The organism is Lunatimonas salinarum, from assembly GCF_017811155.1.
Lineage (GTDB): Bacteria > Bacteroidota > Bacteroidia > Cytophagales > Cyclobacteriaceae > Lunatimonas > Lunatimonas salinarum.
The window spans coordinates 115344-173014 of the sequence record NZ_JACVCV010000005.1; the positions used below are offsets into that span (position 1 = coordinate 115344).

Sequence of the window (57671 nt, forward strand, 5' to 3'; positions counted from 1 at the left end):
CCATTCAAAATAGACACGGCACCCAGCTTGGCTTGATGCAGCTTTCGGAGTTCCTCGGACTGCGTAAGAGACATGCTGATGTAAAAACCTTGGTAAGCTTCCAGGAAATTCCCTTGTAAAGCTTCGATCATAGCGATATTGAAAGATGCATAGGGATTTTCAAAAATACCGTTTGCACGTTCAAACGCATCACGTGCCGCACTCAAAAAACCAATCTTTTTACTTTTATCAACCTCCCTCTGGTACATGTTGAGGTAAGTTACCCCTAGGTTATTCCATGAAAACACACTGGGATACCCCTTTACCATCGCAAAGTAGAGTTTGTTTTTCTCCGATAGACGTGGCTCATTGGCCGCTGCATAAGCCAGTTCAGACTCGGTAAGCACTTGAGGAACAGCGTTATTATTTCGAATGTGATGGGCCATTATTGATATCTCCATCGGTGTTTTCTGAATCGCTGGCAAGCCGGAAGTCAAGTTGGGAATACGCAAAATAACCTCTCTTCTCAACGCCACATAGTGCGGACTTTCTTGCAGTTGCTTTTCTTTGTACGAAAAATCCCCTCTTCCTTGTATAAGCGTCATAATCTGGGCCCTTTCATCCATTCCTATTCCACTGTAGGATTGAAGTGCATCTTTAAAAGTCCGCCAGCCGTCTTGAAACATACCATAGCTATCCCTTCCTTCCAAGGGAACGTACATACCTATCTGAAAAACATCACCCGATTCATAGCGCTGCCCCAGTTGCGTAAGTGAAGGCGTATTCTTTACTCCTCGGGCGATCACCGTGCTTTTTGTACGCCTCTGGTACCATCCGCTATTATTGTAAGCAATGCCATAGACCTCCAAAGTCCCTGACTCCATACCGTCTTCAAAACGCATAGAAAACTTTTGGCGCTTTTCCGGAGTAACAGATGGCTCGATCTTTGCTCCTTCGAAAACAAAAGTGGTCTCATCAAAGACCACGGCGCGGCTACCATAATGAAATTCGGGGATCAATTTGTAATTTGCATTCTTATGGAAGACTTGTCTGGGTAGGGAAACCCTGAGTTCGAATCGGACGGAATCACCATATCGTTCCAAGGGAACCGGATTTAAAGTGATTTTCTGATTTTCAACTTTTTTTATAACTTGCTGAACGCTACAGGAAGAAAACAGCAATAGAAAAAAAAGAATCGTATGAATTGTCGGCTTTAACATAACAAACGTAGGTTGTCGAGGTTATCTTCAATGTTGAATTTTTATTTGCTCCAGTTTACCGTCTAATTAATCGCTATATGGAAAAGATCAAACTGTACTTTCAGGAGAGCGCCTTCGGTGTCTGTTCAAAATTAGGGGAAAAACTCAACTTCCCCATAGATAGTATCCGGTTGTTTTTCATTTATACGTCATTTATTACGTTGGGATCGCCCATTATCCTATACGTAAGTCTGGCCATGATGATGAAACTCAAAAAATATTTCAGAAGAATGGCAAACCCGGCCCTTTTTGACTAAGGAATATCGGTATATCTGGTCTTGCCACGCAAATAGTAAGCCAAAATGATGCTTCTTACCCCCCCTATTTTGGTTGATATCTGGGAGGGGAAGCTCATGTGATCTCTATTCATCAAGTGCCGGTCTCGTAGGAAATGCACGTATGCCTTATGTATGGCCCAGCTGTGCGCCAGCCCATTCGAAAAAGCAATATGTACCAACGCCCCAAAATCCAGAACGATGCGCATGGCAAATACTTTTAAAAATGCTAAACCAGAAAGGTTTTTATACAGCATAAAAAGGCTGTTTCGGAAATTTAAGTAGGTCTTTTTCGGATGGCTTTTTTTTAGTGTACCTCCACCTAAATGAAATACACCGACCTCCGGATTGACTGCAATCTGCCATCCCCTCCTTCGTATTCGCCAGCAAAAATCAATCTCCTCCATATGTGCAAAAAAATGCTCATCAAACCCCCCAAATGTATGAAAAACCTCGGCTCGCACACAGAAACAAGCACCTGATGCCCAGTCAAGGGGTACATTCATTTGATACTGTCCTTGGTCCTGTTCCAACGTATGCAGAATCCTGCCGCGGCAATAGGGATAACCAAAAGCGTCTAAAAAGCCACCCGCAGCTCCGGCATAGTCAAAATAGCCCTTTTGTACGCAAGAAAGCATTTTCGGCTGTGCTACTGCGACCTCTGATTTTGCTTCCAAAAAGTGAATCATCCGACGATCCCAATCGGGAGTTACTTCAATATCGGAATTTAAAAGAATATAATAGGCGTATTGGCCTTTCAACTGGGCTAATCCAGCATTGTACCCCCCACTATAACCACCATTTTTGGGAAGTGTCACTATTTTGATAGCTGGATAGTGGCTTTCCAGGAATGGCACCGAACCATCAGTACTGGCATTATCGACCACTACAATATCAAAGACACTATGCTGAACAACGGATGGAAGAAACCTGCGGAACATGGCTTCTCCGTTGTAATTCAAGATAACAATCGCGGCAGTGCGCATCAAAACATATTGCCAAAGTCCATCCCTGGGATGTTGGGCATCATACCCTCAGTAGCACCTTTCATTTTTTCCTTGATTTTCACTTCAACGGACTGCATGGCGTAGTTCGTTGCCGCCACGATAAGGTCCTTCATCATTTCCTTATCGGCTGCATTTACGAGCGAATCGTCTATAAACATGTCCAGAACCTTCCGCTCCCCGTTTACCACCACCCGAACCATGCCCGCACCGGCTTCTCCTTCCGCCCTCAGGTGGATCAATTCCTGCTGTGCAGATTTAATTTTTGCCTGGGCCTCCTTGACCTTATTCATCATCGACATGATATCAAACATACGCTTGGGGTTTATCTTTTTTTACAAATATAAAACAAATCAAATGTAGGGCATGGGAGACAACTAAAATTTAATTCCAAATTATCCATAAGAACATATTATTATATGGATAAAATAAATTATAAAAGTGATTGAAACTATATTTGATAGATTACCGTAAGAAAAGTTTGTAAGGCAATTACTCAAAAACAACCCTAACCAACGACTATATGGAAAATTACGAAAAAGAAATTTTAAAGATTGACAAGGAGGCTGTTCGAGAAATCAGCTTCTCGAAAACAGATGTGCTGCTTGATGAGGATGCAAAAAAACTAAGAAATCATGATCTTCACCGAGCTCAAATATTGGGAAACAGTTCAAAAAGCAAAGTTTCCATTACTTTTGAGGCTGAAAATAAAAGAGCCTATCAGATAGAAACAACCATATGGTGTGTTGGCTCGCAATTTATCACACTAAAAGGCGGTGTATGCATCCCCATCCAGTCCATCACAAAAGTGGATTAGCAGGCGAGGCGGTCAAAAGTTAATTTGACCGCATTTTTTATGTCAGTTCAGCTAGTACTCCGTCAAAATCCATCGTTTGCTGTTCTCCGGATTTTAGGTTTTTGAGGGTAATTTTTCCAGACTTCATCTCCTCTGAACCTATAACAATTGCATAAGAAATTTGCTTCTTGTCCGCATACACAAATTGCTTTTTGATCTTTGCCACTTCCGGGAAAATCTCCGATGCTATACCGGCATTTCGCAGCTTGGACAAGATTCCGAGCCCAAAAGCCATTTCTTCTGGACCAAAGTGTGCGATCATCACCTTTACGGGAGATTCACTTAAGTCCTGAAAAAGCCCAAGTTCGTTCAATACATCATAAATCCGATCCACTCCAAAAGAAAAGCCTACTCCCGACACACCCGGAAGCCCAAATACGCCGGTTAAGTTATCGTAACGACCTCCACCACTTACCGAACCAATGGATACGTTATTTACTTTCACCTCAAATATCGCACCGGTGTAATAGGACAGTCCACGCGCAAGCATGGGATCGAACTGAATGAATGTTTGCTCTCCGCCAAGTTTATCTAACAGGCTAAAAACCTCTACCAACTCCGAAACACCTCTTGAACCTACTGCACTATCTTTCATTAGATCCCTGAAAAAGGCGATAGACTCGGCATTCCCATCAGGTTGTCTCAACACCATAGGAGCTAATTTTTCCGTGGCCTCAACCGAAAATCCACGCTCAAAAAGCTCCTCACGAACTTTCTCCCAACCGATCTTGTCCAGTTTATCTATCGCCACGCAGAGCTCCTGTTCTTTGCCAGGCGCTCCGATAACCTCCGCCAATCCGGTCAAGATTTTCCGGTTATTTACCTTAATGGTGTATTCTTCCAACCCAAACGTGGCAAAAACACGCTTAATCATAAGGAGTATTTCCGCTTCACAGACAAGGCTATCAGTGCCCACCACATCGGCATCACACTGATAAAACTCCCTGTATCGCCCTCGCTGGGGGCGATCGGCCCGCCACACCGGCTGAATCTGAAATCGCTTGAACGGAAAAACAAGTTCGTTTCGGTTCATCACCACAAAGCGCGCAAAGGGTACCGTCAAGTCGTACCTCAGCCCTTTCTCGGAAATCTTTGGAAGCATCGAAGGCGCACCCTGCGCAAGATCCTCCATCGTAACCTGCTTCAGATAGTCTCCACTATTGAGGATTTTGAAAAGCAATTGATCTCCTTCATCTCCATACTTCCCAGTCAGTGTAGCTAAGCTCTCCATCGCTGGAGTCTCCAACTGCTGAAACCCAAACAAGCGGAACGTATCTTTGATGGTTTCTAAAATATAGTTTCTTCTGGCCATCTCAATGGGGCCAAAATCACGGGTGCCTTTCGGGATACTGGGCTTGGAAATACTCATCGATCACAAATTTTGGCCAAAGTTATCAAATGCCTCATTAAATAAACAGTGTTTGGCTACCTCCTTTTACATCCCTCCTATTTTTCCCAAAAATGCCATGGAGATATCCGATTATTACACTATCTTTGCCCCTCATTTGAACTTACTTGTAATCCTGAATAGCAATGGCCGTTACTACATTAAAAAGAAAGCTGAGAAGAAAAAGACAGGGACAAAACACAAGAGTGCTTAAAATCAAGCAGTTGAATGCGAAGCCTGTAATCAAGAACGTAGATGTGGAGGAAATCAAAAAAAGTTTTTCCTAAGGTTCCGCCTGGGGAAAATGCCTTTCATTGAATGCCCGGTTTCTTTACTTAGAGCTGGGCATTCCTCTTTTTCCAAGTTCCACCACTACCAAATCGCAAACTTTTCCATTTCGAACCGTAAATTTCAGTAAGGTTCTCACCTTATGAAACCCTTGAAGCCCTACTGCACCTGGGTTCATGTACAAGCAGGCCAACTGTGCATCGTATTCGACCCTGCAAATATGGGAGTGCCCACATACAAACAAGGAGGCACCCGATGACTGAATACGGTCTTTGACCCCTTTGGCATACCTTTTGGGACTGCCTCCAATATGCAGCATAAGTACGCTCAGCCCTTCTACCTCGAAATACAGTTCCCCGGGAAAATGATCACACATTGCTTTGTCGTCGATGTTGCCGGTAACGATGCGTAGGACCTTCCCTTTTGGCAGACGGGTCACCACATCGATAGCACCAATATCCCCAGCGTGCCATATCTCATCAACCTCTTCCAAATGGGTCAATATGCCATCGTCCATGTGGCTATGGGTATCCGAAATCAATGCAACCGAAATAGGCATATTTTAATGTTTATGGAGGATTTGCTACAATAAAAATCAAATACTGGATTTTTGCAACCTAGCAAGCGGGTAGGGTCGGAAGCATTCAAGTTAATTAGCCGCTTGAACTTGGTTATTGGGAGATTCCTTTCTATTTTTACGACCATAGATAATTTTGCATATACATGAAAGAAATACAGTTTAGAGACGCTATTCGGGACGCCATGTCGGAAGAAATGAGACGGGACAAAAACGTCTTTCTGATGGGTGAAGAGGTGGCCGAATACAATGGCGCTTACAAGGCAAGCCAAGGGATGTTGGACGAATTCGGCCCCGATAGGGTTTACGATACACCGATATCGGAGCTTGGTTTTGCTGGATTGGGGGTCGGGGCAGCAATGAACGGGTTAAGGCCCATCATTGAATTTATGACTTTCAACTTTTCGCTGGTAGCCATAGACCAAATCATCAACTCGGCGGCAAAAATGTATGCGATGTCCGGAGGTCAGTATTCGGTACCAATCGTATTTCGTGGCCCAACCGGAAATGCAGGCCAATTGGGCGCTACGCACTCTTCCAACTTTGAAAATTGGTTCGCCAATACGCCCGGCCTAAAGGTGGTGGTACCTTCCAATCCCTATGATGCGAAAGGACTGTTGAAAGCTTCCATTAGGGACAATAATCCTGTCATCTTCATGGAATCTGAGCTGATGTATGGTGACAAAGGTGAAGTACCCGAGGGCGAATACTTGCTTCCACTTGGTGTGGCCGACATAAAACGTAAAGGAAAAGACGTGACCATCGTTTCCTTCGGTAAAATTATCAAAGTTGCTTACGAAGCGGCAGAGGAGTTGGCAAAAGACGGTATCGAGGTGGAAATCATAGACCTGCGAACCGTGCGCCCTATCGATTACGATACGGTTATACAGTCGGTAAAAAAGACCAACCGCTGCGTAATTGTAGAGGAGGCAAACCCCTTATCTTCCATTGCCACAGACCTGGCATTTAACATTCAACGCCTGGCATTTGATTACCTGGATGCCCCTATCCTGAGGGTGAACTCCATGGATGTGCCATTGAGCTATGCTCCAACCTATATCGAAGCAACCCTACCTAATGCCAAACGAACGATTCAGGCAGTCAAAAAAGTGCTTTACAGGGATTAGTATTAGCTCCAAATCCGGAACTAAAAAAAAGGCTTCCACGCGGAAGCCTTTTTTTTTTAATAAACTCAATCCCAAACTCTTTTAATTCTCAATCATGGTACCTCCGCCCTGTTGCTTAAGGTCTTCGTTAGTGACGCCTCGCTTCTTTCTGCGCTGACCGCCATCCACACTTAGTTTGCCTATCCGATAGGAGAAATTCACCTTAAAGTTCATGTTTCTAAGGGAGGTGATACTTTGCTGCATGATGGTTGGTGTATACAATTCATTTCGGATCTTAAACTCGGTAGTAAAAAAGTTCTCCGCACCAAACCCTATCGTGCCGCGTTTTTCGTTAAACTGCTTGTTCAAGCTCAAGCTGTAGATCCCAAACCCTCCGGCGGTACCCTGCAACTGTACTGCCCGGCCTCTATAGAATGAAAAAGCTTGGATCTGCCAGTTTTTTGGCAGGGTGTAATTTCCAAACAATCGGCCACTCACCACAAAACCTTCATTTTGAGCTGCGTATAGAGGATCCTCCAGACCGTTGTCTAATTTCGCATAATAGGTATCTACGCTGCCGTTGATGGAAAACTTGCCGGACACATTGACGTTTGAAAAAACGCTCAACCCGTACGCCTGTTCTCTACCGATATTCTCATAGGTAGTAAATATCACGTCATCGTCTTGAACGGTTCGCAAAGGTTGAATAGATCCTGTCGTATTTCGATAGTAGCTGGTAAAATTGAGCGATGATCCTTTGATATACGTGCTATAGGACATCTCATAGTTGTCTGTCAATTCAGGATCCAACAACGGATTACCCTGCGTAATCTGTAGTGGGTTGGCTGCCTGTATGTTTGGATTCAGGAAAGTAAGGGACGGACGCTGAATACGCCTGTTATAGGCAGCCTTTACCATGTTACCGTTGGAAAGCTTTCTGCCTAGATTCACACTCGGCACAAAAACTCCGTAATCAGGGATATTTGCGGGTAAATCCGAATTTCTGAAATCCGCCTGAATAGTCGTGTACTCATACCGTAGACCAGCCTTTAAGGTGTAATTTTCCAAAAAAGCCTGGGTAAACGACAAATATCCTGCGGTTACGTTTTGGTCGTAATTAAACTGATTGGAAAACGTGACATTTTCATTCTGAACGAATGGTGCCCCGGGTCCATCTGCTTCGAAGTACGCGAAATCACTGACCGCCTTTCTCAAAATATTTTTGGCTCCGTACTCCAAAATTTGATCACCACCAGATCCTAAGGGAGTTACATAATCCAATTGAATAGTAAATTCTTCGTTGATACCTGCATTGTCGTTTCTTACGCGGTAGATAATCTCATCAAAGCTGGAATTGTACAGGCTATTGGTGAAATCGTTCGTCAGGTTGTTTCTGCTATATAGGGTGGAGATTGCAAATTCCTTCTGTGGCTTTTCGAATGTCTTGGTGTAATTGAAATTGAAATCGATGGTATTGGACAAGTTGTCCGTGTTTACATCCCGGAGCAAAGAGCTGAGTAGTTCTTCTTCCCGATAGGTATCGGTCAATAGTCCATCCTGCCGGTTCCGCATGTTCCTTACACCTACGCTCAATGAGGCGGTCAGAAAGTTGTATTTATTAATATCGTAATCCCAGCCCAGATTGTACCTTCCAAACAACATGTTATTTCTTGTATCTGCAGACTGCAAAATACGGGTATTGGCTCCATTGGGATCGAGGAGAGTCTGCTCGTTTTCAAAGCTGCCCAAGATATTGTAGCCAGAACGCCCAAAACCTCCCAGACTCCATCCCATTTTCCCCTTTTTAACACTTGCGTTTGCCCCCAAATTGGACCCGCGTAAGCCCGCGCTACTATTGATATTCAGGGAAACGCCCTGAAGCTTATTTTTCTTAGTGACAATATTGATCACACCGCCCGTACCTTCTGCGTCGTATTTTGCCGAGGGGGAAGTGATTACCTCTACCGATTTAATCTCCTCCGCAGGAATCTGCTTCAACGCTTCAGCGATGTTGTTTGCTACAATTGCCGATTGCCTACCGTCTATTAATACCAAGATATTACTACTGCCCCTCATGGAAACATTTCCATCAAGGTCCACAGAAAGCATTGGCACCCTGCGCAAAACGTCGGAGGCATCGCCCCCTGCGGTGGTTAAATCATTTTCAGCATTGTAAATGGTTCGATCCACTTTCTCTTCAATCAGTTGTCTTTGCCCCTGAACGACCACTTCTTGAAGAGCTACCGATTCCTCTACCAACTGTATTTCGCCTAAATTGAAATAATTACTGGTCGGAGTGACTTTCAACTCGATAGGTTCGGACGTATTGTATCCCATAAAAGATACACGAAGTCGATAGTTACCATCCTTAAATCCGGTGATGAAAAATTCACCGTCATCGTCTGCAACAGCACCTGCCACGTTCTTATCTGTTTCAGCTTCCACTAGTATAACAGATGCATAGGATACCGGATTTTGGGACTTATCGGTTACCTTTCCGGTGATTTGGTAACTTCCGGCTACATTTTGCCCAAACGACGAAAAGCCGAGACCTAAGAAGGCCGCCACAATCAGCAAGGCACTAACAGTAATTTTTTTCATTTTGTAAATTGTACGGAGCATTTTGATTGGTTTCTTTTTCAAAATCTAACCCAAAGGAACGGAATGAGTTTACCCAGAAAAAATCTACTAGACGAAACCGCATCTTTTATAGACGAAATACCCCAAATCTACGGTATCTCCATCTCGGCGCCTCAAAAGAACGTTGGTCGACCAAAATCGCGAATCTACCGATTCATTCCGCAGAACTGTATATTGAATAGCTTGATAAATCGACTATTTATTATGTTTACCGTCTAAAATCAGTGCCCCCAGCGACTCCGGTTCGGATTCCCTGCCGCATATACCTTCCTCATTTGACAATACGAATGGGCAATGCCAAACTTTCGGAATAACATCGTAAAATGAAACCTACCCTATTTAGAAAAAACTTAACGGTATTGGTGCATGTGCTTGCTTGGCTACTGGTAGCGTTGGCCTTGTTTGTCATCAACCCATTGTCTTGGAGAATAGATCTTCCTATGGAGTTTTGGGTGAAGCAATTCCTTATTTTAACCATATTGATTTGGTCGTTTTACGGAAACATCCTCTACGTGGCACCCAAATTTCTCTTCCGGGGAAATTACTGGCAGTATTTGTTTATCGTTCTATTTGCCGGCTTGGCCTTCGTCCTGATTTTACAAAAGTACGATAGTTGGGTAGAGTTTTCCCGTCTGATGCATGAGGCTTTTCGCCCGGGACAACCGTATGTGCCCAGACCGAAAAGCTATACGTGGGATATTGTCTTCTACATGCAGTATGCGCTTAGTATAGGCATAAGCACCAGTATCGCAGCAGTTCATAAGTGGCAACTGGAGGATATAGTAAGACGCCAATTAGAAGAACAGAAAAAACTATCCGAGCTTTCTTACCTGAAAGCACAAATCAACCCCCATTTCTTTTTCAATACATTAAATAATATATATGCCCTTATCAATTTCGACGTAGAGCAGGCCAAAACTGCACTATTGAAACTCTCCAGAATGATGAGATATGTGCTATATGAAACAGAAAAGGACAAAACCTTCCTCAGCGCTGAAATCAGTTTTATCAAAGATTATATTTCACTGATGCAAATACGCGTATCCGAAAAAGTGAAATTAGACATCCAAATTCAAGAAAAATTCGATGAGGTGCCCATAGCCCCCATGATGATCTTGCCGTTTGTCGAAAACTGCTTTAAGCACGGTGTGAGTGGAAGCAACCAAAGCTATATCAAAATACACTTGCACATGGAGGAAAAGCGACTGATCCTTGTAACAGAAAACAAAATCACAGATAAAAACCAGGCTAGTCCGGAAACATCCCGAAAAGGTATAGGTCTGACAAACACCCTGAGAAGACTTTCCCTGTTATATAAAAATAAACACATACTTACCATTGACGACACCAATCCGGAAAGGCTCTACCGGGTAAATCTTTCCATTGATCTGACCTAATTTTTTTGGATGATATCAAAAATTCGTACCTTTTCCCAATGATCGACAACAAAATCAGATGCATAGCTGTAGACGATGAACCGTTGGCCTTGGCGTTAGTGAGTGGATTCATTTATCAAACCCAATTCCTAGAGCTTGTAGGTAAGTTTGACAATGCAATCGAAGCGTTAAATTTTCTCCACCATAACGAAGTCGACCTGATTTTTTTAGACATCCAAATGCCCGATTTGACCGGAATGGAGTTGGCGAGAGTTTTAGAAGGCAGGAAAAGCCCACATAATCCGAAGATCATCTTTACGACCGCCTATGATCAGTTTGCGCTAGAGGGGTACAAAGTAAATGCACTGGACTATCTCTTAAAGCCGTTTGGATACGATGATTTTTTACGCGCAAGTACAAAAGCCTATCAGCTCTCCCAATCCGCCCATTTCCCGCCTCAGGTTTTCGCTCCACAGAAGGATTATATTTTTCTCAAAGTGGAATATCAACTGGTAAAAGTCTTTCTAAAAGATATTATTTGTGTGGAGGGATACAAAGACTATGTGAAGGTGCATCTAAAAGATAGGCCCCACCCGTTGCTTTCCTTGACTTCGTTAAAAAATCTCGAGGAGATCCTCCCGAGCGAACATTTCATGCGCGTGCACCGCTCATTTATCGTCTCGTTAGACCACATAGAGTCGGTAACCAAAAATACCGTAAACTTGGGCTCGTTCAATATAGCCGTTAGTGACCATTACAAAGATAATTTTTTAAAATTTATGGAAAAATGGATTAACTAAACCCAAAATAGCTTTTTTGCACGGCATTTGCTGCTTACCCGCTCAAAGGGTTTCTGTTTTTTCGCGTCTGCCTACGCTCCTATAGCTGAACCTTCAAAAAACCCTCCGAATAAGGTGTTCCGAGTTTTACGCCTTAAAAAAAACAGAACTTTCTTAAAGAAATAAACGTAAAACGTACAAAGAAAAAAATAACATTATGAAATATCCAGGAATTATTGCTTTATCCATCTTAACATTCACATCCTGTCAAAAAAACACGAGCGAGGAGAGGTTCCTCTATGAGGAAGAACGTGTAGTGGATTTGGAAACAGGTGACGAGTATTTTCTTCAAAATATGGATACCCTAACCGTGGTGCACATCGACGGCAAATCGGAACAGCTTGTGGTGTCTGCTGCACCCTTCTCAGACAGCGAGGAACTCGAATTGCTAATTTCCTCCTACAAAGAAAAAATCTCCGATAGAAAGGAAAGCATCTTTACGGAACAAAAAACGAAAATCATTGAGGAGCGAAAACTCCGCTACCAAGAATATAGTGACGAAGAGTTACTCGCTTACTTTAATAAAATCCATCAAGACGATGAGCCCTATGGACAACAAATGGATGTCATGGCAGAACTGGTCAAAAGAGAAGCCGTCTTAGCAATCGATGTGCCTGAACTCTTGGAAATAGATACCGCAAAGGTGGATTTCAATGCCGACTATACCAACTAAAACAAAAATTCCTACCCAACATCGGGTTTTGGATCCAATTACGCAAAAAAGGTACCGGCCAAAAATAAGCCGGTACCTTTTTTCAGTTTTTAAGAGTATCTATTTACCTATCTTCGGCGGCCTCCAAGGGCCCCCAGTGCCTTTTTTGCTCCACCCATGTTGTTCATTTGTTTCATCATTTTCTTCATATCGCCAAATTGCTTCATGAGATTATTTACCTCTTGTATGGTTCTCCCGCTACCAGCAGCTAGCCGCTTTCTCCTGCTTCCGTCGATAATCTCGGGATTTTCACGCTCCCCAGGAGTCATACTTTTGATGATTGCTTCAATCGGTTTAAACGAATCGTCATCAATATCCAACCCACGAATGGCCTTTCCCATACCGGGGATCATCCCTAGCAGGTCTTTGATATTGCCCATCTTTTTGATCTGCTCTAACTGAGATAAAAAGTCGTCGAAATTGAACTGATTTTTCCGGATTTTGGCATTAATACGCTTTGCTTCATCTTCGTCAAAAGACTGCTGTGCCTTTTCCACCAGAGATATGACATCTCCCATACCCAAAATCCGCTGGGCCATCCTATCGGGATAGAAAATATCCAAATTCTCCATCTTCTCCCCGGTAGAAATGAACTTGATCGGCTTATTGACTACATGGCGAATGGAAATTGCCGCACCACCTCGGCTATCCCCATCTAGCTTCGTCAATACGACCCCGTCAAAATTCAGTCGCTCGTCAAAGGTCTTTGCCGTATTCACCGCATCCTGTCCGGTCATAGAGTCCACCACGAAGAGCGTCTCGGACGGATTTACCTTCCCTTTCAGCGCTGCGATTTCATCCATCATCTTTTCATCCACTGCCAAACGGCCCGCCGTATCAATAATCACCGTTTTTTTCCCGGTCTTCTTGGCATGGGCGATCGCATTGGTGGCTATTTGCACTGCATCCTTAGTATCGGGTTCGGCATACACTTCTACCCCTATCTGTCCTCCGAGTGTTTTAAGCTGCTCGATCGCCGCAGGTCGATAAATATCACAACCAACGAGCAAAACCTGCCTTCCCTGTTTCTTGAGGTAGGTCGCAAGCTTGCCTGAAAAAGTTGTCTTACCAGAGCCTTGCAGACCAGAGATCAAAATGACCGCCGGATCCCCCTTTAGATTGATATCCTCCTTAGCACCACCCATCAATTCGGTCAGTGCTTCCTGGGTGATTTTAACTAGCAATTGCCCGGGTGATACCGCTATTAGCACATCCCGTCCCAATGCTTCCTCCTTGATGCGGTCTGTTACGTCTTTGGCCACTTTGTAGTTGACATCCGCATCTATCAGTGCTCTCCTGATTTCTTTCACGGTACTCGCCACATTTATTTCAGTGATGGTGCCTGTACCCTTTAAGGTTTTAAATGCTCTGTCTAACTTATAACTCAGATTATCGAACATGGTCTTCTAGTCATTTTTTTTCTATCACAAAAATAAATAAAATAAATTCCATAAAAAGTTTTCTGGACCATATAATGCCCAGCGACCCAATTCCGACGGGTAAGTTGCCTTTTAAGGGCTCGCTAAAAAAATAAGAGATTATTTGAAAAAAATTTTTACTATTATTTAGTTTTATAATTCAATCATGATTTATCCTATTAACCTACCTCTAGAGGAGGCTCTGCTCCCAAAACCACGATTGAGACACCCTAAAACAATGATTTTAGGTGAAATATCAACCTTTGAAATATCCAATAAGCCAAAAAGTTGTATCTAACATGCAAAAATACCCCGATCAGGGTATTTTTTAGGTTAGAAAAAAGTCGTTACTTACGCCCTGAAATGACATCATAATCAATTGCTTATGAAAAACTCCAAAGGATTGATTGTGTGGGAGATTACTGGGTTAAGGAGGCTGACAATACATCAATAAAACTGTTTACTAATTAAAATCATAGTAAATTTTAAAAATTTGTAACTATAGTCAAATATTCTAGTTATATAAATTTCATAAATAAAACTAAATATTATGAACATGATACAAGAATCTACACCCCTTTTTATTCCGATCAGCAGTTTTTCGGAGCACTGCCGCAAACTTGCCGGCAGCAACCTGAAACCACTTATCGAGGTAATTCACGAGCTGGAATTCAAATTCTACAAAGCAGAGAAAACACTCGGAATACTTAACTTCAAAGATACCCCCTATGAAATTTTAGGATTAAAGGGCATTCATGTCAGGGTGCTCGACACTGTCCTAAAGCTGAGATTGGTACCTTTATTTGATTGGTATTCGTGGAGAGCAGAAGCTGAACTCTACTACAATAATCCTTCAAAACTCTATGGATTGGACATCGTAACATTAGGCAAAATCCTAACGGTCATGCTGCGATCCCAGAGCATCTACGAACCTGGTTTTCTGGAGGAAAAGATTAAAGACCGATTTGTATTAAATTTATTGAAAGCCATCGTACAGGCCCTTCAGCAGGATAGTTCTCTAAGCTAACCTAAAGCCCATATTAAAAAGGACAAATATTGGCAGGGTAAAACCTAATGATAAATTAGTTGGTTTTAAACTTGGCGCAGATATTGTGCTGACGCTGATAAATCATAGCGAAACCAATTGGAATCACCCCATACCACACTACCCATGGGCCAATCGCTGCGAAAGCGACTGTCTCTACCTACTTGGAATATCTGCTTGATGGTACTTTTTCTGTTTCAAGCAGCGGGGATGAACTCTATTGCATCCGCACAGAGTAATCCGTCGTTAACCATTACCAAAGAGGATGCCTCCTGCCCTGGAAATGGATCCATTTTGGCCACAATTGCCGTGGATGGGACAACAACCTTGACCAATGTCGTTTTCAGCCTTTTTTTGCCTCCGAATTTTCAAGAGCCCTTGGTAAGTAACGGATCCGGGATTTTTGATGGCCTTTCGCAAGGAAACTACCTTGTAAGAGCCACCGGTGAATCTTCAAGCACCGAATTCCTTATTGAATCCGAGGTTGAAATACAAAGGAACGTACAAGGATTAAATTTTTTTATCTCCGCGCAAGATATTTGCTCGGGAAACGACGGTGTACTGACAGCCATAGTTGAAACAGGCTCCCCGACTAGCTTCGAACTAAGGGGAGCCAAAAATCACCCTCCACAGACCAATCCTTCCTTTTCCAATTTAAGTGAAGGACTTTATACCTTAATTATAGTCGATGAGTGCGGCGAGGTCTATTCCCAGGACTACCAGTTGACGAAACCATCATTTGGTATTGACCCATCGTACCAAGAGTTCAACTCACTGCTCCCATCCTGCGATCTCGTAACGGTGGGACACCGGTTGGTATCCACCACAGCAGCTATTCAATTTCCGGTTGAGGTGACATGGACCATCGCTGTGCCCAATGGTGCAATTGAAACCATTACAAGAGAATTTCAAGAAGGAGATTTGACCCGAGGCACCTTTTTTTCCGATATTCCCTTCTTTCAAGGCACCTCCTATACCTATCAGATTCAGGCCACCGATAACTGTGGTTTCACCACGCCACCTCAGCAATTTACCATCAATAAAACTATTTCAATATCAGATGATCTCAGATGGGGAGCTGGACTTTGTGGAAGGAGGCGCCTATCCATCAAGCCCCAATTTGCCCACCCTCCTTTCACCATAGAGTTTGATGCCTTCCCGGAGGGCTTTGACCCCGGTGAGGCAAATCCCAATTTCCCCGGTCCATTTACCGAGAATAATATTTTCTTTGGAAGCCCAGAAGATCCGATTCCAGATGGCTTTTATGCACTCACCCTATCAGACGCCTGCGGCAACACTGCCTCAATCAGTGTAGATCATCGAACCATCGTCGGTGCGCCTTCCGCTACGGTGCTAAAAAGCTGCACCCCTGGTTTTGCAAGTTTGGAATTACTGAATTTTGACTATTTTTTGGAAAATGTCACGTTAGTGGATGGTCCCCCGGAGTTTGGCCAGTCGTTTCCGGTGGATTTATCGCAGCACATTAGCCAGGTAGACTCCCGAAGGTTTTTTTTGGGAGAAATCCCTTCCGGAGATTATACTTTCGAAGTAAAAACAAGCTGCGGAGACGAAGTGTATAGAAGAACCTACCCCATCGCAGGTACGACGGTTACTTCAGAAGAAATAACCGTAGAAGAAAATTGCGGAACATTTAGTGTCTTTCTCAATTACCTCAGCGATATCCCCAACAGCCAAAACCTTCGCTTCGGGCTTCAAAGAAAAGACCCTCAAACCGGGGTTTGGGGCCATCCCCAAACAGGTGTACCCTATGAGGAAGGTCAGGAATTGACAGCCGCAAATGCCGTTATGCTGTTCAATGGCCAATCCAATATAAACCTTGCCTATTCAGGCGATTTGCGGATTGTCAAAGCTGTTCGGGTATTTAAAGACGGTGCAGACATTCTACCGGGTGAAAGCGCATTTACTCAATGCATCAGCACGGTAAAAGAGTTTTATTTTGCAGGACGGGCCGAATTGGTATCTATCAACTTTTTTTCCTGCGGAAACGGTTTCTACGATGTCTATTTTTCAGAGGTGGGATATGAACCGGTTACTTACAGCATTGTTTCCATCAATGGTATTCCGGTAGATATCCAAAATGGCACAGATCCCCTGTTTAGAAATTTAGAAGCTGGACGCTACCGGTTTCGCATGATCGATCGATGCGGAAATACGACTACTTCCAGCCTCACCTTATTTGGTAGCAACCTCCCTGCTATCACGCCCACAAACCTGTGCGAAGGTGAGAACGGTAGTCTGCTTGTACCTTTCTTCGAACAGGTAGATTACGAATGGTTTCGAACCGATGCGCCGGACGTGATACTCAGCACGGAACATATTCTGCGTTTTTCACCATTTTCGATAGACACCCACGCAGGCGTATATCAGGTACGCCTATCTCTACCCGATCCGGAAAGTTGTATCAATGAAACCTTGGAATTCACCATAGACCCTGAGCAAGTAAACGGTAAGGCTGGTATCGGCCAGGTGGCAACCATTTGCTTTGGTGAAATAGTAGACTTATTTGACTACTTGGCCCCCCCGTTCGGTATGTATGGCACTTGGGAAGACTTAAACAATAGCGGACAGTTGACGGGAAACCTATGGAATACGGAAGGACTGTCTCCTGGAGAATACGAGTTTGGGTACAAGATCTTTGGCCTCTGTGCAGGCGAAGATGAAACGGTGGTAAAGCTTACACTATTACCTCCCATCGAATCACCTGAAGGTCTGCAAATACAAGAGTTTTGTGCCACAAGTAACCCAACACTGGAAAGCCTGCAGGTTTCCGGGGAAAATATCCGTTGGCACGCTACGCCTGCCGGAGATCAACCACTGTCTCCGGACAACCCGCTTCAGGACAGAGTGACCTACTACGCAGAACAGGTGATTGGAGGTTGCCCTTCTGCAGAACGGCTACCAGTAAGTGTACGCATTTACCCGGAACTGACCAATGCGGTGATTCAGGAAAATCAGGTAGTCTTCCAATTACAACCAATCGATCCGCTAATTGGGCAACCGGTAGAAGGGGGCAAGCTTCCCTATACCTACCAGTGGGAACGATCACTAGATGGTGAAAACTGGACGGAAATCACCGAGGCTACCGAAGCATTTTTTGCCCCTGAACCAATACTGGAGAACACCTATTTCCGAAGGATCGTGAGGGATCAGCTTTGCGGTGAACTTATTAGTAACGTCATACTGATAGAAACCAAGGTCGCACCGATACAAGCTACTGCAGATCGGTATGGTCCCATTAAGGGTTTTGAGGAAAATATCTTGGGAGTATGGACCAATGACCTGTTTATGGAGAGGCCGATTCAACCCGGAGAGGTGACGTTTGCGGTAACTTCGGTCACCGATGATTCAGGCACCGAAACAAATCTCAATGTAACCTTTGATCAGGTTGGGAACTTGGTTCTTGCTCCCGGAGCAGGTGCCGGAAACTATGTGGTGGAATACCAGATCTGTCAAACTGGAATACCAGGCAATTGCAGCGATGCCACCGTGGAACTTTGGGTAGGCAGGGTAGAAATCACCTTGGAAAAAAGAGTAGACCGGCAAAGGGCTGTGGAGGGTGAAATCCTTACGTTTTTTATCTCCGCCACTAACAACAGCCCCTTTGCGCTGGAAAATGTCATCTTGGAGGACATCCTTCCAGATGGTCTGATGTTCTTATCGGCCTCTATCACTCCAACAGGTAGCTATCAGTGGAATTGGGAAAGTCTTGGCATGCAAGAAAACATTGAAATTACCCTGGATGTAATGGCTACCCAAGACGGCGATTATGTCAATGAAGTGCGGATATCAGCAGGAGATTTCGAACAGGCCGCCTCTAGTCCCGAGGTAATCGTAAGAGTTAGGGAGTCTGAATTAAGCCTCACCAAAACTGTCACTCCGGAAGAAGTGGAGGATGGAGATACGTTTTTCTATGAATTGGAGATCCAAAACAATGGAATTGACGAGGGAACCGACTTGTCCATTTTTGACCGACTGCCGGTGGGCGTTAGGTTTGTAAGTTGGGAATTTGAATCTACTAGCTCTGAAATAACCCCCAGCTTGACCAATTCGGGACGTTTGCTGACATGGAATGTAGCTAAATTCCCTGTGAACGCATCATTGATCATCCGTGTAGAGGTCGTCGCTCTGACAGATGGCACCTTTACCAACGAAGCTTGGGTCGTTAGCGAGGCCTTAGACCCAGATACTGCAAACAATGCTTCTCAGGTTTCGAAACAAATCAAGCCGCTTTTCATCCCAAACGTAATCAAGCCGGACAATGATGGAAAAAACGAGACGTTTATCGTTAGGGCGGAACATAAATTTGAAAAAACCGAACTGGTGATATTCAATCGATGGGGGGATCCGGTATTTCAATCAGATGACTACCAAAATGACTGGAACGCCTCAGGATTAAACAGTGGCACCTATTATTACCAACTGAACGGGTATTTACCGGGCGGAGAGAAAATACAATATAACGGATGGGTTCAAGTAATCAAATAGGCCTGATTTTTTCGTGCTTGCTACGCATCGGCTCTACTTTGCTGGCTGGTTTCGGTTTGATTCCGTTGTCGGCAGAGGGACAACAAATCCCACAATTCAGCCAATATACCTTTAACGGACTCCATATTAACCCTGCCTATGCCGGTTACAAATTAGATCCGTTTGTGCAGGCAACCTACCGAAGTCAATTTATGGCATTCCCTGGGTCTCCGCAGACCTTCAGTATTTCCGGGGACATGGCTTCCAAAGATGGCAGCATGGGGTTTGGTGCTACGCTGCTTTCCGACCGACTGGGTGCCTCTTCGGTGCAAAGTATACTCCTCACCTATGCCTACAAAATCAAAACCGGGGACCGTTCCTATCTGGGGTTGGGAATCAGTGGCGGCACTTCGGAGTATAGTATCGACGGCAGCAGGCTACTCCCTGACGACCCTACGGATGGAACCATCCCCATGGAGCGCATCAACTTATTTACACCTAACCTGAACAGTGGACTGTTCTTCCATACAGAAAGTTTTTTTACCGGCATTAGTGTGTTCAATATGATTGGGCGCCAAAGGCTGGAGAACAGGGATCTGGCATTGGCCACGCATAATTTTCACTATTTCTTTCAGATAGGTGGCATATTCGAACTTAGTCCGCAAGCCTCGCTAAAGCCCAGCCTGCTCGTCCGGGAGGATCTTTCCGGACCCACCAGCTACGACCTAAACACCATGGTGCTACTCGATGAGCGATTCTGGGTAGGGGTCTCCTACAGATCGGGTTGGGGAAACCGGGGAAATAGAAACGCCATTGCCATGCTTTTTGACCTGTTTTTGTCCAATGACCTGCGGTTTGGCTATGCATATGATTTCAACCTGACCGCAACCAATAACTACCGAAACAACTCCCATGAATTTTCTTTGGGTTATTACTTGGGCGATAAAATGCGGAGACCAGGGCACAATTATAAATTTTAGAAGTGGAGATTAATCCTTAATTTGCAGCGATAACGAGTTGCCAATTTTAAACCTCACACATGGCTTTTAGCTTCAAAAAAGATATACTTCCCCACTTACTGGGAGTTTTAGCCTTCTATTTGATTACGGTTCTTTATTTCTCTCCCATAGTTTTTGAAGGAAAACTCTTGTTTCAATCAGACATCTTGCAGTGGGAAGGCTCCGCAAAAGAAGTACTCGACTATAGAAACGAAACAGGCGAAGAAACCTTGTGGACTAACCGCATGTTTGGCGGCATGCCGGCATACCTCATTCACAGCAACCCAAAAGGTGACATTACCAATTTCCTGATTAAGCTCCTAACGCTCGGTCTGCCACACCCAATAGGATCCCTGTTTTTTGGAATGGTAGGAATGTATATATTGCTCTTATGCTTCCGGATACGGCCGGAGATATCCGCCGCCGGAGCGGTGGCCTTCGCTTTTAATACGTTTAATATATTGAGTTTGGAAGCAGGACATAACGCTAAGATTTGGGCTGTTTGCCTCATCCCCCTTCTTTTTGCTGGAGTACACCTCGCTTTTACGGGCAAAAAATTACTGGGTACCCTAATAACAGCCTTTGCTATCCTACTACAGCTTAAATTCAACCACCTTCAGATCACCTATTACACGCTTATTATTGTAATCATCTATGGAATAGGCCAGTTGATCCACTTCCAGCAGAAAAACGAACTCCCAGCATTTGGAAAGGTCACCGGCCTATTGATCCTCGGCGCCTTTTTGGGTGTGCTAGGAAATGCCGCGCGATTAACCAGCGTAATGGAATACAGCCAATACTCTACTCGCGGTGTGAGCAACCTAGAAACCCCGCAGCAAGTTGGCCAATCCGGACTGGACAAAGACTATGCATTCAATTGGTCCCAAGGAAAGCTGGAATCATTGACCTTCTTGATACCTAATTTTTTGGGCGGTGGAAGTGTGCAGCCTTTACCCCGCTCATCTGCATCAGAGGAGGCGTTGAGGAAGCAAGGCATTGAACCTGCGCAGATAGCCGAATTTACACGCGGTGCGCCCACCTACTGGGGTGATCAGCCCGGTACCGGAGGCCCCATTTACGGAGGAGTGATCATGGTTTTCTTTTTCATTATTGGTTTATTTTTTGCGCCTTCATTATACAGGAATATCTTCCTAGGAATCACGGTCGCCACCTTAATCCTTTCCTGGGGAAAAAATCTTGCATGGCTAAACTACTTCCTTTTTGACTACCTCCCCGGCTATAACAAGTTTAGAGCCGTATCCATGTCTTTGGGCATCACCCTTTTTGCGTTTCCTGTACTCGGAGCTCTAGGACTCCAAAATCTGATCAGCCTACCTCCGAAAAAAGAAAACTTCCGAAGATTTTGGATAGCTACCGCTGTGGTATTGGGAATGATTGCACTTGCCGTGATCATTGCTGGAATTTTGGGCTATAGAGGGACAGCGGAAGGTTCCTATCCAGACTGGCTGCAACAAGCACTTCGGGAAGACCGAAAAAGCATGTTGCTATCCGACACATTTCGAAGCATCGCATTTCTTGTGGTAACGGCAGGCCTGCTTTTTGCCCTATTAAAACAAAAGCTAAACCAATCCCTTGCACTCAGCGTCATGGCAGTATTGGTAGCGATCGACGTATGGGGCATAAACCGTCGGTACTTGAATAAAGACAGCTTTGCCGAAAATCCCAGTCAGCAGTACTTTTCCGCCACCCCGGCCGATCAGAAAATCCTGCAGGATCCAGGCCATTTTAGGGTCCTCAACCTACAGAATCCTTTCAATGAAGCCAGAACCAGCTACCGATTCAACAGCATAGGTGGGTATCATGGCGCAAAACTCGGAAGGTATCAAGAGCTGATAGAAAACCGCATTTCTCCCGAGATAAACCAATTTATCCAAAAAGCACAGGAAGGTAATTTTGATTTTGAGAGTATCCCGGTGCTAAACATGCTGAACACCAAATACATCATGGCGGGACGAGCTGAAAATGCCGTATTTCAAAACCCCCAAGCAAACGGCCCTGCTTGGTTTCCCGCAGAAATAATAAACGTAGACACCAATCAAGAAGAAATCGACCTGCTGAACGGCTTGGATACAAAGACAAAAGCCACTTTTGCCATTGCGCAAGGTAGCGCGCCAGCCATTGGGTCCGGATCTGTGACGTTGAAATCGTACCAACCCAACCAATTAACGTATTCGGTAGAAGCTAATAAGGCCGGGCTGGTGGTATTTTCCGAAGTCTACTACCCTGAAGGATGGACTGCCACGATCAACGGAACAACTGCGGAAATATTACGAACCAATTACCTGCTTCGTGGATTGGAGGTTCCACAGGGCCAATCCGATGTCGTATTTCACTTTAATCCTACCACCTATGCCACCGCTTCGCTGGCGATGAACATCACCCAATACCTGTTGGTTTTGGCCCTTGGATTCGCCTTGGTAGTTTCTATTCGCCGACGCAGCAACCAATAACCCCATTGCACCATGTCTGAGGATGTAGCCAAATTTTACGACGAATTCGCCGATCTACAACTTAAAATCGGTGTAAACTCAAGACACGTGAGTATCTTGAAAAAAGTAATGGATGCCGGATTAAAGCCTTGGCACCATGTTTTGGAAGTGGGTTGTGGCATTGGAACGGTAAGCCACCTACTGGCCAAAAAAGTCCCGAAAGGCAATGTACTAGCCGTCGACATTAGCCCGGAAAGTATCCGACAAGCTACCCATTTATGGGCCAAATATCCCAACCTTCGCTTTGAAACATCGGATATGAAGGACTTTGACAAAAAAGAACAGACTTTTGATGCAGTGGTCTTTCCCGATGTGTTGGAGCATATCCCAGTTGAAGACCATTTTGCACTGTTCGAAACCATAAAGCGTCACAGTCATCCGGACACCATAGTGTTTATACACATTCCTGCACCAAGATTTCTGGAATGGATGATCGAAAACGAGGCTGAAAAACTTCAGGTAATCGATCAGCCCCTAGATACCGCCACATTGGTGGAAAACCTCTCAGCCAATGGGTTTTACCTCGACAAAATGGAAACTTACAGTGTTTTTTACAACGAAAAAGACTACCAGTATTTCGTGTTTAAAAAGCAGCGACCGATAGAAGCGGTCACGCACAAACCCAAATGGCAGATCTTTAAGGAGCGGATTTGGAACAAGCTAGGCCTTTCCAACTGAAGTCTCCATGCTAGTCTATGTAGCCCCGATCAAAACTGCATTTATCCAAAGAGATTTGGAAATGCTAGAGGAACACACCAAGCTTACCTTCCTGACATTTACCGATAAACCGCTGCTTCTTCCGGCCTTTTTCCTGATACAGTTCCTACAGCTCACCCTGCTGCTGCCTTTTACTCGTCGTTATCTGTGCTTTTTTGGAGGCTATCACACGGTGATCCCGGTAATACTGGGAAGACTATTCGGAAAAAAAGTAATCATCCAATGCGGCGGCACAGACGCCATGCACCTCCCCCACATTAACTATGGAAATTACCGAAAAAAGTGGTTGCGCCGGGCCACTGTATTCAGCTTTAAAAATTGCAGCCTGATCGTGCCAGTCTCGGAGGCATTGGTTTCATCAGATTACCGATACGATTCAGAGGTACCAGCAAAGCAGGGCCTCCGAAACCTGATCCCTGGGTTAAAAACCCCCATCCAAGTAATTCACAATGGCTTCGACACAGTCTTTTGGAATGACTCTGGCACGAATAAAAAATCGTTTTCCTTCGTGACCGTAGCAACAGGGATATCTGCGGCCAACCGCGCCAGCGTGAAGGGCATAGATCTAATACTTAAACTGGCAAAAACCTACGCACATTACCATTTCACATTAGTAGGTGATGCGGCGTTTTCGGTAGATCTGCCAAATGTTTATGTACTACCCAAACTCAGCACCATGGAACTCCGGGAAGTCTACAGACAAACCCAATTTTATCTCCAATTATCTGCTTCTGAAGGATTTCCAAATGCCCTGGCAGAAGCCATGCTTTGCGGCTGTGTCCCTATAGGTTCCCATGTAGGTGAAATCGCACACATCATTGGCGACACCGGCTTTTTACTCGAACGAAAGGATTTTCAACAACTCTCTGCAATCATCGATAGCTTGGAAAAACAAAATTTGGCTGTCCTTCGTCAAAAGGCTCGCTTCCGCATCATGAACCTATTCCCTTACGGACTCAGAAAGCAAAAATTGCTAAAACTCATCTCACAACCAACTTTCTCCCCTACCTGCGACCAACCCGACCCACAGTGAATAAAATCGCCAAACAAAGTTTGCTCACCACCTTGTTCGCCTATTTGGGGGTTGTCGTAGGGTACTTTAACGTGCTTTGGCTACTGCCGTTTGTACTGGAACCGAACCAAGTGGGACTCTTCAAAACCATCCAAGATTTGGCGATATTGCTCGTTCCTTTCGCCCAACTGGGAATAGGAAACGGAATAACGCGTTTCTTTCCCTTGGTGGAAGGGAGCAAATTCTCGCTTTTGACCCAGACGCTTACCGTTGGCGTCATCGGTTTTGTGGTTATTGCCGGGTTGTTCGTGTTTTTTCAAGATACTGTCATAGCAGTCTTTGCCCGAAACGCTCCCGATGTAAATGACTACCTGCTGGTTGCGTTACTCATTACCTTATTTTCTTTGCTCAGCACCATCTTGGAATCCTTTTGTAGATCTTACCTCAAAGTGGCCTTCCCTTCCTTTATACGAGACGTTCTATTGCGCCTACTGATTGCGCTATTGGTCCTTGGCTATTACATAAAACTGTATTCATTTTCAGCGCTGATGTGGGGACTTGGAGGCGTCTATTTATTGGCATTACTGGCCATGATGACCTATATGGTGCGGTCTAAGCTTTTTCAGCTTACCTTAAACTGGCAAAACCTGGACCGGAAATTCCGCAAATCATTTTTTAGCTACAGCTTTATCACATTGCTGGGAACGGCAGGGGCATTACTGATCATGAAGATTGATAGCTTAATGGTCAGTTCGCTGATCGGATTAGATGCCAATGCGGTTTACATCATTGGGTTTTCCATTGCAGTAGTCATTGAAATGCCCCGAAGAGCCATCTCCCAAGTAATCATGCCGGTCATTTCTGAGAAATTTGCAGTCGATCAATTAGATGATATTCACCAGATATACCGAAAAGTAGCTGTAAACCAGCTACTGATTTGTCTGCTGATATTTGGTTTGATCTGGCTAAACATAGATAACCTGTACCATTTCGTCCCAAACCGGGAAATTTACCAGGCTGGCAAATGGGTGGTTTTTCTCATTGGCATGGGTAAAATCACGGATGCCCTCTTTTCGGTGAATAGTGAAATCATAGTTTTTTCAAAATTCTACCTCTTTAACATCACTGCCACCTTGATTATGTGTATCGCGGTGATTATGTTTAACTTTTGGCTCATCCCAATATGGGATATAGAAGGGGCCGCCATGGCCTCCTTCATGGCCATGCTTCTATACAACCTGATCAAATTTATTTATATCAAGGTTCGATTGGGATTTAGCCCTTTTTCAATTGCACTGCTCAAGATCGTCCTGATCGGGGCTTTCAGTTGGTCAATTGCACAATTCGTTGTCCCTGGATTGGAAACCGTCCTGTTAGACCTAGTCCTGAAAAGTAGCGTGTTTGTTTTCTGTTACCTACTCGGATCAAAACTATGGCAAGTCTCTCCCGAATCAGAGAACTGGATAAAAGACCGGGTTGCACATGTTTGGTCTACTGTAAAAAAAAGTTAGCCTCGCTGAAAATACGCTACTAAAGCATCGCAAACCCGGTGAACCTCCTCCTCCCTCAAGCTGGGATTCAAGGGAAGAGACAGCGTAGAGCGAGCGATGGTACTCGCCACAGGGAACGCTCTCCCCTCCAAAAAGGGCTTTAGATGAGGTAAGATCTCCGGGTAATGAATCGCCGTACCGATGCCCCTCTCCTCCATATACGCTTTTAGCTGATCCCGATTGACACACTGGATGGTAAACAAGTGTGCGTTGTGGTCTGCTTGCAGCATACCCATGGGCAGGCTGATTTCAGAAAGTCCCCCCAAGCGTTCAAGGTAGATTGCTGCTAGTTTCTTTCTTCGCTCTTGCATGGATTCAAAATGCTTCAGCTTGATGCGTAAAAAAGCAGCTTGCAACGTATCTATTTTAGCATTTCTGCCAGAAATCTCATGTTCGTCCCGTTTTGGCTGCCCATGATTTAGAAATAGACTTAGGTTTTCCGCCGAAATTGAATCGCTTGTCACCAACAACCCGGCCTCCCCTAGTGCACCTAGGTTTTTGGTAGGATAAAAACTAAAACAACCCACATCCCCCCAGCCGCCTGCGGGTATACCACTTTGAAAAGCGCCAAAGGCCTGCGCGGCGTCTTCTACCACTCGAAGATCCATTGAACGAGCAAAGGTGGTCAACGCCGCCATATCCACCATTTTCCCATACAAATGTACAGGAATAATCGCTTTCGTACGTTCTGAAAGCCCCTTGTCCAATCGGTTCAGATCAAGCAATCCATTCCGGTCTACTTCCGCGAATTGGGGGACAGCACCGATGTTTACGACTGCTTCAGCAGTGGAAATCCAACTAAGTGCCGGCACAATCACCTCATCTCCCGGCTTCACACCAACTACCTTCAACGCCATTTCCAGTGCGTCGGTACCATTTGAGCAGGGAATGGCATATTTTACGCCCAAAAATCGACTCACTTCCCTGGCAAAAGATTCAACTTCATGGCCAGAAGAAAAAACCCCAACCCGTAATATCTCCGTGAATTTAGCCTCCAGCTCCGGCCTCAATGATTCATGTAACCGGCCAAGCTCTAGAAAAGGAATATGCAGTCTCATCTCGTTGGACATTGAACGTCAAAGCTCATCTAAAATCTCTGCTAGCTTTCCTGTGATGCGGCGTCTTTCAAATGACCCCATGCCCGCGCTCGGAAGCGGTGTAGCACGAAGGGTATTGGCTACGTGAAGAAACGCTTCTATTTCCCCCTCCTCCGAATGACTGATTACCTTACCAGCCTCTGCGTCGTGAATAAGTTTAGCTGCGTCACCGGCAGGATCTCCCAAAGCCAAAATTCTTCGATTTGTCGCCAAGTACTCGAATAACTTTCCCGGAATATTTCCCTTGGCATTTTTGGTGTCGGTTAGAATCAGCAGCAGCAAGTGCGCGCGCTCATAATACCTGAATACCTCCTCATGGCTCACATAGCCCGCAAATGCCACATGTCGAATTAACCAACTATCTTCGGCAATGAAAGTCTTTACCGCCTCACTCACCCTTCCCACAAAGGTCATACGAACCGATAATTCCGTTGAACCGAATGATTTCCGAAGGGCATTCAGAAATGGAATCGGGTTTCGAATGGCATCGATAACCCCGGCATATACGATTTCAAACACCCGACCCTTAGACGGCTCCTTAGCGAAATCCACTGGCAGGTCATCAGCATCAAAGCCATTGGTCAGCAGATGAACACTGCGGCCCGATAGCTCTTCCATCTCCTGTTGAAAGGTCGGGCTGATGGTAATCAACGCATTGGCTTCGCCAAAAACCGAACCTTCCAATTTCCTGTGCCGCTGACGTACCAAAGACATCATCGGTAGGGTATCTAAAAACTCCCAAGAAGACCAGGGGTCGCGGAAATCGGCAATCCATGGGATGCCTGTGGCTCGCTTTAGGTTGCGGCCGATTAGGTGCATGCTATGAGGAGGACCGGTCGTAATTACTGCTTTGAAATTATTGGCCGCCAAAATGTCTACCAAGTACTTCACCGACGGTCGAACCCAAAACACCCGAGGATCAGGAATCAATGTGTTGGCCCTAAGCCAAATGGCGACATGGTCCAGCAGCGACTTTCGCTTTTGCTCCAAGATGACGGAAGTATCTTTGATTTCCTGTCTCTTGGCTTTACGTAAGAGGTGATAAGGCTCCCAAATGGGAAACTTCAATACTTCCATCTGAGCCGGAACTTCCTTAACCAAGCTCTCGTCCTTGAGATCAAAATCGGGATTTTCGGGAGTAAACACTACCGGTTCCCAACCATACGCTGGGAGGTATTTGGCAAATTTAAGCCAACGCTGCACACCCGACCCTGCAGTGGGGGGCCAGTAATAGGTGATGATCAAAACTCGACTTGGTGCGTCCATGGCTGCGAAATGAACAAAAGATTGCGATAATAAAAAGAACCCACCCACTACACATGAAGCGGTAGGGGTGGGCATACCAGTCAGCTATTCTCCCTGAGCGAGGGAAAATCCACGTTCCCCATTAAAAAGGTAGAGATGCTCTGTTTTAATGAAATCAAACCCAAGCTCCATCACTTGTTTTAAGACTTCGATGATTTGCAGGTGGGTGATCGCAGATTCGTCAGCGGTAAGAAAACGTACTCTCCAGTGGTCGGAACAAAAGGTTTCCTTCATCCCGTCAGGGTATACCTTCACACCTCGATTGGTGATCAGTCGCAATTTGAGCCCGTCGGCGTTTACCTGCCTTAACCGATCGCCAATGATATTGGGATCCCGTTGACCTTCTTTCCAGTCAATAAACACATCCACACCAATCAGCTCTTTCTTTGAAGGTTCACGCTTGGTCAAACGCAAATCTCCAGCCCCTTCATCGCCACCCTTTGCGAAGGATGCGGGAGCCATATTTTGTGGCTTTTGGCCCAATCGCTCAATGACCGCTTGTGCGAACTCCTGTGTTCCCACCTTCTTTTTGGAATTGCCTTCGTGAAATATATCTCCCGTATGGATGCCGTCTTCCAAGGTCTTCATCCAGGCATTGCTGATTTTTTCCGCTACATCCGGCTGTCCGATGTGCACCAACATCATGATGGCACCATTAAGGAGGCCCGAAGGATTGGCAATGTCCATACCAGCGATGTCCGGTGCAGAACCATGGATGGCTTCAAACATGGCGACGTCTTCTCCCACATTAGAAGAGCCCCCCAGTCCCACCGAACCGGTCACCTGAGCGGCTACGTCAGATATGATGTCTCCGTATAAGTTGAGGGTGACGATCACGTCAAACATCTCGGGTCTATCGGCAATCAAGGCTGTCCCTATATCGATGATCTTGTGGTCTGCCTCGATGTCTGGGTACTCTTTGGCTACCTCATTAAATACCTTATGAAAGAGGCCATCCGCCAATTTCATGATATTATCCTTTGTCATACAGGTCACCTTCTTTCGGTTATATTTACGGGCATATTCGAACGCGTACCGGACGATCTTTTCACTACCCGGCCTGGTGATCAATTTCAAACACTGGTACACCTCATCGGTCTGCCTGTGCTCAATCCCTGCGTATAGATCCTCTTCGTTCTCTCTGATGATTACCAAGTCCGTCTTCGGAAAATGGGTACGTATATAGGGCGCAAATGCCTTACACGGCCTTACATTGGCGTATAGGCCGAGGGTCTTACGGGTAGTTACGTTCAAACTTTTGAACCCCCCACCTTGAGGCGTGGTGATCGGTGATTTCAAAAAGACCTTTGTCTCCCTTAGGGAATCCCAAGCTCTTGGCTCTATTCCAGCGCTGATTCCTTTCAGGTATACTTTTTCTCCTATCTCGATGACATCCGTCTCGATAGCTGCACCCGCAGCTTCTAGAATAGAAAGTGTGGCATTCATAATTTCCGGCCCGATTCCATCGCCGTATGCTACCGTAATTTTTCTTTTTGAAGACATAAACGTTCGTTGTAAGTAGTTGAGAATTTACCTTAAGCAAAAATAACAAGAAATACCGGAGTAAACCTCAAAAAATTCATATTTAAGCGATACTCCATCCTAATAAATTCGACATTTCGGCTGCAAAATCTGATTATGTTAAAATATAATTTCGAAATTGAAGTAAAATTAAAATTTAGAGCCTGCAATACAGCACTGCGCATCCGATCAGGGACCTAACGGCACACCTGGCTTCTTTTTGGCTGAGTTGGTTGAATCCTTGCCTCTTATGATTTCTGTTCGTTTCTTTTGCGATTGAAATACGTACTTGTATATTTGAAGATTAACATGAAGCGTTTCGTATGGCAGAACAGAAAAATATTCTTTCGGAAATCAAAGATGGAATACTTTATTTAACCATAAACAGGGAATCCAAATTAAATGCTTTGAGTTATAAGATATTGGAAGAGCTCAATAATATCTTTAACGAAGTAAATGACAACAGATCCATCCGCGGAGTAATCATCACGGGCGCGGGGGAAAAAGCCTTTGTTGCCGGTGCGGACATCAACGAAATTTCCGAACTGAATGAAGTCAACGCCAGAAAATTTGCGGAATTCGGACAAGAAGTTTTTCAAAACATCGAATCTAGCCATAAACCAGTCATTGCCGTAATCAACGGCTATGCCCTAGGTGGGGGCTGTGAGTTGGCAATCGCCTGCCATATGCGGGTAGCTACGGAAAACGCCAAACTAGGACAGCCGGAAGTAAACCTTGGCATCATACCGGGATATGGTGGCACTCAAAGGCTTACTCACCTGATAGGAAGGACAAAGGCTACAGAGATGCTGATGACTGCGGATATGATCGATGCCCAAGAAGCCATGCGGCTCGGCATGCTAAATTACGTAGAACCTACCAAAGAGCTTGCCATAGCCCGGGCGGAAGGGATACTTTCCAAGATAATGAAAAAAGCACCGCTATCCATAGGCATGATTATAGACTGTGTAAATGCGGTGTATGAAGGTGCAGGTAGCGGCTTTCAGATTGAAGCAAACAGTTTTGCCAGGTGTGTGAAGTCAGAGGACTATCGTGAAGGTACCAAGGCATTTCTGGAAAAAAGGGAACCTAATTTTAAGGGGGAATAATTCCCCTTTTTTTATTTTAGCATGGGCCAGCTTAAGAAACTAGCAAGCCAATCGGCCGTTTACGGAATCAGTAGCATTTTAGGCAAAACTATCAACTTTTTGTTGATTCCGCTTTACACGGGGTACCTTCAGAAAGAAGACTTGGGGTCGTTTACGATGATTTATGCGCTGATCGCATTTCTTAATGTGCTCTTTACGTTCGGCATGGAGACTGCCTACTTCCGATTTGCCACAGGCAAGGGCCTTCCCGCGGAACGCGTGTATCACAACACACAAAGTCTGGTCGGATTGGTTGCATTGACGCTGGGATCCGTCGTATACCTGCTATCCGAACCACTGGCTGCGGTATTGGACTATCCCGGCAAAGAACATCTGTTTAAGTGGGTAGCATTCATCCTTACCATCGATGCCCTACTTGCCATACCTTATGCCAAGCTGCGAATGGAGGGAAAAGCGTTGGCTTTTGCGTTGATCAAGCTTTCAAACATCCTACTAAACGTAGGCTTTAATTTTTTGTTTATAGTGGTAGCGTACCATATTTATGTTGGTGATTGGCTACCCGGGTTGAAACCTTGGGTTCTCACAGTATACAGGCCGGATTGGGGTGTCGATTACATCCTTCTGGCAAATGTGCTTGCCAATGCACTCATGCTTCCCCTCTTGTGGTACTACAGCCGCCCGGTCAGGGTACGCTTAGAGCGGGAGATACTAAAGCCAATGTGGTCTTACGCATACCCGCTGATGTTTATGGGTTTGGCCGGGGTCATCAACGAAGTATTCTCGAGAGGACTTTTTGAATTTGCCCTTCCCGACGGTTTTTACCAAGGCCTGAGCAAACGGGAGGCCGGGGGAATATTTGGGGCGAATTTCAAGCTGGCCATATTTATGAACCTGATCATCCAAGCATTCAAATACGCTGCCGAACCCTTTTTCTTTCAGCAAACCGAAAATAAAGAAAGCCCGGCCGTATATGCCAAGGTCATGCATTGGTTCATTATATTCTGTACCTTTTTGATGGTAGTGGTTTCCGTCAACCTAGACCTTATCGGCCGCTTGTTCTTTCAGTCACCGGGATATGAAACAGGCTTGGGAATAGTTCCCATGCTACTATTGGGGTATTTATTTCTTGGGATTTATTATAACCTAAGCATTTGGTTCAAAATCACCGACCGTACATCCTATAGTTTTTACATCACTGCTATCGGTGCTGTCATCACTGTTGTGATTATCCTTACCTTGGTACCGGTATGGGGATTTTTCGGTGGTGCACTGAGCACATTAGGGAGTTATTTTGTCATGACTGTGATTTGTTACTTAATCGGCCAAAAGCATTTTAAAATCCCTTACAACGTGGGTAAAGGCATCTGGCTATTGGCAATCTCATTTGCCTTTAGTTATCTTGGCTTTTGGGTAGATACCGGGAATAATTGGTTAAATTTCGTTATACATAACAGTTTCGTGGTCGTTTACGGAGCTATCCTTTTTCTAATGGAAAAAAAGGAACTAACTTCGTTGCTATCGCGAAATAATCAAACCTAATAAAGTATGAATGTCAGGATTATCAACACCTCCAAACACGCACTTCCTTCCTATCAGACAGAAGAATCTGCAGGAATGGATCTGTATGCCAATACAGAGGCAGAGGTAACGCTTATGCCCCTAGAGCGCAAACTAATCGGCACAGGCTTGTACCTGGAACTTCCTTCTGGATACGAGGCACAGATCCGGCCTAGGAGCGGTTTGGCCTACAAATTTGGAATTACGGTATTGAATAGTCCCGGCACGATAGATTCTGATTATAGAGGTGAAATCAAAGTATTGTTGGTCAATCTTTCGGATCAGCCATTTGTCCTCCGAGATGGGGAACGAATTGCACAAATGGTGGTGGCGAAACACGAAAAGATCACTTGGCTGAAAACCGCTTCCCTCACTGAAACCATTCGCGGAGGAGGGGGATACGGCAGCACAGGTAGGTAGTACCATGGTCTTGAACCAATCCAATCCCATGAACCAAATTACCGGTTAAATTGTAGATAGTGAGGAAAACATTTCCGCCTCGCCATTCTTAGAATAATTCAAAACATTCATTAACCTCGGTAAAACCTTCGACGTATAGTGGCATGAGCGTCATTTTCAATACCCTATGAACATCCATACTTACATATACTCCGTTTTCCTTTCCTGTATATTTCTTTTCAGTCTATCCGTAAGCGAGTCTGTAGCCCAGCGTATTTCTAAAAAACAGCGAAAAGCGCAGGAGAAAGAAATACTGGCTTCCAGGCTTTTTGTAGAGGGGCAAAAATACATGATGCTAGAGGATTTTGACCGGGCCTATTTTTACTTTGACAAGGCGCGTTCCTATAACCCAGATGAAGCAGCCGTTTATTTCAAGATGGCTGAAATCCTGACAAGGGCAAATCAGCTGGAAAAAGCCTTGGATCTCGCCAATCAGGCGGTAGAAATGGATGGTTCCAACAAGTATTACAAACTCATGATCGCCGAGATCTACAGTAAACAAAAAAAACCGAAGGAAGCAGCCGAGGTACTCCGTTCGCTGATGGGTGATGATTCCGAAAATCAACACTACATCTTGGAACTGGCCTCTCTATACCTTGCATCTCAGGAATTTGACAAGGCACTCGAAGCATTGGATCAGGCCGAAGAATACTATGGGGTGGTAGAACAATTGACGGCACAAAAACAACGGATTTACCTTAGAAAAAACGACCTTGCCAGTGCGGTAGAAGAAGGAAAGAAGCTGATAGAGGCCCATCCCGGCAATGCCTCCTATGTGTTGGCGCTGGTAGAGGTCCTTTTTAACAATAACCGCGTGGAACAGGCAATGAACGAGGTAAGGCTATCCTTGGCAAATTATCCCGATCAGCCCGAGTTGTTTATGGCAATGTATACGCTACACAAGGAAAAAAAAGAGCTGTCTCCTGCCAATGACTACCTAAGGAGAGCCTTTTCACATCCTGACTTGGATGTAGACATGAAGGTTAGGGTGTTTTCGGAAATCATGCAAGAGCTCAAGACAGAGGCTAGGAACAACCTGCTGAGCGAGCTTGCTGATTTTTTAAAGGAACTACACCCCAAGCAGCCCCAAGTCAACGGTGCATTAGGCGATTACGAACAACTCAGGGGCAACAAAAAAGAAGCGCTGAATTATTATCGGTCGTCCCTTGCAGCATCTTCCGAAAATGAAGCCGTTTTTCAAGCTGCCATTAACCTGATGTTTGAGCAACAGGTAGATTTCGGCGAGATCGAATCCGTGACGGCTATCGCTGTGGAAGAATTTCCGAAACGTCCCGATTTTTGGTTTTTTGACGGAACTGCTAAATTGGCCTTAAAGAAGTACCATGAGGCGAAGGCATCGCTCGAAAAATCCTTAGAACTCAATCAACCAACCAACCGACAATTGGAAATGATGGCTTTGGGACAATTGGGAGACGTGTATCATGCATTGGAACAAAAAGAAAAGGCCTTTGAGGCCTATGAAAAAGTTTTGGAAATAAACCCCAACAATGAGCATATATTAAACAATTATGCCTACTTTCTGTCCTTAGAAAAAAAAGACCTCGAAAAAGCAAAAAAAATGTCCGAGAAACTCGTTACACGTTTTCCCAAAAACGCCACCTACCTAGACACTCACGCATGGGTCTTGTTCCAGCTTGGTCTATACGAGGACGCCCGAAAATACATGGAACGGGCGTTGGAGAATCAAAGCGAACCCAGCGGGGTGATGTACGAGCATTTTGGAGATATTTTGTACAAGTTGGGTGAAACAAGCGAAGCGTTAGCCTATTGGCAAAAAGCTGCGGGATTGGATGAGACTTCCAAATTTTTATCGGAAAAAATCAAGCATAAACGATATTATGAATAGGCTGCTGTTACTTCTTGTCGTCGCCACTTCCATACAGCTGGTTGGATGTGCTAAAAAGCCCCTTCTTTATACCTCTGACACGATAATGGAGGATTTTGAACCTCAATATTTGGATTTTGAGTTTCTCTCTGCCAAAGGTAAGGTCATGATTGAAGATCAGTCCGGCAGGATCACCAAGGGTACCTTAAACATACGGGCCCAAAAAGATTCGGTAGTTTGGTTTAGCCTCTCTCCCGGATTGGGGATCGAAGCCGCAAGGGGCATCATGACTACCGATTTTATCAAAATCAGAGACCGGATAAACGGTAACACAATCGACATGGATTATGCGACATTTGAGACCCGCTATGGGGTGGCCCTTACCCTTCAACTAATCCAAAACTTACTCTTTGCCAATATTCCACATGAATATTCGTTTAGAGACAGACTGGTTCGTGTAGGGCAAGTGTTTGAACTTACACAGGAGCGGGACAATCTGGTGTATCGCGCCACCATCAGTGCCAGACATGGCAAAGTGACAGACCTTCAAAGTGGCACCAAAAGGAAAGATGGTGGAAGCCTTTCCGCCAACTACCTGGACTTCAAAGACGTAGAATCCCAGCCATTTCCGTACAAGGCGATTGTCAACATGGTACTAAGTCTACCGGATAAACCTAGGTCTAAAATGTCCATGAACGCAGAAATTGTAAAAGTTGACCTAACGAATGCGCCTTTATCCTTCCCCTATAATTATTGATAAGCATCCGTTTTTCCTTCGGCAGGCTATTTTTGGACTGCTGCTTATCGGCATTACTGTGCTGCAGTCTCCGGCGCAATCGCAATTAAAGCGTTCCCGGGCACAGCTAGAAAAAGAGAAAGCCGATATCCAAAAAAGACTAAGAGAATACGACACCATTCTGAAGCAAACGACCGCCCAAAAAAGTAACACCTTGGGCGAACTAAAAGCCGTGAACCAAAAGCTCGATGCCCGAATCAAATACATCGGCACATTGAATAGGGAAGTACTGCTGATCAATCGGGAGATAAATGCAACCGAGAAATCGATCAACGCCTTAGAGAGAGACTTGGAAAACCTAAAGGAAGAATATGCTGGAATGATCTATACTTCCTACAAGCTTAACAAGGGAGTAAACGTCTTAGTTTTCATATTTAGTTCTTCAACCTTTAAGCAGCTATACCTGCGGATGAGGTACCTGAAGCAATATGCAGATGAGCGCAAAAAACAAGTTGCGCAAATGGAAAAAGTAACCGAAGAACTCAATCAAGAACAGGCGGTTCTTCAAGGAAAGCGGTTGGAGAAAGAGCGACTACTAACCCAAGAGCGAAATGAAAAGGAACAATTGGACCGCCTGAAAACAGAACAGCAAGGATTGGTAAGCAATCTGACCAAAAAAGAACTGGAACTGAAAAATGACATCGCTGCGGCCAAGAAACAGCAGGAAAACCTAAACCGATTGATAAAAAGCGTCATCGAAGAGGAAATTCGACTTGCGGAAGCGGAATCCAAAAAAGCAGGAAGCAGAACGACTACAAGATCTGCTAGCAAGGTGCCTCTCACTCCCGAGGGGGCAGCCATCTCCACGTCCTTTGCCGGTAACCGGGGAAAAATACCTTGGCCGGTAGAGAGTGGCTTCATTTCAAAACGATATGGCACCTACCCCCACCCTACCCTAAAAGGCATAACAGAAACCAACGACGGGGTCGACATCCAAACCAATCGAGACGAGCCTGTGCGGTCGGTATTTGACGGTGTGGTTACGAAAATCACCACAGTGCCTGGAATGGGCGGAACCGTAATCATCCGACACGGTGATTTTTATACCATGTATAGCCGTTTAAAAACCGTTTCTGTAAAATCAGGTCAGCAAGTAAAAACAAAAAACATAATTGGGACTGTAAACACCGACAAAAACGGCGTATCGGAGCTCCACTTTCAAACATGGAAAGGATTACAAGTAATGGACCCGAGTATTTGGCTCTCTAAAAAATAATCCGTATATTCAGTTCACATTCAAAAAAACCAATAAGAAGAAGGCAAACCTTTGTGTTAGAAAAACTCAGTGATATATTTGTAATTAATTCAAAACCAAAATAAGGAACACATGAATACATTGGCATTTATTCAAAATATAGGAGGAGGTTCACTGGTGATTATCGTATTGGTCATCATACTTCTCTTTGGCGCCAAGAGAATCCCCGAGCTGGCAAGAGGATTGGGACGTGGAATCAGAGAATTCAAAGATGCCACCAAGGAAATTCAGGAGGATCTTGAAGAAGGTCTAAAAGACAAAAAAACCAAGGAATAAAAGAGAGACCATTGGAAAAATTCCGTTCATTTGACGAAATAAACAGATCGCTGGAAAAAAGAGAAACCGATTGTAAGGCGATCGTCAATTATTACCTCGAAAACATTCAAACGAAGGCGCACCTAAACGCCTTCGTTGAAGTTTATAAGGATTCCGCTTTGGCGAATGCCGACCTGGTTGATCAAAAAATTGCAGCTGGCAAGGCAGGCAAGCTTGCCGGCATGGTGATAGGAATCAAGGATGTACTGTGCTATAAAGATCACGAATCCAACGCGTCCAGTAAAATCCTGCAGGGATACCAAAGCCAGTATACCGCATCCGCGGTACAGCGTCTGCTAGATGAGGATGCCATCATTATCGGGCGCCTGAACTGCGATGAATTTGGTATGGGATCCTCCAATGAAAATTCCGTACATGGAAGGACTTTAAATGCCCTGGACGAATCCCGCGTACCCGGAGGGTCTTCGGGAGGTTCGGCCGTAGCAGTCCAAGCGAATCTGTGTACGGCCTCGTTGGGAACCGATACGGGAGGCTCAGTACGTCAGCCGGCAGCATTTACCGGAGTGGTGGGTATAAAGCCCACTTATTCCCGAGTTTCGCGGTTTGGGCTGATCGCTTATGCATCCTCTTTCGATACCATCGGGATATTTTCCACAAACGTAAAGGACAATGCGTTGATCATGGAAGTGATGGCAGGTCCGGACGAGTACGATAGTACCGCCTCGAGAAAACCGGTCCCGCATTACAGCGAGTTGCTGCATTTCGAAAAACGGGCAAAAGTGGCCTACCTTAAGGAAACCATTTTTACTGATGCCTTGCAGAATGAAATCCAACAAGCGACGCTCAGCACCATCGATCTATTGAAAAAAGAAGGCCATCAAGTGGATGAGGTAAACTTTCCCTTGCTAGAATACGTCCTGCCTACCTATTATATCCTCACTACAGCAGAAGCGAGTTCTAACCTTTCTAGGTTCGATGGCGTGAAATATGGATACCGATCCCCCAATGCGCATAACCTGGAGAGCATGTACAAAAAATCGCGTTCAGAAGGCTTTGGTAACGAAGTAAAACGCCGGATTATGCTAGGAACCTTTGTGTTAAGTGCAAGCTATTACGATGCCTACTTTACCAAGGCCCAACGTGTAAGGCGTTTAATCAAGGAATTTACCGAAAACCTGCTGGATAAGTACGATTATATCATCATGCCAACCACGCCCAGTACGGCATTTAAATTTGGAGAACATTCCAATGACCCCGTGGCCATGTACCTCGAGGACTTGTTTACCGTGCAGGCTTCCGTATCAGGAGTACCTGCGATTTCAATTCCCAATGGAAAAGACAACCAAGGACTGCCTATTGGATTACAAATTATGGCCAACTCATTTAAAGAAGCCGATCTCTATGCTTTTGCAGATTACCTAATGAAAATGAACCCTTTAACCGATCATTAAAGATGAATACCAAGCCCTTCCTTATACGTCTTTTTCTAGGTATAACCGTAGGCGTAATTACGTGTGGTTCCTTAACCGCACAAGGAGGTCATTCAGCTTTATCCGAACGTGTAGGCGCAAACACAGTTTCTATGGTCGAACCCCAATATCAGTTCGACTACATCCCCGATTTTACGTATTCAGAGATCGAGCAAAGGATTTCGGTGATGGAAACGGATATGCCTTTCGAACTTAATGAGACGATTTTTTCATTTATCAATTATTTCACCGTCAGAAACAGGGAGTATACCCGTATGGTGCTCGCCAGAAAGGACCACTATTTTCCCTTATTCGAGGAAAAATTGCGGCAAAAGGACATGCCTGAGGATATCAAATTCCTGGCTGTAATTGAATCCGGACTCAACCCCAAAGCCCGTTCCAGAGTCGGTGCAATGGGACTTTGGCAGTTTATGCCAGGTACGGGTAGGGAATACCAACTTTACGTAAACCAATACATCGATGACCGACAAGATCCAATAAAATCCACCGAGGCAGCCTTAAAATACCTCAAGAACCTTCACCGAAGGTATGGTGACTGGGAACTCGCCATGGCTGCATATAATTGTGGACCAGGCAATGTCAATAAAGCCATCAGACGCTCGGGAGGCAAACGTACCTTTTGGGAGATTTATAGATTCCTCCCCAGAGAGACAAGAAGCTATATCCCCCAATTTCAGGCAATCATGTATGTGATGAGACACAGTGAGCATCATAACCTCTACCTTGAAGATCCCACGTTTCCAATGGAATTCGAACAAATTGCCTGGGATGGTCATTTGGATCTTGCACATTTTTCTAAACACACAGCTATTTGTGTGGAAGATTTGGAATTTTTAACCCCCTCCTTAGTAGCTTCCCGAATTCCCAAATTAGCACGAGAGATCTCTCTGCGAATACCTAAGTCGCATGTAGACTACCTCGTAGCCAACCAAGATTGGATCAAAGATTCGCTAAACGTACAAGCCACCCAGTTTGTAGCCGAAACGGCAGCGGCAACTCCCCCACAAACTTCGGCAGGGCACACGGTGACTTACCGGGTGAAATCAGGCGACGTATTGGGTGCCATCGCACAGCAATATAATGTCTCCATTTCCAACCTTAAAAACTGGAATGGACTGAATGGAAATATGATTCGCGTAGGGCAGGTCCTCCATATCCATCAGCCCAATAGTACGCTAAACCAACGGGCTATAGCCAGTAGTGCCAAGCCGCTACAGGTGGACAGCGAAAACGGAAGTAAAGTATACACCGTTCAGCCGGGAGATTCTCTGTGGCTTATCTCCTCCCGGCTGGAGGGGGTTACCATTGAGCAACTCAAAAAACTCAACAACCTGAATTCAAACCAAATCAAACCTGGACAAAAGCTCATTATCGGTTGACAATATAACTAATTTTTTAATTTTATTTTTTTATGCTTTCCAATTTTCCTAACTTGTAAGCAAGGAACAAAACCATCGTTATGAACTACTCAAAAATCTTTGCGCTAGCTTCTTTGCTTTCTCTTTCGCTAATCTTGTTCACGGCCTGCGAAAACAGTGGTGGCACCGGGGGTTCCGGAAATTCATCCCTACCCAAAGCAAGAGGAGCCTTTGGTGAAATCATTTTAGTCATCGATTCTACCAAGTATTCAGGGCCCGTAGGCGAATTGCTTGCAGACATATTTGAAGAAGATATCCGGGGGATTATCCGGGAAGAATCGCTTTTTAACATTAAAAAAGTGGATCCTCGTAGTTTGACACGCATTTTGAAAATGGCGACAAACATGGTTTATGTCACTACTTTTGACGATACCAGGCCTGGCAGCAGGGTCATCAACAGTCAATTTACCGAAGATTCAAAAGAGATGGCCTTGGAAGATCCTTCCCTATTTATGCTTCGGTCAAAGGATGAATTTGCGGTTGGTCAGGAAGTAGTCTATTTATTTGGAAACAACGAAGAAGAACTTATCGCAAACCTCAAGGAGAATAAATCCAAACTTCAAAATCTATTCATAACCAAGGAAAGGGAACGGCTGGCAAAAGCGCTTTTCAATCGAAAAAGCAGTATCGCTACCGTGCTGGCAGAGGAAAAATTCGGTATCCAGTTAAATTTGCCGGCCTCTTATCAACTCGTCAAAGACGAAGAACAATTTCTTTGGTTTCGTCAACCCACTCCTCGTACAGACAAGCCGGATATTAGTCTGTTCTTTTACATGACGGATTATACCGACGAGAGCGAGGTATTTCCCGAAAACATCATCGCCCTACGAGACAGGATTTTAAAGCCCAGAATATTTGCCGACCCATCCAATAAGGAATCCTTTTTGGTAACCGAAACCATCGAACCTCCGGTCTTTTCGACCTCGACCATTGACGGGGCCTACGCCGTTGAGATGCGCGGTGCATGGAAAAGCAACAACTTCTCTATGGGCGGATCTTTCCTGTCATATACCGTGGTAGATGCCGAGAGAGGGAAGATTTTCTACATAGAAGGATTTGTATATTACCCTAATGAGGCCCATCGCTCTCCACTCCGTGAAATTGAGACTATCCTATTGGCTACAGAAATGAAGGCGGCCTCATCCAATTAATCATCAAAAGCCCATTTATTAATGGTAATCAAAATCAGAAAAGAAGACTCCTTAAATTACCACAGCAGTGGCAAGCCAGGGAAAATTGAAGTTCTTCCAACCAAGCCCCTATCCAGCCAGTTGGATTTGGCACTAGCTTATTCCCCGGGCGTTGCCCAGCCTTGCAAGGAAATTGAATTAGACAAGGAAAACGCCTATAAATACACCGCAAAAGGAAATCTGGTAGCGGTAATCTCCAATGGTACTGCCGTACTGGGTTTAGGCGATATTGGTCCCGATGCCTCCAAGCCCGTTATGGAGGGTAAGGGAGTTTTGTTCAAAAAATTTGCCGGGATAGATGTATTCGATCTGGAAATAGACGAAAAAGACCCCGAAAAACTCATTCAAATCATCCGATCGTTAGAACCCACTTTCGGCGGGATCAACTTGGAAGATATCAAGGCCCCGGAGTGTTTTATCATTGAAAAGCGCCTCAAAGAAGCGATGAACATCCCGGTGATGCACGATGACCAACACGGCACCGCGATCATTTCCGGAGCCGCACTGCTAAATGCGTTGGGACTGATCGGAAAAGACATAGCCGATATCCGCCTTGTAGTCAGTGGTGCGGGAGCAGCAGCCATGTCCTGTACCCAATTTTACCATGGACTGGGTGTAAAAAAGGAAAACATCGTCATGTGTGATATCAATGGTGTAATCCGGAAAGACCGAGTTGGAATTAGCACCTTACATGGGGAATTTGCGACTGATAAGGATTATCACCGAATACAGGATGCATTGGTTGGTGCGGATGTGTTTTTGGGACTTTCTGCGGGCAATATTATCTCACCTGAAGACCTAAGGTTAATGACGCCCAACCCCATCGTGTTTGCATTGGCGAATCCAGATCCGGAAATAGATTACGACCTGGCCATGAGTTCCCGAAGTGACCTGATCATGGCCACAGGAAGGTCAGACTTTCCAAATCAGGTAAACAACGTCATCGGCTTCCCCTACATTTTCCGCGGAGCACTTGATGTCAGGGCTACCACGATCAACGAAGAAATGAAACTGGCAGCAGCCAAAGCCATCGCCGCCTTGGCGAAGGAACCGGTGCCTGATATTGTAAACAAAGCCTATGGGGAATCAAAATTGGCCTTTGGTAAAAACTACCTGATTCCTAAACCGTTGGATCCAAGGCTCATCACCACGATTGCACCGGCAGTGGCTAAAGCTGCCCTGGCATCCGGAGTGGCTCGCGTGGGCATTGAAGATTGGGAAGCCTACGAACTGGACCTTCAGGAGCGCATCGGTATCGATCAGCGCTTAATGTCAAGGGTTATTGCTAGGGCCAAAAAAGACCCCAGGCGTGTGGTATTTGCCGAAGCCGACAATCGAAAGATCCTAAAAGCGGCACAGCTGGTAAAAGACGAGAAAATTGCCATCCCCATTTTGTTGGGCAATAAAGCTAAAATCCAAGCACTCATTGCGGAAAATTCACTGGATCTGCCAGAGGTTACCATCATTGACCCCTTTGAAGAAACCGAATTGATCGAAAGCTACGGGAAGGTTCTATACGATAAGCGGAAACGAAAAGGCCTCACCCCTTATGAAGCGCAAAAACTCATGCGGGATCGAAATTACTTCGGAGCTATGATGGTCGAAAGAGGTGATGCAGATGCCTTGATCTCCGGGTTGACAAAGGACTATCCAAGGACTATTATTCCATCCCTGCAAATTATCGGTGTGAAAAAAGGAGTGGACAGGGTTGCGGGTATGTACATCATGAATTCCGGCAAAGGCCCCTTCTTTTTTGCCGACACCACTGTAAATGTAAACCCCACGGCAGAGCAACTGGTAGAGATCATTGGCCTAACCGCCAATGGTGTGAAGTTCTTCGATATAGACCCAAAAATTGCCCTGCTTTCCTATTCAAACTTTGGGTCCGCGAAAGGAGAAATCCCTTCCAAAACGGCACTTGCCGCACAACTCGCAAAAGAACGCTACCCGGATTTGGTCATAGAGGGGGAAATGCAGGCGAACGTAGCCTTGGACGAAGACATCCAAAAAGAAAACTACCCGTTCAGCTCTTTGATAAATCATAAGACCAATACGCTGATATTCCCTGATTTGACTTCAGGAAATATCGCCTACAAACTCTTGGCAGAAATCGGTAATGCGGAAGCGATAGGTCCTATCCTCTTGGGCATGAACAAGTCTGTACATGTATTGCAGTTGGGTAGTTCTATCAGAGAGATTGTAAACATGGTAGCTATCGCCGTGGTAGACGCACAAACTATTTCCTAAAATGATCGCATATTTAAAAGGAAAACTTTCATATAAAGACCCCACCTATGTCATCATAGATATCGGTGGAATAGGGTACCATGTCAAAATTTCGCTGAGCACCTACTCTGCTATCAAAGATGAGGAACATATCTTGCTGCACACGTTCCTTCACGTAAAAGAAGATGCCCATACTTTGTATGGCTTCAGGCAGGAATCGGAAAAAAAGCTATTTCTGGATCTCATTTCGATCTCTGGTGTTGGCCCAAACACTGCCGTGATGGTGCTTTCTTCTCTGAATGTGGAGGAACTAGGGCAGGCTATCTTACAGGGAGACCATACCACCATCCAACGGGTAAAGGGGATAGGGGCAAAGACTGCCCAGCGAATCGTACTGGAATTAAAAGACAAACTTAAAAGGGACGGGATAGCTGAGTCCGCGCTGCCCGAACAGGGCTTTATGGCTCAAAGCAATAAACTTAAATCAGAGGCGTTACAAGCCTTGATGAAACTTGGTTTTCCACGGGCAACGGCAGAAAAAAATATCGCTTCTGTCCTGAAAAAAAATGGTCTTGAAATTTCATTAGAAGATTTAATTAAGGCATCTTTAAAGTCGTCCTAACAGCTCCTTGTGTTGACCGATAAATGCGCAAATATTTTTTCGGAATCTAGATCTATCTTCCCTTCTTCCAGAACGCTTTTTCTGTGGGTTATCATTTTATTGTCCATGCTGAGCGGCCCGGCAGCAGCGTTTCAGACTCCTACAGATAGCCTGCCCAGTAAGGTTGACTCCCTTGAAAAAAGACGATCACTCCCTTCCTTTCTACTTTGGGACAACCTGAATACCACACCGTTGTTTCCCTATCAGGCTCCATTTAGGAATCGGCAGTCTCCGTTTGAGTTTCCGGCTCCGATGCAGCGTATCTATGAAGTAGAGATCGACTCAGTACTACGATACACTATTTACGAAGGATTAGACTCCACCCAGGTAGACCCCAATTACTCGGTCGATTTCGGTTCGTTCTCCAAAATGGAGGAATTGAGACTGAGGCAAGAATACTGGAGAAACCGTTCCAGAGGCATGGACGGCGAAAGCGCTGTGGGCGGCAGGGGGTTGATTCCACCGATCACGATGAGTCCTACTTTTGACAGGATATTTGGAGGCAATGAAATCACCATCGTACCTACTGGGAACGTCAACCTCGACTTTGGGGGCATCTTCCGACGGATAGACAATCCCTCTATTCCCGTACGCCAGCAACGAAACGGCGGATTTAATTTCAACCAACAAATACAAATGAGCGTAAACGGCATGTTGGGACAAAAGGTACGGGTGGGGGCAAACTTTGACAGCAACAATTCGTTTGATTTCGAAAACCAACTAAAGGTAGAATACGCTGGTTTTGAGGAGGATATCATAAAAAGTATAGAGATCGGTAACGTGAGTATGCCTATCCAAAACAGCCTCATACAGGGCGCTACCAACCTGTTTGGCGTAAAAACCCAGATGCAATTTGGCAAGCTGTTCATGACTACGGTGGCATCCACCCAGCGGGGCAGAAGAGACGAAATCATCATTGAAGGCGGTAATCAGGGCCGTCCATTCGAAATACGTGGATCCAATTACGATGAGAATCGCCACTTTTTTTTAAGCCACTTCTTTCGGGACAACTACGAGAACTGGCTGAGAGGACTTCCCCAGGTACTCTCGGGTGTACAGATCACCCGGGTGGAAGTATACATCATGAACCGTGCAAACAACACCGAAACGCTTCGGAATTTTGCCGCTTTTATGGACTTGGGAGAGGGGCAGCGGATTTTCCGTCCCGATAATCCAAACATTGGGCCCGGCACACCGCAAGCCCCTGCCGCGAACAATTCCAACAACCTTTTTACTTCGCTGCGAAACAACCCCTCCTTCCGGTCATTTGAAGAAGCCTCAAGCGCGATCTCCAATGAACTGGGTCTAGAGCGGGGCATAGATTTTGAACAGGTAAACGGGGCCAGAAAGCTGGCGTCCAACGAATACACTTTTCACCGGGAATTGGGGTATTTTTCGCTTTTCCGGAAGCTGCAGAACGATGAAATCGTAGCGGTATCTTATGAATACACCTATAACGGTCAATCATATAAAGTCGGAGAACTTTCGGAAGATTACCAAAACAGACCCGAAAATGAAGTCATTTTTCTCAAGTTACTACGACCAGCCCGAATAAATACACAGGTGCCTACTTGGGATCTGATGATGAAAAACATCTATAACCTAAATGCCAACCAAATCAAACGGGAAGGCTTTCAATTACAAATCATCTACCGGGATGACCGTACCGGATTGGATAACCCAAGCCTCCTAGAAGGTCAGAATGTAAGGGATATCCCACTTATTCGTCTCCTGGGCCTGGATCGGTTAAACCCGCAAAATGATCCTGTACCGGATGGAAACTTCGATTTTGTGTCGGGACTGACCGTACGTCCGGAACAGGGGCTGGTCATTTTCCCTTCTTTGGAGCCCTTTGGCCGGGCCATTGCCCAAAACTTCCTTCCCGCCGAAGCCAACCTTGCTCAGAAATACGTTTTTGACACACTCTACCGGACTACACTGGCCGATGCTGAGCTGGTGACCCGATTAAACAAATACTTCATCAAAGGTAGTTTCACCTCTGGATCCGCTTCGGAAATCATGTTGCCGGGCTTAAACATCTCCGAAGGATCCGTGCTGGTAACGGCAGGTAATATTCCTTTGACAGAAGGAGTCGATTTTACGGTGGATTACAATATCGGCAGGGTCGTGATCATCAATGAAGGCATATTGCAATCCGGTAAACGCATCAGCATCAGTTTCGAAAAGGCAGACCTGGTTTCTTTCCAAACCAGGAGCATGCTGGGCACCCGATTTGATTACCTATTTAACGAAAACTTTAATTTGGGGGGTACTTTTTTATATTTGAACGAACGGCCAAATATATCCCGGATAGCCACCGGAAACGAAACACTTAGGAACAGCCTTTGGGGATTGGACATGAACTACAGCGACGAATCCCTATTTCTGACGAAATTGGCCGATGCACTCCCATTTACTGAGACAAAAGAAAAATCACTCATTACCTTCAATGGTGAATTTGCCCATTTGATACCAGGCACCTCGAATAAGGTAGACGGAGAGGGCGCTTCGTACATAGACGATTTTGAAACGGCCATAATCCCATTTAATCTCGGGTCCTCACCACAAAACTGGAGACTGGCAGCTACTCCCGCCACGAATGACAACCGGTTTGATCTTTCCATGCAAACTGAAGACCGACTGGGCAACGCCTATCGTAGGGCCAAGTTGTCCTGGTATGTATTAGACAATGTGTTTTTCAGGGCTTCGGGCAGAAGCACCCCTCCAAATATCAGTTCGGAAGACCGTCGAAACCATTACGTGCGAGGGGTTTTCCCTCAAGAGATCTTCAGAGGGCGTTACCGGGATGTGTTGGTACCACCGGAACCTTTGTTCGATTTAGCGTATTTCCCACATGAACGGGGCATGTACAACTATAACCCAAACCTGACAAATGGCGGGCTCCTGCCCAATCCACGCCAAAATTACGGAGGAGTAACACGGGCCATCACCTCGGAGGTGGACTTTGACCGAACCAATATCGAATACATCGAATTTTGGCTGATGGATCCCTTTCTACAGGGAGAATACGGAAGGGTATTGGATGGGATTTTTAATGAAAACAACACCACAGGAGGCAAGCTTTTCTTTAACTTGGGAGAAGTATCCGAAGATGTGATGAAAGATGGTAGGCATGCCTTCGAAAACGGCCTTCCCGTAGACGGATCGCTCGATCGGGTGTCTGAAAACGAATGGGGCAGGGTTACTACCCAACAGTTTTTGACCCCAGCATTTGACAACTCGCCAGAAGCCCGACAAAACCAAGATGTGGGGATGGATGGCTTAGGGAATGCAGTAGAGCGAGACTACTTTGCCGACCGCTTCCTCAATCGTTTAAATGTAAATCCTCAATCCCTACAGCAAATCCAAGCTGACCCCTCTGCGGATGACTTCCGGTATTACTTGGATCCCGAGTACGACCAAAACGATGTAAAAATCCTCGAACGGTACAAAAAATTCAACGGTGTGGAAGGAAATACACCGATCACGTCAAACTCCAACCTCCCCTACACTCCCTCAGGCTCCAATATTCCAGACAATGAAGATCTGAACAATGACAACACCATCAACGAACTGGAAAGCTACTACGAATACGAATTAGACTTGAGACCTGCAACAATGCGGGTAGGCCAAGGCCATATCGTGGATCAAATCACCCACATCGATGAAAACTCCGGGGATGAAGTAAACTGGTATTTATTCCGGATACCCGTGAGACAGCCGGACCGAAACTTCGGGAATATTTCCGGTTTCAAATCCATACGTTTTATGCGTACGTACCTGACTGACTTTGAGCAGCCGGTGGTCTTGCGAATGGCCAACTTCCGCTTAGTAGGCAGTCAGTGGAGGATCTTTCAGGAATCTCTGTTTGAGAGGGGATTTTCAGAAATTCCCGAACCTGACAACTCAAATTTCACCGTTGGAGTCGTAAATATCGAAGAAAATGGTCAAGGCAGTGAAAACCAAAGTCCCTACGTACTCCCCCCGGGAATTTTTAGGGACCGAGACAATACTTCCACTGTGGAGAGACAACTAAATGAACAATCCCTCCGATTATGTGTGGACAATTTACAAAGTCGGGATTCCCGGGCGGTGTTTAAAAATGTCAACGAAGACCTGGTACAATATGGCAGGCTGAAGATGTTTCTACATGCAAGTAGCCAAGACGCACAGAACGGCGAGCTTACGGCATTTTTAAGGCTGGGAACCGACTATACAGATAATTACTATGAAATTGAGGTTCCGCTAATGCTTACGCCTCCGTCCACGCGAAATCCCAGGGACATTTGGCCTTTAGAGAACGAAATTGACATCGCTTTCGATGAAATCGTAGGCGTGAAGGCAGACCGAGACATCAATCAACGACCCCAAAACCTCGCTTATTCGGTTCAGATACGACAGTACAAAGTTACCGTAGTGGGTAGGCCGGAACTTAGTTTTATCCAAGGAATGATGATTGGCGTGCGCAATCCCGGTATGTCCGGTGGGGCTAGCAAATCCGTCTGTATTTGGGCAAATGAACTGCGGGTAACAGACTTCAACAAATCTTCCGGCTGGGCCGCGAACGCCCGATTAAACATGCAGATAGCCGATGTAGCCGTAATTTCGTCATCCATTCGGCATAATACGTTCGGCTTTGGCGGGCTGGAAACCAGGCTGTCCCAGCGGGCAAGAGAATCCACCACCCAATACGATGTTTCCGCAAACGTGAACGTAGACAGGCTATTGCCAAAAGCCCTTGGAGTCAGTATTCCGATGTATGTGAGCGTAGAAAACTCGAGTACGAAGCCTGAATTTGACCCTCTCAACCCCGATGTTCCGTTTGAGGTGGCACTACAGAAATTCAATACAGGCGCAGAGAGGGAGAATTACCGAAATCAGGTAATGGACCAATCCCAGCGACGAAACTTCAGCGTGACCAATGTGCGGAAAGTACGTAATCCGGAAAAGGAAACCAACCGAATTTATGACTTGGAGAACTTTTCCGTCTCTTATGCCTATGGGTTGGTAAAGCAAAGTAATATTCAATTAGCAGACTATACCTTTGAGAGTTACAGGGGAAGTGCCGCATACAATTTCCAACCAGACCCATTGTTGGTTGAACCCTTTAAAAATATGGAATTCCTGAGCGGGAATTACCTCCAATTGATCAAAGACATCAATTTTAACTTTGCTCCGTCCCTGGTATCAGCAAGGATTGACATAGACCGGCGGTTTATGAGAACCCAGAATCGCAACGATCGATTGACCACCGAAGGAGTAGAAACCCTCTTTCAAAAAAGCTTTTTCGTCAACCGCTTTTATAGTTTAAACTGGGATTTGACCAAAAACCTATCAGTTGATTTCAACTCTGCCATAAACGCTATCGTCGATGAACCAGAGGGTGATTTGGATACTGAGGCAAAATTGGATTCCTTGCGTTTTAACCTCCGTAGGCTTGGAAGAACCACCAACTATACCCATCAAGGTGTGGTAAATTACTCCATTCCCCTCGATAAGCTGCCTCTAACCGATTGGATCAAAGCCGACCTCCGTTATGAGGCCAGCTACGGGTGGGTAACAGGGGCAATTGGCCAGCGGGATACCTTGGGAAACACCATTCAAAATACCCGTGACCGCTCTATAAACGGAAAACTGGATTTTATATCCTTATATAACAAAAGTAAAAAGCTAAATGCGTTAAATGCTCCCAAGCGTCCTACCATTCCCGGTAGGCCAAACGCGCCAAATACCAATTCAACTGCGTCAGCACCAAGCAACGAGGGCTTTGGAAATTCGTTGCTGAAATTCATGATGATGGTCAAAGAAATTAATTTTAGCTATCAAATAACTGAGGGAACCTTTCTTCCCGGTTACATGCAAAACACTGGACTTCTTGGAATGGATAAAAGCTTCATGAATCCCGGCTTACCTTTTGTATTTGGCAGTCAAAACGATCAGATTCGCTTCGACCTCGCCAATCGGGGTATGCTTGCATCCAGCACACAATTGACTCAGGGCTTCCGGCAAAATAAGACCGAAAACCTACAAATAAGCTCGTTAGTAGAACCAATTCGTGATTTTAGGATTACCTTAGAAGTTAGAAAACGCCAAACGGGCGACTACAGCGAGATTTTCCGAAAAGCAAACCCACTCACAGAAGATTTTGTCTCGATTAACCCCAACAGAATGGGAGCCTATAGCATCAGTTATAACCTGATACGAACGGCTAGGTCGAGAAGTGATGCACAGAATAACTCTCCCCTATTCCAGAATTTTGAAGCATATAGAAGTACCATACAGCAACGACTTGAAAGCCAAAACCTAGGAGGAACCTATAACATCAATGGGCAAGACGTGCTGATACCGGCCTTCTTGGCAGCTTACTCAGGCCAGGCACCCGAATCCATTTCATTGAACCCATTCCCACGGATCCCACTACCCAATTGGCGTTTGGACTATAGGGGGCTGTCAAAAATACCTGCATTGAGTGAATATTTTTCGTCCATCAACCTCACCCACAATTACGCCTCCGCGTACGAGGTAAGCAACTTCTCCAACTCACTTCTCTACCAAGATGGATTGGAACTATATAATCAGTTGCAAAATATTCCAAATGCTACTTTGCTAGATGAATTTGGTGCCTATATTCCCATTTTCATACTCAATCAAGTGGTGGTTTGGGAGCGGTTTGCGCCCTTGATCGGCGTAGACTTACTCACAAAAGACCGGATGAACATCAGTTTTGAATACAATACCGAGAGAAATTTGGGGTTGAATTTTTCAAACGCCCAGGTCACCGAACAAAAAAGCCAGGATTTTAGGTTTGATCTCGGATATACGAAAGCCGGGGTCAAAGTGCCCTTTAAAATCCAAGGACGTCAGGAAGTATTGAGCAACGACCTTACCTTCCGGCTTTCCACAAGGATCGTAGACACACGGACGATACAACGTAAGATCGAAGAAATAAATACGCTGACAAACGGAAACCTCAACGTAAATCTGAGACCAAGTATCGGCTACGTAGTAAACCAAAAGTTGAACATTCAATTTTATTTCGACCGTACTATCAACGACCCCAAGGTTTCAACTGCCTTCCGCCGCAGTTCTACCGCATTTGGAGGTCAACTTACATTTAATTTAAGCCAATAATTTTAACAGAAGCGTAAACCTTGTATTTTTGAGTATTCAATAGAACTGATAATTATGAACATTCCAGAGGAATTAAAGTACACAAAAGACCATGAGTGGGTTAAGGTAGCAGGCGATGTAGCCATTGTAGGCATTACGGAATTTGCCCAAAGAGAACTTGGCGATATCGTGTATGTCGAGGTAGAAACCATCGGCGAAACACTTGAAAAGGGAGAAGCCTTTGGAACTGTTGAAGCGGTCAAGACAGTATCTGACCTATTTATGCCGGTAAGTGGTGAAGTTACAGAATTAAACGAAGACCTGGAGTCCTCACCAGAATTGGTGAACGAAGATCCTTATGGCAAAGGTTGGATGATAAAGATCAAGTTGACTGAAGGTTTGCCCACAGATTTGCTTTCTCCGGAAGCTTATGCTGAACTGATTGGTGAATAGGGCACCATCATACCGATTATATGCTGCGGTCATTTGGACCCTAGGGCTTCTATATGCGATCCTGTCACCAGGAAGCGCCGTACCCGAATTGCCCACCTTCCCAGGTTTTGATAAATCAGTCCATTTTACGCTTTTCTTTGGATTGGTGTTTCTTTGGGCCAGATTTTGGAACGCCCATGCCAAGGAAGAAAATAAAACTAAAAAATTATTTATTAATTATTTAGTTTTTGGAATTATTTTCGCTATCTTTACAGAGTACCTGCAGACGTACGTCCCCAATCGATCATTTGATTATTTGGATATCGGTGCAAATTTAACAGGTGGGGCCACTGGGATGGTTTTGTTTGTTTATTTGAATAAGAAGCGGAGCATTCTTGTATAAGTGAAAAATATTTACTAGAATTGTTTCCGTTAATACGAAGGATCATTTAACAATAATAAAGGACAATTAATCATGGAAGCTAAGAAAACGCCAAAAGCTGATCTGACCAAGAAGACGGGCATGTTCCTGAATCTTGGCTTGCTGGTAAGCGTTGGTCTTGTCCTATTTGCTTTTGAGTACAAATCCTACGGTGATGGTATGCTCAAAGATTTAGGATCAATCAACGATGAATTCGAAGAACTGTTGGATATTCCAATCACGGAACAGCCACCACCGCCACCACCGCCAATCGAGCAGCCTGAGATCAAAGAAATCCCTGATGAAGTGGAAATCGAAGAAAAAATCGAGGTTAACTTTGATGTGGACGTGAAAGAAGAAACGGTCATCAAGGAGGTGATTATCGAAGATGCTCCCGTTGTCGAAAAGGCCGACGAAATATTTGACGTAGTAGAAAACATGCCAACCCCTCCGGGTGGTATGGAAGGATGGAATAAGTACCTTCAGAAAAATCTAAAATACCCCACACAAGCTAGGCGTATGGGTATAGAGGGTACTGTTTATGTGGTGTTCGTTGTAAACACAGACGGTTCCATTCAGGACGTTGACATCCTTCGGGGCATTGGAGGAGGTTGTGACGAAGAAGCTATGAGAGTAGTTAGTGAAGCACCTGCGTGGGAACCTGGTAAACAGCGCGGACGACCTGTACGGGTTAAGATGCGACTTCCCATCCGATTCAAGCTTAGCTAATAATTCTTGTGATAATTATAAAAGGCTACTGACAAAATGTTAGTAGCCTTTTTTTTTCTTTCTTGGCAACCCTTCCTTGTAAAAAGCCCGAACCGACAAGACACTATATTTAAAGAGCTGATTGGGGTAGGATCACTCAAATCCATTTGGATTAAAACAATGTTTATAGGTTTTGAAAGCGACAAGTAGAAAAGAATACTAAAGGATGTTTAGCACTTGCTCCTTAATTTTCTCTAGCTCATCTTTCATCTGAATAACTGTCTGCTGAATCGCTACGTCATTTGCCTTCGAACCAATCGTGTTGATCTCCCGGCCTATCTCCTGACCGATGAATCCCAATTTTTTACCTTGGGCTTCTTCCGATTGAATCACCTTGGTGAAGTACTTCAGGTGCGTCTCCAACCGGACGATTTCTTCGGTAATATCCAGCTTCTCAAAATAATAAATAAGCTCTTGCTCAAACCGATTTTGATCAAAACTACTCTCATCCAACCATTCTGAAAAATGGTTTCTTATTTTGTCTTTGATACGGGACTTGCGAATGGGTTCTTCTATCCGAATTTTTTCCAATCCTTCCTTCAAGACCTCCATGTTTTCTTCGAACTTACCAAAAAGCGATGCGCCTTCTTGCAGTCTAAACTCATCACAATGCTGTAATGCCCTTTCTACCACTGACAAAACGAGGTTCCAATCAGTTACACCTTTTGGAGTTTCTGTATGGTTGGAAAGCACATTGGGCGATTGCAGTACAAGCCTAAAAAGATCATCTGTATTCAACCCTGATTGCCCAGCTAGCTCTTTAAATTCACGTACATACGCCTGAAAGAGGCCTTGGTTAATGGATACCGGCAGCTGATCATAGTCTTTTTCAGTTACCTCGATGATAAGGGAAACCTTCCCTCTCACCAACTTTTCAGAGACCAGTTTCCTAACCTCCAGCTCCCTTTCTGCATATTGCTTGGGGAACTTTAGCGAAAGGTCCAAAAATTTGGAATTTAACGTTTTAACCTCAACCTGTATTCTAGATTGATCGTTTTCGAAATCGGCTATGCCATAACCGGTCATGGATTTAATCATCCCGCAATATACAGCCGTTAAAAATTGTATCCTAGAGTGACGTAAAATCTCATTTTTTCTACATCGTAGTTACGTATCGGCCTAGCCGCATCAAACTTTACATAATAATTCAACAGCACTGTCCTCAAGCCTGCCCCGTAACTTTGAAGCCAAGGGTTATTAAAATTATTTAGCGTAATCACAAATGGTGACCCTTCCGTGCGAATAACTTCCGTATTTTGGTCGTTGATTCGCTCCCATGGTGCCGCGTTGTTCCATGAGGACCCTGCATCGTAAAACCCGACAAGCTGAAAGTTACGGATAAAATTGGAGGTTATATTGCCCCTGGAGAGGTAAGCAAACAGCGGGATACGTAATTCTGAGGTGAAGGTGATCACGTTCCTACCCCTTATCTCATCGTAGTCGTAGCCCCGCAAGTCAACAAACTCTGTGAAAAGGATGTTGGAATTTTCCACGCCTTGTGCATTTCGCACCGGGGATATCTCTGGTCTATTACTTGGAGGCTGATGAAACTGATTGAAGAGCCAGTTATCCATCCCTCCGACGAGGTACTGTTGAGGATTATTTCCGAAGAAACTACCCCCAAATACCCTCATGGCCAAGGTAATGTTTTTGTGAATTTTTTGGTAGTTGCGCAGATCTACGAAGGCATTGCTAAACGAGCGCTGATTATTCGAAAGCCCCTGATAGTGGGTCACACCAATCTTTCCTTTGAAGCCTTGCTCCATATAAAGCCCTAACAACCTGGTTTTATCCACAACAAACTCCGCTCTTCCCCCTGCGTAGTTCACATCGAACCGGTTTTGCCTTTCGTCTGTACCCCGCAAGATCGAGTCAGGATTCAAATTAAAATACTGAGTCTTCGCCACAAAAGGACTCAATGTGAAGCGTGTTCCTACTGAGAATGGGTAGGAAATTCCCAATTCGGTCTTAGTGAGCACATACTTTTGTGCGGTAAGATCGCCCTCACTGCGATTGATTGCCCGTCTATCAAACCTGCCTCGAAGGTCTATCCTACTCTTCAAATATTCGTATTCAAAAAAGACATCGCTACCAGAACGAAAATCCAACGCAGTCATGATGCCTCCCCTGACCGAGTGATTGTCTAGCAGATCACTCATTTTTCCATGTAAATTAATCGCAAACCCCCTCAATGGATCCACCTCAAAGTTGGTATTTAAACTAGTGGTAGCGAACAGGGGAGTATAAGTACTAGGACCTGTAACCCGCTTAACCATTGATTGCTGCCTAAATGCCTCCAATATATTACTTCTACCGACTGCGCCGGGCTGTTGTTGCGGTGGCTGCTGCGCTTGCTGCTGAAGTGTGCTACCTGGAGGAATTGTATCAAAGGTGTAGTCGTCGGTATTTATTCCTCCCTCTCGTTCGAAACGCAGCCTATCCAGACTAATCGCTCCCGTCGCAGGCTGAGGTGTAGAAGGCAAGGTGTCTGCAGATACGGATGGTTGATTCATTGCAGCGGATGCTGCAGACACTCTAGCAGAATTGGGAAGGGGGGGTGAAGTTGTGCCGGAATCAGGACGTGGAGCCCCTCCAATCAAAAGACTTTCTAGGTCGACTCCACCCACGATGGTTGTATCCGCCACCACTTGGCCATCATCCGTACGTCGCTGTGCCCTATCGATTAATGAAGGTGCCGATTCGGAAGACTCCTCAATACGATCGGACTCACCGCCTTCTTCCTCTGCTTCCCGTTGGATACGACGTGAGGAAATGCGCTCGTTCAATTCTTTTGCTTGTTGTATTTGCAGCCGGGGCGTGCTGGGGGTGAATTGATCCAGATTGGGAAAATTCTCCAAAACCAACCGGCTTTGATTACCATCTCTTACCGCATAGGCCCATTTATTGGCTCGCAAGGAATAGTCGAAAGTTTCCACACTACGGTTAAAGGCGGAAACCTGACTACTCACCATATTTCCTAAGCCAAACCGCATGATGTTCATTATCCCGCTCTGCTCGCTCAAATGAAGTACCGTAGTATTGTTTAGCTTCCTCGGCATTATATTTATATGATTTACGTTGGTCAACTTGGTATGGACCAACGTATCATTCCCGGTTTCCAGCATAAAAATATTATAATAATCGGGCAGGTTGTTTACATCGATATTCCCCGTTAATAGGCTGTCTGGAAGTTCTGCTTTATTGGACGCGTATATTATGGTAGAGTCGTTTAAAAAGACCGGGGTTCTGTTGTCAAACACATCGTTGGTGATTCGCCGACCTTGTCCCCGCATGTTGAGTGTGTAGATATCTGTCTTACCGTTTGAAATGGCGGAAATGACCATGGCACGCCCACTAGGAGAAAAATCCAAATCGAGGATCTGCGTTAGGTTACGCAAGAATATTTTATCCTGGGAACTTCCATCAATGGCACGCATACGGATAGTGGTGACCCCTCGCTTGAAGCCTGCCAAAACTAAGTTCAACGTATCACGCCAAGCGATCGCAGGTGTCGTAAAATCTGCCTCCTGATCGAAAGAGGAGTACCCTCCTTTAAAAATAATCCGCTCCCGGCTATTGGAAAGATCGCGGATGATAACACGAAACTTCCCACCGTTATTTAACACGTAGGCCAAGTTTTTGCCGTCAGGGCTAAATTTGACAGAGGTAATGGACCCGTATTTATTATTGGAGGTAGAGGCTATTTCGTTGTTCTTATTAACCTCTTTAAAGGTATCCAACACCTGTTTATTCAAACTCGTATAGAAGGAGCTCCATTCTGTCTGAAAATCTTTGAAGCGCCTGCCTAGGGTATTCGCAATACTGTTTTCCTCGTTTCGATTGATCCGGCTTAGATTAAGGATACTGGATATGTACCTCCGCCCAAAGCGCTCTACGATAAAATTCCAAATAGACTGTCCTACTAGTGCCGCTTCCTGTGGGTTTAGCTTATGCAGTTTTGGATTTTCATTGCCATTCAGGTAATGTCTAACAAAGTCATCCATCTCCATATCCCACCCGTAAGCCATGTACCTTGCCGCCCCGTCAATGAACCAATCCGGAAAATTATTGATCAGATTAGATTGGAACGCGTCACTGATGCTGGAGCCATACAGCATTTCCTCCATGATGATTTTAGAGGTTTGGTACAGCAATTCCTTTTTAAAGGATTCCCAAGAGCCGGTAAAAGGGACTTCAGCCAATAATTTGGAGAAAAAGGTTTGCCCATCAATGGTATAGTTGTTTTTATTGATGTTAAGATTGCTCTCCAAGAGCTCCTGACTGGAGTTGTAAATAAAAATTTTTGGCTTCGTGTATGCTACGTAGCCGATTGTCTGCGTAAGGCGGTCAAATTCCCCTTCCAAAAAGTCTATTGCATAACGAGCATTGGTAATGCCTCCGTCGTAAAAATAGACTTCGAAGTTGTTTGAACTGAAGTGGTACCACTCCTTATTCTTATGCTGAACCCGGTTCTTTCCAAAACGTTCCTGATCGAACTGTGCGTTGGCCAAATGAAGGTTACCAACCACGAAAATGACAATAAACAGGAGTAGAAATCTAACGCTCATTTATTTTCCTTCATGTACTTTCTGATTCTTTAAATATACTTAAAAAATCGATTTATGTTCACCTCTTTTGCAGGTTCCTTGCTAAAAGTTAACAAATTACTCATTTCTCGACTCAAATAAGGTGCCATAGAAA

General features: G+C 45.0%; 42 protein-coding genes (2 of these 42 cut by a window edge). 29 read left to right on the forward strand and 13 right to left on the reverse strand.

The features are described from left to right. A protein-coding gene (locus IAQ59_RS07595; RefSeq protein ID WP_209330196.1) for a hypothetical protein crosses the window boundary here: on the reverse strand, window positions 1-1082 show its 5' portion. The gene continues 325 nt to the left of window position 1, outside the view; only the first 1082 of its 1407 coding nucleotides appear in the window; the start codon lies at window positions 1080-1082; its stop codon lies off the left edge, out of view. Between the two features lie 194 nt (window positions 1083-1276). Here IAQ59_RS07595 and IAQ59_RS07600 point away from each other — a divergent pair, with 194 nt between their 5' ends. Then, a complete protein-coding gene (locus IAQ59_RS07600; RefSeq protein ID WP_209330197.1) occupies window positions 1277-1495 on the forward strand; it encodes a PspC family transcriptional regulator in 219 nt (72 codons plus the stop codon). Here IAQ59_RS07600 and IAQ59_RS07605 read toward each other — a convergent pair. Together IAQ59_RS07605 and IAQ59_RS07610 are read right to left on the reverse strand one after the other, a co-directional pair. Beyond that, window positions 1492-2499, reverse strand: coding sequence for a glycosyltransferase family 2 protein (locus IAQ59_RS07605; RefSeq protein WP_209330198.1), 1008 nt, complete (start codon window positions 2497-2499; stop codon window positions 1492-1494). The two genes, IAQ59_RS07600 and IAQ59_RS07605, sit on opposite strands and share 4 nt — an antisense overlap. After that, window positions 2499-2831: a YbaB/EbfC family nucleoid-associated protein gene (locus IAQ59_RS07610; RefSeq protein WP_209330199.1), complete on the reverse strand. Its 333-nt coding sequence runs from the start codon at window positions 2829-2831 to the stop codon at window positions 2499-2501. Before IAQ59_RS07610 ends, IAQ59_RS07605 begins: the two co-directional genes overlap by 1 nt. Before the next feature lie 209 nt (window positions 2832-3040). Here IAQ59_RS07610 and IAQ59_RS07615 point away from each other — a divergent pair, with 209 nt between their 5' ends. Beyond that, window positions 3041-3334, forward strand: a complete 294-nt coding sequence (locus IAQ59_RS07615; protein WP_209330200.1) for a hypothetical protein — start codon at window positions 3041-3043, stop codon at window positions 3332-3334. Between the two features lie 37 nt (window positions 3335-3371). Here IAQ59_RS07615 and hisS read toward each other — a convergent pair whose 3' ends face one another. Both hisS and IAQ59_RS07625 read right to left on the reverse strand, forming a co-directional pair. Continuing rightward, entirely contained in the window at window positions 3372-4742 is a 1371-nt protein-coding gene (gene hisS, locus IAQ59_RS07620) for a histidine--tRNA ligase (protein ID WP_209330201.1), read from the reverse strand. A 349-nt stretch (window positions 4743-5091) separates the two neighbouring features. Next, window positions 5092-5607: a metallophosphoesterase family protein gene (locus IAQ59_RS07625; RefSeq protein ID WP_209330202.1), complete on the reverse strand. Its 516-nt coding sequence runs from the start codon at window positions 5605-5607 to the stop codon at window positions 5092-5094. A 164-nt stretch (window positions 5608-5771) separates the two neighbouring features. On the opposite strand from IAQ59_RS07625, the gene IAQ59_RS07630 reads away from it, so the two are divergent. Next, window positions 5772-6752: a pyruvate dehydrogenase complex E1 component subunit beta gene (locus tag IAQ59_RS07630; protein ID WP_209330203.1), complete on the forward strand. Its 981-nt coding sequence runs from the start codon at window positions 5772-5774 to the stop codon at window positions 6750-6752. Window positions 6753-6833: 81 nt separating this feature from the next. On the opposite strand, the gene IAQ59_RS07635 is transcribed toward IAQ59_RS07630, so the two are convergent. Continuing rightward, window positions 6834-9332, reverse strand: a complete 2499-nt coding sequence (locus tag IAQ59_RS07635; RefSeq protein WP_245189491.1) for a TonB-dependent receptor — start codon at window positions 9330-9332, stop codon at window positions 6834-6836. A 362-nt stretch (window positions 9333-9694) separates the two neighbouring features. Here IAQ59_RS07635 and IAQ59_RS07640 point away from each other — a divergent pair, with 362 nt between their 5' ends. From IAQ59_RS07640 to IAQ59_RS07650, 3 genes are all read left to right on the forward strand, one after another. Continuing rightward, entirely contained in the window at window positions 9695-10768 is a 1074-nt protein-coding gene (locus IAQ59_RS07640; RefSeq protein WP_209330205.1) for a sensor histidine kinase, read from the forward strand. 38 nt (window positions 10769-10806) lie between these two features. Beyond that, the gene (locus IAQ59_RS07645; RefSeq protein ID WP_209330206.1) at window positions 10807-11547 is read left to right on the forward strand and encodes a LytR/AlgR family response regulator transcription factor; all 741 of its coding nucleotides are present in this window, start codon (window positions 10807-10809) and stop codon (window positions 11545-11547) included. Window positions 11548-11743: 196 nt separating this feature from the next. Then, window positions 11744-12259 carry a hypothetical protein gene (locus IAQ59_RS07650; RefSeq protein WP_209330207.1) on the forward strand — a complete coding sequence of 172 codons (516 nt, stop codon included), beginning with the start codon at window positions 11744-11746 and terminating at the stop codon, window positions 12257-12259. A gap of 107 nt (window positions 12260-12366) precedes the next feature. On the opposite strand, the gene ffh is transcribed toward IAQ59_RS07650, so the two are convergent. Next, window positions 12367-13698, reverse strand: coding sequence for a signal recognition particle protein (ffh, locus tag IAQ59_RS07655; protein WP_209330208.1), 1332 nt, complete (start codon window positions 13696-13698; stop codon window positions 12367-12369). Between the two features lie 568 nt (window positions 13699-14266). Here ffh and IAQ59_RS07660 point away from each other — a divergent pair. The 7 genes from IAQ59_RS07660 to IAQ59_RS07690 all read left to right on the forward strand — a co-directional run bounded on the left by IAQ59_RS07660 (window position 14267) and on the right by IAQ59_RS07690 (window position 25994). Then, window positions 14267-14743, forward strand: a complete 477-nt coding sequence (locus tag IAQ59_RS07660) for a DUF6508 domain-containing protein (RefSeq protein ID WP_209330209.1) — start codon at window positions 14267-14269, stop codon at window positions 14741-14743. A 144-nt stretch (window positions 14744-14887) separates the two neighbouring features. Further along, a complete protein-coding gene (locus IAQ59_RS07665) occupies window positions 14888-19267 on the forward strand; it encodes a T9SS type B sorting domain-containing protein (protein ID WP_209330210.1) in 4380 nt (1459 codons plus the stop codon). Beyond that, a complete protein-coding gene (locus IAQ59_RS07670; protein ID WP_209330211.1) occupies window positions 19246-20226 on the forward strand; it encodes a PorP/SprF family type IX secretion system membrane protein in 981 nt (326 codons plus the stop codon). Before IAQ59_RS07665 ends, IAQ59_RS07670 begins: the two co-directional genes overlap by 22 nt. Before the next feature lie 59 nt (window positions 20227-20285). Continuing rightward, complete coding sequence (locus IAQ59_RS07675; RefSeq protein WP_209330212.1) at window positions 20286-22715, forward strand: YfhO family protein; 2430 nt, start codon at window positions 20286-20288, stop codon at window positions 22713-22715. Between the two features lie 12 nt (window positions 22716-22727). Next, window positions 22728-23432, forward strand: coding sequence for a class I SAM-dependent methyltransferase (locus IAQ59_RS07680; protein ID WP_209330213.1), 705 nt, complete (start codon window positions 22728-22730; stop codon window positions 23430-23432). A 7-nt stretch (window positions 23433-23439) separates the two neighbouring features. Then, window positions 23440-24504, forward strand: a complete 1065-nt coding sequence (locus IAQ59_RS07685) for a glycosyltransferase family 4 protein (protein ID WP_209330214.1) — start codon at window positions 23440-23442, stop codon at window positions 24502-24504. Continuing rightward, window positions 24501-25994: an oligosaccharide flippase family protein gene (locus IAQ59_RS07690; protein WP_209330215.1), complete on the forward strand. Its 1494-nt coding sequence runs from the start codon at window positions 24501-24503 to the stop codon at window positions 25992-25994. The genes IAQ59_RS07685 and IAQ59_RS07690 overlap by 4 nt, the downstream gene beginning before the upstream one ends. On the opposite strand, the gene IAQ59_RS07695 is transcribed toward IAQ59_RS07690, so the two are convergent. From IAQ59_RS07695 to IAQ59_RS07705, 3 genes are all read right to left on the reverse strand, one after another. Continuing rightward, window positions 25991-27091 carry a DegT/DnrJ/EryC1/StrS family aminotransferase gene (locus IAQ59_RS07695; RefSeq protein WP_209330216.1) on the reverse strand — a complete coding sequence of 367 codons (1101 nt, stop codon included), beginning with the start codon at window positions 27089-27091 and terminating at the stop codon, window positions 25991-25993. The genes IAQ59_RS07690 and IAQ59_RS07695 overlap by 4 nt on opposite strands. An 18-nt stretch (window positions 27092-27109) precedes the next feature. After that, window positions 27110-28396, reverse strand: coding sequence for a glycosyltransferase (locus tag IAQ59_RS07700; RefSeq protein WP_209330217.1), 1287 nt, complete (start codon window positions 28394-28396; stop codon window positions 27110-27112). An 84-nt stretch (window positions 28397-28480) separates the two neighbouring features. After that, a complete protein-coding gene (locus IAQ59_RS07705) occupies window positions 28481-29938 on the reverse strand; it encodes an NADP-dependent isocitrate dehydrogenase (protein WP_209330218.1) in 1458 nt (485 codons plus the stop codon). A gap of 341 nt (window positions 29939-30279) precedes the next feature. On the opposite strand from IAQ59_RS07705, the gene IAQ59_RS07710 reads away from it, so the two are divergent. From IAQ59_RS07710 to IAQ59_RS07785, 16 genes are all read left to right on the forward strand, one after another. After that, entirely contained in the window at window positions 30280-31065 is a 786-nt protein-coding gene (locus tag IAQ59_RS07710; RefSeq protein WP_209330219.1) for an enoyl-CoA hydratase/isomerase family protein, read from the forward strand. Window positions 31066-31086: 21 nt separating this feature from the next. Continuing rightward, window positions 31087-32604, forward strand: coding sequence for a lipopolysaccharide biosynthesis protein (locus IAQ59_RS07715; protein WP_209330220.1), 1518 nt, complete (start codon window positions 31087-31089; stop codon window positions 32602-32604). Window positions 32605-32610: 6 nt separating this feature from the next. Beyond that, window positions 32611-33042, forward strand: a complete 432-nt coding sequence (dut, locus tag IAQ59_RS07720; RefSeq protein ID WP_209330221.1) for a dUTP diphosphatase — start codon at window positions 32611-32613, stop codon at window positions 33040-33042. 166 nt (window positions 33043-33208) lie between these two features. Next, the gene (locus tag IAQ59_RS07725) at window positions 33209-34948 is read left to right on the forward strand and encodes a tetratricopeptide repeat protein (protein ID WP_209330222.1); all 1740 of its coding nucleotides are present in this window, start codon (window positions 33209-33211) and stop codon (window positions 34946-34948) included. Further along, window positions 34941-35684 carry a lipoprotein insertase outer membrane protein LolB1 gene (gene lolB1 / locus IAQ59_RS07730; protein WP_209330223.1) on the forward strand — a complete coding sequence of 248 codons (744 nt, stop codon included), beginning with the start codon at window positions 34941-34943 and terminating at the stop codon, window positions 35682-35684. Before IAQ59_RS07725 ends, lolB1 begins: the two co-directional genes overlap by 8 nt. Then, a complete protein-coding gene (locus IAQ59_RS07735; RefSeq protein WP_209330224.1) occupies window positions 35653-36939 on the forward strand; it encodes a murein hydrolase activator EnvC family protein in 1287 nt (428 codons plus the stop codon). The genes lolB1 and IAQ59_RS07735 overlap by 32 nt, the downstream gene beginning before the upstream one ends. Before the next feature lie 111 nt (window positions 36940-37050). Continuing rightward, window positions 37051-37254, forward strand: a complete 204-nt coding sequence (locus tag IAQ59_RS07740) for a Sec-independent protein translocase subunit TatA/TatB (RefSeq protein ID WP_209330225.1) — start codon at window positions 37051-37053, stop codon at window positions 37252-37254. Window positions 37255-37265: 11 nt separating this feature from the next. After that, window positions 37266-38705 carry an Asp-tRNA(Asn)/Glu-tRNA(Gln) amidotransferase subunit GatA gene (gene gatA / locus IAQ59_RS07745; protein WP_209330226.1) on the forward strand — a complete coding sequence of 480 codons (1440 nt, stop codon included), beginning with the start codon at window positions 37266-37268 and terminating at the stop codon, window positions 38703-38705. Window positions 38706-38836: 131 nt separating this feature from the next. Then, window positions 38837-40123 carry a lytic transglycosylase domain-containing protein gene (locus tag IAQ59_RS07750; protein WP_245189492.1) on the forward strand — a complete coding sequence of 429 codons (1287 nt, stop codon included), beginning with the start codon at window positions 38837-38839 and terminating at the stop codon, window positions 40121-40123. A gap of 80 nt (window positions 40124-40203) precedes the next feature. Then, the gene (locus IAQ59_RS07755; protein ID WP_209330228.1) at window positions 40204-41313 is read left to right on the forward strand and encodes a DUF4837 family protein; all 1110 of its coding nucleotides are present in this window, start codon (window positions 40204-40206) and stop codon (window positions 41311-41313) included. A 21-nt stretch (window positions 41314-41334) separates the two neighbouring features. Continuing rightward, window positions 41335-43599, forward strand: a complete 2265-nt coding sequence (locus IAQ59_RS07760) for an NADP-dependent malic enzyme (RefSeq protein WP_209330229.1) — start codon at window positions 41335-41337, stop codon at window positions 43597-43599. A 1-nt stretch (window position 43600) separates the two neighbouring features. Beyond that, a complete protein-coding gene (gene ruvA / locus IAQ59_RS07765) occupies window positions 43601-44200 on the forward strand; it encodes a Holliday junction branch migration protein RuvA (RefSeq protein WP_209330230.1) in 600 nt (199 codons plus the stop codon). Between the two features lie 105 nt (window positions 44201-44305). Then, window positions 44306-51370 carry a T9SS outer membrane translocon Sov/SprA gene (gene sov, locus IAQ59_RS07770; RefSeq protein WP_209330231.1) on the forward strand — a complete coding sequence of 2355 codons (7065 nt, stop codon included), beginning with the start codon at window positions 44306-44308 and terminating at the stop codon, window positions 51368-51370. 54 nt (window positions 51371-51424) lie between these two features. Further along, window positions 51425-51802: a glycine cleavage system protein GcvH gene (gene gcvH / locus IAQ59_RS07775; protein ID WP_209330232.1), complete on the forward strand. Its 378-nt coding sequence runs from the start codon at window positions 51425-51427 to the stop codon at window positions 51800-51802. After that, a complete protein-coding gene (locus IAQ59_RS07780; protein WP_342450687.1) occupies window positions 51795-52184 on the forward strand; it encodes a VanZ family protein in 390 nt (129 codons plus the stop codon). Before gcvH ends, IAQ59_RS07780 begins: the two co-directional genes overlap by 8 nt. A gap of 72 nt (window positions 52185-52256) precedes the next feature. Next, window positions 52257-52931: an energy transducer TonB gene (locus IAQ59_RS07785; RefSeq protein ID WP_209330233.1), complete on the forward strand. Its 675-nt coding sequence runs from the start codon at window positions 52257-52259 to the stop codon at window positions 52929-52931. Between the two features lie 198 nt (window positions 52932-53129). Here the strand turns inward: IAQ59_RS07785 and IAQ59_RS07790 are convergent, their stop codons facing one another. The 3 genes in view from IAQ59_RS07790 to IAQ59_RS07800 are tightly spaced (at most 29 nt apart) and all read right to left on the reverse strand, a layout consistent with a single transcriptional unit that may run on beyond the window. Continuing rightward, window positions 53130-54008 (reverse strand): YicC/YloC family endoribonuclease, encoded by an 879-nt coding sequence (locus tag IAQ59_RS07790; protein WP_209330234.1) that lies wholly within the window; start codon window positions 54006-54008, stop codon window positions 53130-53132. Between the two features lie 17 nt (window positions 54009-54025). Next, window positions 54026-57538: a PD40 domain-containing protein gene (locus tag IAQ59_RS07795; RefSeq protein WP_209330235.1), complete on the reverse strand. Its 3513-nt coding sequence runs from the start codon at window positions 57536-57538 to the stop codon at window positions 54026-54028. A gap of 29 nt (window positions 57539-57567) precedes the next feature. Then, window positions 57568-57671: the final stretch of an NAD(P)/FAD-dependent oxidoreductase gene (locus IAQ59_RS07800; protein ID WP_209330236.1), read on the reverse strand. It continues 949 nt past the right edge of the window; only the last 104 of its 1053 coding nucleotides appear in the window; its start codon lies beyond the right edge, outside the window — the gene reads right to left on this strand; the stop codon is at window positions 57568-57570.

What these genes read in the sequence shown, in the direction of transcription:
- IAQ59_RS07700 (WP_209330217.1), bottom strand. Translation starts at nt 28,396, where the DNA reads ATGGACGCACCAAGTCGAGTTTTGATCATCACCTATTACTGGCCCCCC.
- IAQ59_RS07615 (WP_209330200.1), top strand. Translation starts at nt 3,041, where the DNA reads ATGGAAAATTACGAAAAAGAAATTTTAAAGATTGACAAGGAGGCTGTT.
- hisS (WP_209330201.1), bottom strand. Translation starts at nt 4,742, where the DNA reads ATGAGTATTTCCAAGCCCAGTATCCCGAAAGGCACCCGTGATTTTGGC.
- IAQ59_RS07755 (WP_209330228.1), top strand. Translation starts at nt 40,204, where the DNA reads ATGAACTACTCAAAAATCTTTGCGCTAGCTTCTTTGCTTTCTCTTTCG.
- IAQ59_RS07630 (WP_209330203.1), top strand. Translation starts at nt 5,772, where the DNA reads ATGAAAGAAATACAGTTTAGAGACGCTATTCGGGACGCCATGTCGGAA.
- IAQ59_RS07785 (WP_209330233.1), top strand. Translation starts at nt 52,257, where the DNA reads ATGGAAGCTAAGAAAACGCCAAAAGCTGATCTGACCAAGAAGACGGGC.
- IAQ59_RS07735 (WP_209330224.1), top strand. Translation starts at nt 35,653, where the DNA reads ATGCGCCTTTATCCTTCCCCTATAATTATTGATAAGCATCCGTTTTTC.
- IAQ59_RS07740 (WP_209330225.1), top strand. Translation starts at nt 37,051, where the DNA reads ATGAATACATTGGCATTTATTCAAAATATAGGAGGAGGTTCACTGGTG.
- IAQ59_RS07610 (WP_209330199.1), bottom strand. Translation starts at nt 2,831, where the DNA reads ATGTTTGATATCATGTCGATGATGAATAAGGTCAAGGAGGCCCAGGCA.
- IAQ59_RS07710 (WP_209330219.1), top strand. Translation starts at nt 30,280, where the DNA reads ATGGCAGAACAGAAAAATATTCTTTCGGAAATCAAAGATGGAATACTT.
- IAQ59_RS07715 (WP_209330220.1), top strand. Translation starts at nt 31,087, where the DNA reads ATGGGCCAGCTTAAGAAACTAGCAAGCCAATCGGCCGTTTACGGAATC.
- IAQ59_RS07600 (WP_209330197.1), top strand. Translation starts at nt 1,277, where the DNA reads ATGGAAAAGATCAAACTGTACTTTCAGGAGAGCGCCTTCGGTGTCTGT.
- IAQ59_RS07675 (WP_209330212.1), top strand. Translation starts at nt 20,286, where the DNA reads ATGGCTTTTAGCTTCAAAAAAGATATACTTCCCCACTTACTGGGAGTT.
- IAQ59_RS07790 (WP_209330234.1), bottom strand. Translation starts at nt 54,008, where the DNA reads ATGATTAAATCCATGACCGGTTATGGCATAGCCGATTTCGAAAACGAT.
- IAQ59_RS07695 (WP_209330216.1), bottom strand. Translation starts at nt 27,091, where the DNA reads ATGAGACTGCATATTCCTTTTCTAGAGCTTGGCCGGTTACATGAATCA.
- IAQ59_RS07625 (WP_209330202.1), bottom strand. Translation starts at nt 5,607, where the DNA reads ATGCCTATTTCGGTTGCATTGATTTCGGATACCCATAGCCACATGGAC.
- IAQ59_RS07670 (WP_209330211.1), top strand. Translation starts at nt 19,246, where the DNA reads ATGGGTTCAAGTAATCAAATAGGCCTGATTTTTTCGTGCTTGCTACGC.
- IAQ59_RS07680 (WP_209330213.1), top strand. Translation starts at nt 22,728, where the DNA reads ATGTCTGAGGATGTAGCCAAATTTTACGACGAATTCGCCGATCTACAA.
- gcvH (WP_209330232.1), top strand. Translation starts at nt 51,425, where the DNA reads ATGAACATTCCAGAGGAATTAAAGTACACAAAAGACCATGAGTGGGTT.
- IAQ59_RS07645 (WP_209330206.1), top strand. Translation starts at nt 10,807, where the DNA reads ATGATCGACAACAAAATCAGATGCATAGCTGTAGACGATGAACCGTTG.
- ruvA (WP_209330230.1), top strand. Translation starts at nt 43,601, where the DNA reads ATGATCGCATATTTAAAAGGAAAACTTTCATATAAAGACCCCACCTAT.
- IAQ59_RS07685 (WP_209330214.1), top strand. Translation starts at nt 23,440, where the DNA reads ATGCTAGTCTATGTAGCCCCGATCAAAACTGCATTTATCCAAAGAGAT.
- sov (WP_209330231.1), top strand. Translation starts at nt 44,306, where the DNA reads ATGCTGAGCGGCCCGGCAGCAGCGTTTCAGACTCCTACAGATAGCCTG.
- dut (WP_209330221.1), top strand. Translation starts at nt 32,611, where the DNA reads ATGAATGTCAGGATTATCAACACCTCCAAACACGCACTTCCTTCCTAT.
- IAQ59_RS07760 (WP_209330229.1), top strand. Translation starts at nt 41,335, where the DNA reads ATGGTAATCAAAATCAGAAAAGAAGACTCCTTAAATTACCACAGCAGT.
- IAQ59_RS07725 (WP_209330222.1), top strand. Translation starts at nt 33,209, where the DNA reads ATGAACATCCATACTTACATATACTCCGTTTTCCTTTCCTGTATATTT.
- IAQ59_RS07650 (WP_209330207.1), top strand. Translation starts at nt 11,744, where the DNA reads ATGAAATATCCAGGAATTATTGCTTTATCCATCTTAACATTCACATCC.
- IAQ59_RS07605 (WP_209330198.1), bottom strand. Translation starts at nt 2,499, where the DNA reads ATGCGCACTGCCGCGATTGTTATCTTGAATTACAACGGAGAAGCCATG.
- IAQ59_RS07635 (WP_245189491.1), bottom strand. Translation starts at nt 9,332, where the DNA reads ATGAAAAAAATTACTGTTAGTGCCTTGCTGATTGTGGCGGCCTTCTTA.
- lolB1 (WP_209330223.1), top strand. Translation starts at nt 34,941, where the DNA reads ATGAATAGGCTGCTGTTACTTCTTGTCGTCGCCACTTCCATACAGCTG.
- ffh (WP_209330208.1), bottom strand. Translation starts at nt 13,698, where the DNA reads ATGTTCGATAATCTGAGTTATAAGTTAGACAGAGCATTTAAAACCTTA.
- IAQ59_RS07640 (WP_209330205.1), top strand. Translation starts at nt 9,695, where the DNA reads ATGAAACCTACCCTATTTAGAAAAAACTTAACGGTATTGGTGCATGTG.
- IAQ59_RS07795 (WP_209330235.1), bottom strand. Translation starts at nt 57,538, where the DNA reads ATGAGCGTTAGATTTCTACTCCTGTTTATTGTCATTTTCGTGGTTGGT.
- IAQ59_RS07660 (WP_209330209.1), top strand. Translation starts at nt 14,267, where the DNA reads ATGAACATGATACAAGAATCTACACCCCTTTTTATTCCGATCAGCAGT.
- IAQ59_RS07750 (WP_245189492.1), top strand. Translation starts at nt 38,837, where the DNA reads ATGGTCGAACCCCAATATCAGTTCGACTACATCCCCGATTTTACGTAT.
- IAQ59_RS07705 (WP_209330218.1), bottom strand. Translation starts at nt 29,938, where the DNA reads ATGTCTTCAAAAAGAAAAATTACGGTAGCATACGGCGATGGAATCGGG.
- IAQ59_RS07665 (WP_209330210.1), top strand. Translation starts at nt 14,888, where the DNA reads ATGGGCCAATCGCTGCGAAAGCGACTGTCTCTACCTACTTGGAATATC.